53 protein-coding genes and 5 pseudogenes (1 of these 58 running past the window's edge) are annotated in these 57,545 nt (G+C 57.9%); 32 read left to right on the forward strand and 26 right to left on the reverse strand.

The window, feature by feature from the left end; translation table 11 throughout:
* Positions 1–315 precede the first annotated feature (315 nt).
* The 9 genes from FYJ31_RS08640 to FYJ31_RS08675 form a co-directional block, all read right to left on the reverse strand.
* On the reverse strand, positions 316–2,388 hold the full coding sequence (locus tag FYJ31_RS08640; RefSeq protein ID WP_143724694.1) for a glycoside hydrolase family 31 protein: 2,073 nt from the start codon (positions 2,386–2,388) through the stop codon (positions 316–318).
* A 36-nt stretch (positions 2,389–2,424) separates the two neighbouring features.
* On the reverse strand, positions 2,425–3,240 hold the full coding sequence (locus tag FYJ31_RS08645; RefSeq protein WP_055063633.1) for a carbohydrate ABC transporter permease: 816 nt from the start codon (positions 3,238–3,240) through the stop codon (positions 2,425–2,427).
* Between the two features lie 5 nt (positions 3,241–3,245).
* Positions 3,246–4,163: a carbohydrate ABC transporter permease gene (locus tag FYJ31_RS08650; RefSeq protein WP_143724693.1), complete on the reverse strand. Its 918-nt coding sequence runs from the start codon at positions 4,161–4,163 to the stop codon at positions 3,246–3,248.
* A gap of 96 nt (positions 4,164–4,259) precedes the next feature.
* Positions 4,260–5,435 carry an ABC transporter substrate-binding protein gene (locus FYJ31_RS08655; protein ID WP_071477894.1) on the reverse strand — a complete coding sequence of 392 codons (1,176 nt, stop codon included), beginning with the start codon at positions 5,433–5,435 and terminating at the stop codon, positions 4,260–4,262.
* Positions 5,436–5,634: 199 nt separating this feature from the next.
* Positions 5,635–6,630, reverse strand: coding sequence for a LacI family DNA-binding transcriptional regulator (locus FYJ31_RS08660; RefSeq protein WP_071477893.1), 996 nt, complete (start codon positions 6,628–6,630; stop codon positions 5,635–5,637).
* A 281-nt stretch (positions 6,631–6,911) separates the two neighbouring features.
* Positions 6,912–7,070 (reverse strand): hypothetical protein, encoded by a 159-nt coding sequence (locus FYJ31_RS12495; protein ID WP_174773074.1) that lies wholly within the window; start codon positions 7,068–7,070, stop codon positions 6,912–6,914.
* Positions 7,043–7,450: a transposase gene (locus FYJ31_RS08665; protein ID WP_143724692.1), complete on the reverse strand. Its 408-nt coding sequence runs from the start codon at positions 7,448–7,450 to the stop codon at positions 7,043–7,045. The genes FYJ31_RS12495 and FYJ31_RS08665 overlap by 28 nt, the downstream gene beginning before the upstream one ends.
* 55 nt (positions 7,451–7,505) lie before the next feature.
* Positions 7,506–7,721: a hypothetical protein gene (locus FYJ31_RS08670; protein WP_071477891.1), complete on the reverse strand. Its 216-nt coding sequence runs from the start codon at positions 7,719–7,721 to the stop codon at positions 7,506–7,508.
* Between the two features lie 107 nt (positions 7,722–7,828).
* Positions 7,829–9,349: a xylulokinase gene (locus tag FYJ31_RS08675; protein WP_071477890.1), complete on the reverse strand. Its 1,521-nt coding sequence runs from the start codon at positions 9,347–9,349 to the stop codon at positions 7,829–7,831.
* A gap of 174 nt (positions 9,350–9,523) precedes the next feature.
* On the opposite strand from FYJ31_RS08675, the gene FYJ31_RS08680 reads away from it, so the two are divergent.
* The gene (locus FYJ31_RS08680) at positions 9,524–10,750 is read left to right on the forward strand and encodes an ROK family transcriptional regulator (protein ID WP_154536524.1); all 1,227 of its coding nucleotides are present in this window, start codon (positions 9,524–9,526) and stop codon (positions 10,748–10,750) included.
* Positions 10,751–11,311: 561 nt separating this feature from the next.
* A pseudogene (locus FYJ31_RS08685) lies at positions 11,312–12,176 on the forward strand (transposase).
* Positions 12,177–12,303: 127 nt separating this feature from the next.
* Here FYJ31_RS08685 and FYJ31_RS08690 read toward each other — a convergent pair.
* Positions 12,304–13,484: pseudogene (locus tag FYJ31_RS08690) on the reverse strand (IS256 family transposase).
* On the opposite strand from FYJ31_RS08690, the gene FYJ31_RS08695 reads away from it, so the two are divergent.
* Both FYJ31_RS08695 and FYJ31_RS08700 read left to right on the forward strand, forming a co-directional pair.
* Entirely contained in the window at positions 13,468–13,821 is a 354-nt protein-coding gene (locus tag FYJ31_RS08695; RefSeq protein WP_229774000.1) for a hypothetical protein, read from the forward strand. The pseudogene FYJ31_RS08690 and the gene FYJ31_RS08695 sit on opposite strands and share 17 nt — an antisense overlap.
* A 39-nt stretch (positions 13,822–13,860) precedes the next feature.
* Positions 13,861–14,409 (forward strand): peroxiredoxin, encoded by a 549-nt coding sequence (locus FYJ31_RS08700; protein ID WP_143724690.1) that lies wholly within the window; start codon positions 13,861–13,863, stop codon positions 14,407–14,409.
* Between the two features lie 102 nt (positions 14,410–14,511).
* Here FYJ31_RS08700 and FYJ31_RS08705 read toward each other — a convergent pair.
* Positions 14,512–15,336, reverse strand: a pseudogene (locus FYJ31_RS08705) (hypothetical protein).
* A 197-nt stretch (positions 15,337–15,533) separates the two neighbouring features.
* Between FYJ31_RS08705 and FYJ31_RS08710 the strand changes: the two are divergent.
* Positions 15,534–16,022 (forward strand): SWIM zinc finger family protein, encoded by a 489-nt coding sequence (locus FYJ31_RS08710; RefSeq protein WP_143723341.1) that lies wholly within the window; start codon positions 15,534–15,536, stop codon positions 16,020–16,022.
* Here the strand turns inward: FYJ31_RS08710 and FYJ31_RS08715 are convergent.
* Positions 15,985–16,215, reverse strand: a complete 231-nt coding sequence (locus tag FYJ31_RS08715; protein ID WP_015713561.1) for an SDR family NAD(P)-dependent oxidoreductase — start codon at positions 16,213–16,215, stop codon at positions 15,985–15,987. The genes FYJ31_RS08710 and FYJ31_RS08715 overlap by 38 nt on opposite strands.
* 64 nt (positions 16,216–16,279) lie before the next feature.
* A complete protein-coding gene (locus FYJ31_RS08720; protein ID WP_065472395.1) occupies positions 16,280–16,660 on the reverse strand; it encodes a nucleotide pyrophosphohydrolase in 381 nt (126 codons plus the stop codon).
* A 62-nt stretch (positions 16,661–16,722) separates the two neighbouring features.
* On the opposite strand from FYJ31_RS08720, the gene FYJ31_RS08725 reads away from it, so the two are divergent.
* Positions 16,723–18,882 carry a DUF2075 domain-containing protein gene (locus tag FYJ31_RS08725; RefSeq protein WP_154536494.1) on the forward strand — a complete coding sequence of 720 codons (2,160 nt, stop codon included), beginning with the start codon at positions 16,723–16,725 and terminating at the stop codon, positions 18,880–18,882.
* 265 nt (positions 18,883–19,147) lie between these two features.
* On the opposite strand, the gene FYJ31_RS08730 is transcribed toward FYJ31_RS08725, so the two are convergent.
* The gene (locus FYJ31_RS08730) at positions 19,148–21,295 is read right to left on the reverse strand and encodes an SWIM zinc finger family protein (protein WP_154536495.1); all 2,148 of its coding nucleotides are present in this window, start codon (positions 21,293–21,295) and stop codon (positions 19,148–19,150) included.
* A 105-nt stretch (positions 21,296–21,400) separates the two neighbouring features.
* Here FYJ31_RS08730 and FYJ31_RS13070 point away from each other — a divergent pair, with 105 nt between their 5' ends.
* The 3 genes and pseudogenes from FYJ31_RS13070 (at position 21,401) to FYJ31_RS12500 (ending at position 22,332) form a co-directional block, all read left to right on the forward strand.
* The gene (locus FYJ31_RS13070) at positions 21,401–21,526 is read left to right on the forward strand and encodes a hypothetical protein (protein WP_012471885.1); all 126 of its coding nucleotides are present in this window, start codon (positions 21,401–21,403) and stop codon (positions 21,524–21,526) included.
* A gap of 36 nt (positions 21,527–21,562) precedes the next feature.
* Positions 21,563–21,913: pseudogene (locus FYJ31_RS12875) on the forward strand (DUF1828 domain-containing protein); the annotation flags it as partial.
* A 71-nt stretch (positions 21,914–21,984) separates the two neighbouring features.
* The gene (locus FYJ31_RS12500) at positions 21,985–22,332 is read left to right on the forward strand and encodes a DUF1829 domain-containing protein (protein WP_065472401.1); all 348 of its coding nucleotides are present in this window, start codon (positions 21,985–21,987) and stop codon (positions 22,330–22,332) included.
* 110 nt (positions 22,333–22,442) lie between these two features.
* Here FYJ31_RS12500 and FYJ31_RS12505 read toward each other — a convergent pair whose 3' ends face one another.
* Complete coding sequence (locus FYJ31_RS12505; RefSeq protein ID WP_234895566.1) at positions 22,443–22,874, reverse strand: transporter; 432 nt, start codon at positions 22,872–22,874, stop codon at positions 22,443–22,445.
* 232 nt (positions 22,875–23,106) lie between these two features.
* Between FYJ31_RS12505 and FYJ31_RS08750 the strand changes: the two genes are divergently transcribed.
* Both FYJ31_RS08750 and FYJ31_RS08755 read left to right on the forward strand, forming a co-directional pair.
* Positions 23,107–23,745: a plasmid pRiA4b ORF-3 family protein gene (locus FYJ31_RS08750; protein WP_012471884.1), complete on the forward strand. Its 639-nt coding sequence runs from the start codon at positions 23,107–23,109 to the stop codon at positions 23,743–23,745.
* Positions 23,746–23,826: 81 nt separating this feature from the next.
* On the forward strand, positions 23,827–25,749 hold the full coding sequence (locus FYJ31_RS08755) for an SWIM zinc finger family protein (protein WP_154536497.1): 1,923 nt from the start codon (positions 23,827–23,829) through the stop codon (positions 25,747–25,749).
* A gap of 404 nt (positions 25,750–26,153) precedes the next feature.
* On the opposite strand, the gene FYJ31_RS08760 is transcribed toward FYJ31_RS08755, so the two are convergent.
* Entirely contained in the window at positions 26,154–27,089 is a 936-nt protein-coding gene (locus FYJ31_RS08760; RefSeq protein ID WP_154536498.1) for an alpha/beta hydrolase, read from the reverse strand.
* Between the two features lie 256 nt (positions 27,090–27,345).
* On the opposite strand from FYJ31_RS08760, the gene FYJ31_RS08765 reads away from it, so the two are divergent.
* Both FYJ31_RS08765 and FYJ31_RS13075 read left to right on the forward strand, forming a co-directional pair.
* Positions 27,346–27,591 carry a hypothetical protein gene (locus FYJ31_RS08765; RefSeq protein ID WP_229774004.1) on the forward strand — a complete coding sequence of 82 codons (246 nt, stop codon included), beginning with the start codon at positions 27,346–27,348 and terminating at the stop codon, positions 27,589–27,591.
* A 5-nt stretch (positions 27,592–27,596) separates the two neighbouring features.
* The gene (locus FYJ31_RS13075) at positions 27,597–27,719 is read left to right on the forward strand and encodes a hypothetical protein (protein WP_256755799.1); all 123 of its coding nucleotides are present in this window, start codon (positions 27,597–27,599) and stop codon (positions 27,717–27,719) included.
* Positions 27,720–27,793: 74 nt separating this feature from the next.
* On the opposite strand, the pseudogene FYJ31_RS08770 reads toward FYJ31_RS13075, so the two are convergent.
* Positions 27,794–28,412: pseudogene (locus tag FYJ31_RS08770) on the reverse strand (phosphoesterase); the annotation flags it as partial.
* A gap of 209 nt (positions 28,413–28,621) precedes the next feature.
* Between FYJ31_RS08770 and tenA the strand changes: the two are divergent.
* Together tenA and FYJ31_RS08780 are read left to right on the forward strand one after the other, a co-directional pair.
* Entirely contained in the window at positions 28,622–29,356 is a 735-nt protein-coding gene (gene tenA, locus FYJ31_RS08775; RefSeq protein WP_154536499.1) for a thiaminase II, read from the forward strand.
* An 8-nt stretch (positions 29,357–29,364) separates the two neighbouring features.
* Entirely contained in the window at positions 29,365–29,628 is a 264-nt protein-coding gene (locus tag FYJ31_RS08780) for a hypothetical protein (protein ID WP_154536525.1), read from the forward strand.
* A gap of 358 nt (positions 29,629–29,986) precedes the next feature.
* Here the strand turns inward: FYJ31_RS08780 and FYJ31_RS08785 are convergent, their stop codons facing one another.
* Complete coding sequence (locus FYJ31_RS08785; protein WP_229774007.1) at positions 29,987–30,619, reverse strand: alpha/beta hydrolase; 633 nt, start codon at positions 30,617–30,619, stop codon at positions 29,987–29,989.
* A gap of 82 nt (positions 30,620–30,701) precedes the next feature.
* On the opposite strand from FYJ31_RS08785, the gene FYJ31_RS08790 reads away from it, so the two are divergent.
* From FYJ31_RS08790 to FYJ31_RS08860, 15 genes are all read left to right on the forward strand, one after another.
* Entirely contained in the window at positions 30,702–31,772 is a 1,071-nt protein-coding gene (locus FYJ31_RS08790) for a tRNA (adenine-N1)-methyltransferase (protein ID WP_143723347.1), read from the forward strand.
* Between the two features lie 97 nt (positions 31,773–31,869).
* Positions 31,870–32,427 (forward strand): SixA phosphatase family protein, encoded by a 558-nt coding sequence (locus tag FYJ31_RS08795; RefSeq protein ID WP_065472413.1) that lies wholly within the window; start codon positions 31,870–31,872, stop codon positions 32,425–32,427.
* A gap of 161 nt (positions 32,428–32,588) precedes the next feature.
* The gene (gene metE, locus FYJ31_RS08800) at positions 32,589–34,892 is read left to right on the forward strand and encodes a 5-methyltetrahydropteroyltriglutamate--homocysteine S-methyltransferase (RefSeq protein WP_154536500.1); all 2,304 of its coding nucleotides are present in this window, start codon (positions 32,589–32,591) and stop codon (positions 34,890–34,892) included.
* A gap of 59 nt (positions 34,893–34,951) precedes the next feature.
* Positions 34,952–35,806, forward strand: coding sequence for a methylenetetrahydrofolate reductase [NAD(P)H] (gene metF, locus FYJ31_RS08805; RefSeq protein WP_154536501.1), 855 nt, complete (start codon positions 34,952–34,954; stop codon positions 35,804–35,806).
* A 133-nt stretch (positions 35,807–35,939) separates the two neighbouring features.
* The gene (gene bsh, locus FYJ31_RS08810; protein ID WP_154536502.1) at positions 35,940–36,893 is read left to right on the forward strand and encodes a choloylglycine hydrolase; all 954 of its coding nucleotides are present in this window, start codon (positions 35,940–35,942) and stop codon (positions 36,891–36,893) included.
* A 56-nt stretch (positions 36,894–36,949) separates the two neighbouring features.
* Complete coding sequence (locus FYJ31_RS08815; protein ID WP_154536503.1) at positions 36,950–40,180, forward strand: bifunctional [glutamine synthetase] adenylyltransferase/[glutamine synthetase]-adenylyl-L-tyrosine phosphorylase; 3,231 nt, start codon at positions 36,950–36,952, stop codon at positions 40,178–40,180.
* A gap of 330 nt (positions 40,181–40,510) precedes the next feature.
* Positions 40,511–41,473 carry an aspartate carbamoyltransferase gene (pyrB, locus tag FYJ31_RS08820; RefSeq protein ID WP_065472422.1) on the forward strand — a complete coding sequence of 321 codons (963 nt, stop codon included), beginning with the start codon at positions 40,511–40,513 and terminating at the stop codon, positions 41,471–41,473.
* A complete protein-coding gene (locus FYJ31_RS08825) occupies positions 41,473–41,892 on the forward strand; it encodes an aspartate carbamoyltransferase regulatory subunit (RefSeq protein WP_012577772.1) in 420 nt (139 codons plus the stop codon). The genes pyrB and FYJ31_RS08825 overlap by 1 nt, the downstream gene beginning before the upstream one ends.
* A complete protein-coding gene (locus FYJ31_RS08830; protein WP_143723349.1) occupies positions 41,889–43,385 on the forward strand; it encodes a dihydroorotase in 1,497 nt (498 codons plus the stop codon). Before FYJ31_RS08825 ends, FYJ31_RS08830 begins: the two co-directional genes overlap by 4 nt.
* Before the next feature lie 17 nt (positions 43,386–43,402).
* Positions 43,403–44,356 (forward strand): orotidine-5'-phosphate decarboxylase, encoded by a 954-nt coding sequence (pyrF, locus tag FYJ31_RS08835; RefSeq protein WP_029680095.1) that lies wholly within the window; start codon positions 43,403–43,405, stop codon positions 44,354–44,356.
* Positions 44,357–44,491: 135 nt separating this feature from the next.
* Positions 44,492–45,316: a dihydroorotate dehydrogenase electron transfer subunit gene (locus FYJ31_RS08840; protein WP_065472425.1), complete on the forward strand. Its 825-nt coding sequence runs from the start codon at positions 44,492–44,494 to the stop codon at positions 45,314–45,316.
* 2 nt (positions 45,317–45,318) lie between these two features.
* Positions 45,319–46,290: a dihydroorotate dehydrogenase gene (locus FYJ31_RS08845; RefSeq protein ID WP_065472427.1), complete on the forward strand. Its 972-nt coding sequence runs from the start codon at positions 45,319–45,321 to the stop codon at positions 46,288–46,290.
* 8 nt (positions 46,291–46,298) lie between these two features.
* A complete protein-coding gene (gene pyrE, locus FYJ31_RS08850; protein WP_065472429.1) occupies positions 46,299–46,994 on the forward strand; it encodes an orotate phosphoribosyltransferase in 696 nt (231 codons plus the stop codon).
* Between the two features lie 106 nt (positions 46,995–47,100).
* Positions 47,101–47,289 carry a hypothetical protein gene (locus FYJ31_RS08855; RefSeq protein WP_013140703.1) on the forward strand — a complete coding sequence of 63 codons (189 nt, stop codon included), beginning with the start codon at positions 47,101–47,103 and terminating at the stop codon, positions 47,287–47,289.
* Between the two features lie 325 nt (positions 47,290–47,614).
* On the forward strand, positions 47,615–48,736 hold the full coding sequence (locus FYJ31_RS08860; RefSeq protein WP_154536504.1) for a DUF2974 domain-containing protein: 1,122 nt from the start codon (positions 47,615–47,617) through the stop codon (positions 48,734–48,736).
* A gap of 154 nt (positions 48,737–48,890) precedes the next feature.
* Here FYJ31_RS08860 and FYJ31_RS08865 read toward each other — a convergent pair whose 3' ends face one another.
* On the reverse strand, positions 48,891–49,814 hold the full coding sequence (locus FYJ31_RS08865; RefSeq protein ID WP_060621082.1) for a LysR family transcriptional regulator: 924 nt from the start codon (positions 49,812–49,814) through the stop codon (positions 48,891–48,893).
* A 166-nt stretch (positions 49,815–49,980) separates the two neighbouring features.
* Between FYJ31_RS08865 and FYJ31_RS08870 the strand changes: the two genes are divergently transcribed.
* The gene (locus FYJ31_RS08870; RefSeq protein ID WP_154536505.1) at positions 49,981–50,277 is read left to right on the forward strand and encodes a hypothetical protein; all 297 of its coding nucleotides are present in this window, start codon (positions 49,981–49,983) and stop codon (positions 50,275–50,277) included.
* A gap of 305 nt (positions 50,278–50,582) precedes the next feature.
* Here FYJ31_RS08870 and FYJ31_RS08875 read toward each other — a convergent pair whose 3' ends face one another.
* From FYJ31_RS08875 to FYJ31_RS08885, 3 genes are all read right to left on the reverse strand, one after another.
* The gene (locus FYJ31_RS08875; RefSeq protein WP_071474949.1) at positions 50,583–51,212 is read right to left on the reverse strand and encodes an HAD family hydrolase; all 630 of its coding nucleotides are present in this window, start codon (positions 51,210–51,212) and stop codon (positions 50,583–50,585) included.
* Between the two features lie 159 nt (positions 51,213–51,371).
* Positions 51,372–53,135, reverse strand: a complete 1,764-nt coding sequence (locus tag FYJ31_RS08880; protein WP_154536506.1) for a bifunctional ADP-dependent NAD(P)H-hydrate dehydratase/NAD(P)H-hydrate epimerase — start codon at positions 53,133–53,135, stop codon at positions 51,372–51,374.
* A 39-nt stretch (positions 53,136–53,174) separates the two neighbouring features.
* A complete protein-coding gene (locus FYJ31_RS08885) occupies positions 53,175–54,365 on the reverse strand; it encodes a pyridoxal phosphate-dependent aminotransferase (RefSeq protein WP_029680103.1) in 1,191 nt (396 codons plus the stop codon).
* 782 nt (positions 54,366–55,147) lie between these two features.
* Between FYJ31_RS08885 and FYJ31_RS08890 the strand changes: the two genes are divergently transcribed.
* Positions 55,148–55,987: an RNA helicase gene (locus FYJ31_RS08890; RefSeq protein WP_154536507.1), complete on the forward strand. Its 840-nt coding sequence runs from the start codon at positions 55,148–55,150 to the stop codon at positions 55,985–55,987.
* 8 nt (positions 55,988–55,995) lie between these two features.
* On the opposite strand, the gene FYJ31_RS08895 is transcribed toward FYJ31_RS08890, so the two are convergent.
* The 4 genes from FYJ31_RS08895 to rhuM form a co-directional block, all read right to left on the reverse strand.
* Positions 55,996–56,337, reverse strand: a complete 342-nt coding sequence (locus tag FYJ31_RS08895; RefSeq protein ID WP_071477906.1) for a DUF488 domain-containing protein — start codon at positions 56,335–56,337, stop codon at positions 55,996–55,998.
* Positions 56,338–56,440: 103 nt separating this feature from the next.
* On the reverse strand, positions 56,441–56,761 hold the full coding sequence (locus FYJ31_RS08900) for a hypothetical protein (RefSeq protein ID WP_065472580.1): 321 nt from the start codon (positions 56,759–56,761) through the stop codon (positions 56,441–56,443).
* Positions 56,762–56,845: 84 nt separating this feature from the next.
* Positions 56,846–57,337 carry a type II toxin-antitoxin system death-on-curing family toxin gene (locus tag FYJ31_RS08905; RefSeq protein ID WP_229774009.1) on the reverse strand — a complete coding sequence of 164 codons (492 nt, stop codon included), beginning with the start codon at positions 57,335–57,337 and terminating at the stop codon, positions 56,846–56,848.
* On the reverse strand, positions 57,256–57,545 hold the 3' portion of the coding sequence (rhuM, locus tag FYJ31_RS08910) for a RhuM family protein (protein ID WP_229774011.1). 112 nt of this gene lie beyond the right edge of the window; the window shows 290 of its 402 coding nt (coding positions 113–402); the start codon falls outside the window, past its right edge — the gene reads right to left on this strand; it ends in the stop codon at positions 57,256–57,258. The genes FYJ31_RS08905 and rhuM overlap by 82 nt, the downstream gene beginning before the upstream one ends.

The raw sequence follows: 57,545 nt of genomic DNA on the forward strand, positions 1-57,545 counted from the left end.
GGATCCGACGGGAGCGGCCACGCTCCTATGAGGTCATGCATCCATGGCCCACGGGTCGGCGGCCATGGGCGGGACAAATCAAAATAAGGACAGCCACCGGAACCGATGGCGTCAGTCAAATGTGGGGGTCACCGCCCAAGCCGTCATCCACCATTATCACCGATCAGAAACCGGCATAACCATTATCAACGTCAAATTGAGGTGGACGCTTTCAACGCTTAATATAAACGAGATGTCTCAGACCAAAAAGCAAAATCTGCCATACATAACGCAGATAGACCGGGTGAAATGGAAAAATGCNCAGAGTGTGGGAATTTATAACATTCCGATCAGCCCATGGTCGTGGCCGTCGCGCGCGAAGGCTGGGATCGTGTCTATTCCGGCGTCGACAGTGATTTTCTGCCCACCTTCATACACTTTGCCGGTGCGTAGATCCGTCCATGTGATGCTAGCGTTTCCCGGAAGCGTCACCTCACGCGACCTAGCTCCGGCCTCAACTACGGGGGCCACTAGGATATCAGGGCCGAACATGTATTCATCGGCGATATCAGACACCGACTTGTCTTGAGGGAACTCGTAGAAGAGTCCGCGGACCAAAGGCTGGCCATCGATATGTGCTGATTCGAACAGTTCCCGAGTGTAAGGGCGCATTTTTTCGCGAATGGCAATGAACTTTCGGAAGATCTGCTCCATCTCAGGGCCGTAGCTCCAAGGCTCATTGTCGGCACCACTTGGCGAACGGTGGTCTCCGGCCGAATTAGTGATGGCTTCCTTGCCGGTTGCCGTATGCAGACTACGATCGCCATGGTTGCGCATGACCGGTAGGAAGCATGAGAACGCACACCAGCGGGCCAACAACTCCTTGAAATCATCCGAATCAATTATCCCATCATGGAAACCGCCCATATCGGTGGTGAACCAAGGGATACCGGCCATGCCCATGTGGATGGCGCAGGTAATCTGGGCGCGGAGGTCGGCGAAGGTCGAACCAACGTCTCCAGACCAAACAAGAGAACCATAGCGTTGCGAACCAGCCCAAGCGCAACGGGTGAGGTTGACGATGCCACCATTCCTTCCTATGGTTTGTTGCCCCTCGTAGAAGCCTTTGTTATAGTCTCTTGGGTAGATGTTTGCCACCTGCTGGTTTGGGCCGGCGTAATATCGATAGTTGTCGAAATCGTACGTGCCGTATTCAGGTTCCGCTTCATCGAGCCAGAATGCATCAACCCCAAGCTCGGCATAATTTGTTCGGCACTTCTCCCAAACATATTCGCGAGCTTTTGGATTGGTGGCGTCATAGAATTGGCTGGGACCTTCGAACATCATGCCGACGTCTTCACCCTTATCTGCGCGCACGAGAAGGTTCTTTGACTTCATCTCAACATAATTCTCTGAGGCGAGCGCGATCTGGGGCCACACAGATACCATGAGCTTCACTCCCATGCTGTGCAGCTCGTCCGCCATAGCTTTGGGATCTGGCCAGAATTCATTCTCAAAACGGAAGTCACCCATATGCGGCCAGTGGAAGAAATCTACAACGATGAGATCCAATGGAATATTACGCTGTTTAAACCCATGGGCGACGTCTAGGAGCTGACGTTGGTTCCAATATCTAAGCTTGCACTGCCAGAATCCCAGTCCCCATTCAGGCATGTGAGGAGCGTGCCCCGTGGCGTCGGCGTAATGCTTCATTATCGAAGAAGGTGCATCGCCTGTGGTAATCCAGTAGTCAATCTGCTTGGCTGATTCAGCTTGCCATTCCGTACGGTTCTTGCCGAACGTAACGTTTCCAAGTGCCGGATTATTCCACAGGAAGCCATATCCGGCGCTGGAAACCACGAAAGGAATAGATGCCTGTGAATTGCGATGCGCGAGTTCGAGGGTACAACCTTTCAGATTGAGGATGTTCTGTTGGTACTCGCCCATACCATATAGTTTCTCATTTTCCGGTGTGGTAAAGGAAGCGACGATGGAATAGTCGCCTCCGGTGATCGGTTTGAACCATCGCGCTCGAAGATTTAGTGATCCGCCAGATTGTATTTCCTGAATGAGTGGTGTGCCGTCTGACTTATAGAAGCTCAGTAAACAGCGTGGCTCTTCATATCCTGATCCGGAGTACAGGCCGCAGGATGCTTTCGCTTGAACTACAATATCGCCATTGCGTAATTCGGCGGTTTTATTGGGCTTGTCAATGGTGATACCATAATTGTGGCTGCCTGAGGCCGGATTGTTTTGTGGCAGCAAAGCTCCTTCTTGTTCTTGTATCTCATGCATTTTCGATGCGCGGACGCGGACTGAATTCTTTCCCCATGGTTCGATGCGAAGGTATTCGCCGTCACCAGTCCACAACAGTGCATCTCCATCGATAGCAAAAGTTAGTTCACTCATAGCTGGTCCTTGTTAATTATGTATTTAAGGGTTGGATTAGTCTTTCACCGCTCCGGCTGTTACGCCGGCAGCAACGTATTTCTGCGCGAAAATCAGCAACAGTGCTGTTGGTACTGAGGCCAATACTGCGGTGGCCATCATTGGCCCCCATTCTTGGTTTTGCGAACCGATAAAGTCATATAGACCCATGGTGATTGGCCTCATCTTGCCGCCACCGGAATCGAGGGTCGAAGCAAACATGAAATCTGACCATGCCCAGAGGAAAGCGAATAGTGAAGTCGTGACAATGGTATTACGGGAGAGTGGAATCACGATTTTGGTAAAAACGCCCCACTGTGATGCTCCGTCGATTTGCGCTGCCTCCACCAACGAGCGTGGCATACCAGACATAAATCCCGTCATCAGGATCACTGCGAACGGTACCGACAAAGTGGAGTCGGCAACGATAAGTCCTGGAATACTGTCGAGAAGGCCGATGTCATTGTAGATCTGGTAGAAGCCTAGCGACATAACGACCGCGGGAATCATCTGAGCAACAATCAACAGGAAGTTCATGGACTTTGAGCCTTTGAACTCCAAGAAAACAATGGCGTATGACGAAGGTAATGCAATTGCTAGAGTCAGGATCACGCATCCTATGGCAACCAGCAATGACGTTCCTAGGTAGGGGAGCTGTGAACTTAATGCAGAGGCATAATTGTCGAGCGTGAAATCTTTCGGGAACAGATCACCTGAACGGATGGAGCGACGTTGCGTGAATGATATGTTAATCATCCAGTATACGGGGAAGAGCATAATCAGCGTCAAAATGATGCCTATAAGTGTTTTCCACCATGATGAACGATGTTTCATTTTAGTTACCTCTTCTCTTCATTCCGCTGGGCCCACAAGTAAATCAGAGCAAAAATCAGTGCTACGACAATGAGAATCGTGCCCACAACGGATGCTTCCGAATACCGGATGGTTGCTGATGTGCCCTTTCCGAAAGCCATCTCATAAGCCCAAGTTGCCAAGGTTCTCGAAGATCCAGTGCCCTTGGTCATAATCCAGATGATGTCTACTGTTCGTAACGTGTAGACGAAACCTAGCAGGAGCGTGATCATCGATACCGGCTTGAGCAACGGGAAAGTAATCTTCCAGAAGCGCTGCCAGGCATTGCAACCATCCAACGCGGCGGCTTCATACAAGTCGCCATTGATGTTTTGTAAGCCCGAATACAGAATTACGAGATTGAAAGGAATACCAAGCCAGATATTGGCAATGATAACCGCCCACAAGGAATGGTCGGCCTGCAACCACCAAACCGGGTCCAAACCAAATAGTTGAAGTAAATTATTAATAACACCGCTGTCGGCGTCCATCATCCATTGCCAGATCGTACCGGAAATCATTGGTGGAAGTAGCCATGGTACAAGGAATGCGCCACGCAAAGCCGCGGAAAGTTTGAAATTCTGATTGAAGAAAACCGCTAATGCCAAGCCGATAGAGTATTGGAAAACGATAGAAGCGAATACGAAAATCAAAGTCTGTCCGAGAATAGTCCAAAACTGTTGATCGCTTAATATCTCATTATAGATATCGAATCCAGACCAAGGGGCATCGCCGGTCACAAAAGTGCGACGTGTGTAGCGGTGCATACTCATGGAAATATTCTGAATCAGCGGCCAAACGTAGAAGATAAGCATGTAAATAATCAGCGGGGCCGCGAAACCAATGGCGGCCAATGTGGTCGGCTTGATTCGCCTTGGTTTATTTGCGGTGATTGTTTGAGACATAGTTCACCTGTCTGTTGATGGAAAAGATGGAATGGGGCGTCTGAATAGCGCAATGAATAGCGGGCATATGCCCCAGAAAAAACATGAGACCGCGAATCAGCCCTTATTCAAGGCAGCCTGTAGATCTTCGGAAAGCTGTGCAGAAATGTCTTCGTATTCCAGACCAACGTCAGTGGTACGGCCTTCAGCATTTTCTACGGCGTCAACCCAAGGTGCCCAGGCACTGTTCTCTTCCACCTGCTGCTTACGGACGTCACTTTTGGCGGCAAGATAAACCATCTCATCATTGGTCTTCTTGAGATTATCTCCATCAATGAGGCACTGAATGACCTCCGCGGTTGCTTTCATCTTGTCACTGTCTTTGGTTTTCTGGGTTGGAATGGTAATGAACTCGCCACCGCTTGGAACTGGGGCTACTCCGCCATCTTTGGCTGGGATGGAAATCATCTTGTAGCCTTTCTCGGCGGCCGACTCCATCTGCCATGAACCATTTTCGGAGAAGCCGTAATCGTCGCCAAGGAACAGGTCCCACGCAGCAGATTGGTTGTCCGTTGCGACCGATTTCGGAGCCCAACCTTTTTGGACCCAGCCGGATACCAGATCAAGCGCATCCTGCTCGGCACTGGAACCTGAAGCGTCCTTCAATTGACCGCCAGCTCCCCAGAACCAGGGAAGGAACTGGAATGTTCCTTCTTCGCCGGAAATGCCGGAGAACGTGATGCCCTTATATCCTGCGTTTACTACTTTTTCGATGGCACTGTTGAGCGAATCCCAATCGGTGATCGATTCGGGGACGACGCCGGCCTTATTGAGGATATCGGGGTTGTAATACAAGCCCAATGCGTTAGTGCCGTAAGAAACCCCATATTGTACGCCGTCGATGATGCCGGGGCCTTCGATATTCTTGTCGAAACCTGAAACGTCGACTCCTGCTGCCTCGATATCCGTGACAAGTCCTGCGTCGACGGCGGTAGGCATCTTTGGGTTATCAATCAGGGCGATCTGAGGTGCGTTGCCGGCCTTGACGGCTGTTGTGAGATTGTTTAGTAGGTCTGACTGCGCATAGCCGATGCGTTTCACGTTATATCCCTCAGGAGCGCAATTGGTAACGTACTTCACCCATGTGCTGCTATCGTTCTTCTGAGGGTATGGATCCCAGAATTCGATTGTTTTGGAATCTTGACTTGAGTTGCTACCGCAAGCGGCGAGACTGACTGCCGCGGCACTTGCGGCGATCAAGGCTATTACGCGCTTCATATTTGAACCGATCATTTGGTGTTTCCTTTCATTAACAGCGCACCTATGCGCCGAACGATTAACTTATTGTGTCTGGGAAGCTTTAATCCCAAACTGTTGAACCGGTTAAACAAGTTAAATAATAAACCCTGATCTTTGAAAAGTCAAATCGACGAACTTAACTAATGTAGAATCTCGTGGTTGTTTTCTGCGTGTAATCTACGTAGCCGCGATGTTACGCGGGCTCTTGGGCTAGCGGATAATCAAGATAGCGGGTGACCGTCGGGGCTTTCGGATTGTTTATTCGACGCAAAAGAGTTCCCACGGCGGCTTCTGATAGTTGCGTAATGTCCGGACGCACTGCAGCGAACGATATCTTCATTGATGTTGCTAGCTGTTTCGGGAAAACGGTTACGACCTGCAAGTTATCCGGTGTTCGGAGATTCCTGCGTGCCAAAACCTGAGGGGCAACGATTGTTGCTGGTTCGTTGTGAAGTATCAGAGCGGTCGCTTCGGTGTGCGTATCTAGTGCATGCTCAATGAGGGGCGAAGGATCCGAATCGTCGTCTTTCGGATATTCGACATGCATTTTCAGGTCAAGACGTTTGGCGGTCTCTGTCGCTGAATCCAAAAAGCGCCAAGCGTAGCCAAGACCCTGATTGAATATTGTGCGTGACCATGGAATAAGAATCACCTCTTTATGCCCTTCAGAGGCTAAAAAATTCAAGATTGATGATGCAGCCTTGGCGAAATCGGAATCCACTGTATCCAAACCGTGTGAGTTCTTTGGCGAGCCGAATGCAACGGTCGGAATGTGCTCTTTTGCGGCATAGTTGACTCGTGGATCCTCATCTTTGACGTCCATCAGGATGAACCCATCCACTTTCTTTGACGACCATGCTTCATGCATTGCCTCGAAGCCGTCGTTCTCGCCAATGAGTAGGGTATCGTATCCTCTCTTTGTCGCTTCTTCGGATAGCAGGTACACGTACAGCCCAAAGAGGGCTGACAGATAGTTGCCATGAAAGGCGGGGGAGACCACACCTATTGTTTTGGTTTTTCTTACGGATAGTGCGCGGGCTGCATGGTTAACCGTATAGCCTAATTCGTCAATCGCATGTTGCACCTTAAGTGTTGTAGCTTGGGTGATTCGAGGATCTCCCGATAGTACATACGAGACTGTTGCCTTGGAAACACCGGCTGCGTGCGCCACGTCAGAAATTGTTACCATATATCACCTGATCTCGCTCCGTCGCTTCGCTAGGTTAAGCAATAAGCAACATGAGACAAGTTTAGCGTTATCTGTTTGCGTGCGTCGCCATGATGGTCGACAAAAGGCAATGACTCTATTCCGCGTTTTTCCTCATTCAATGGAGGATGATGACAATATGGGGAAGATCATTGAATATTTGCCTGAGTTCCGGGACGATGCGGTCAGGCTGTTATCTGAAGTGCGGGATTCGTACTTGTCTGAGACGAAAGCAATCAACGCCGTCTCGTCGGAATTAGGTATTAGGGTGTGTTTACCCTAATTGGATTTTTGGTTGTGTTTTTCAGGTGGATGGCGATGAGGATGGGCTGGAGGTTGGCGGGGAGGGCCTTGTCGAGCCCGTCGTGGCGGGTGGCGGCCTTGCGGTGGTGCTTCATGCGGTTGAAGACGCGTTCGACCATGTTCCGCCCGCCCCGGGAGACGCCGACGGACCGGGATCCCCTTTTTTCGGCGCCCCGGCCGCGTGCCGGTGGACCTTCACGCCCGTGGGGTCCATGGCGGGCGCCCGGATCTCCACCCCGATGATCCGCTCCTCCTGCAATGCCGTGAACAGGCGCTCCATCGCGCCGTTCCCGGACCAGCGGTTGAACCGCCGGCAGACGGTGATCCACTTGCCGTAGCACTCCGGCAGGTCCCTCCACAGGACTCCCGTGCAGCGCATCCACGGCAGGGCGTTGACGAACGTGTGGTCGTCGACCGCCACGTCGCCGCGCCGGCGCGGCAACAGGTGCGCGACCCTCATGAACCGGTCAAGCGTGATGCCATACCTCGGCGTACACATACGACGATCATCACGCAAAACCTAAACAGTATAAACACACCCTAGTGCTCTTGTCTTACTTGCCGTCATGGGATTTACCTTGCGTAATCCATAATTGCACGGCGCTGCTGTCGGTGTACGGCACCGATACGGCGATGCACACGATCAGGATGACACTTGGCGTTGTCGCCAGTGTGCAGTCCTTAAGATTGGACGAGACTGATTTCACCAGCCATGCGATGCATGCGATGCGGGTGAGCGCATAAAGCCTCATATGGAAACTGTCGTTCATATTGTCACCCTGTTTCTATGAGTATGATTCATGAATTAGCAAGGACAGGAAGATCCACCTGCAATGGGGCTTCTCGGCCCTATGCTTGGATGCTTGTGGCGGATGGATTATCCGCGGGCCTTGGTGTAGGCTCTGTACACAGCCTCGGTCGGCTCGCCGGTCTCCATGCCATCGATGTTGAGCTGCCATGCAGGGGGCTCGGTTTTGCCGGAAAGCACCCAGGCCGCCTGACGAGCGGCGCCGATGGCCACGTACTCATCGGTGACCGGACGGGTTACGTCCATACCGAAGATGCTTGGTGCCAGCGTGCGAATCGCCTCGGATTTCGCGCCTCCGCCAATCAGCAAGATGCGCTTGATTTGTGCACCCAGGGAACGAATGATCTCCAGACAGTCGCGCTGGGAGCACAATAGACCCTCGACGAAGGCACGGGCCAGATTCTCGCGTGTGGTGTTGGCCAAGGTTAGACCGGAGAGGGTGGCGGTGGCGTCCGGGCGGTTCGGCGTGCGTTCGCCATTGAAGTATGGCACCAGCGTGATGCCATCAGCTCCCGGCTTCGAAGCAAAGGCCAGTTTGGCCAGCTCGTCGTAGTCTACGCCAAGCGCGGCGCGTCCGGCGTCGATGATGCGTGATCCATTGATGGTGCAGGCGAGTGGCAGATAATGTCCGGTGCAGTCGGCGAAGCCTGATACGGCACCCGCCAGATCGTAGGTCGGTTTCTCGGAGATGGCTGCGGCCACGCCGGAAGTGCCGAGGGACACGAACACGTCGCCGACACTCATGCCAAGGCCAAGCGAGGCCATGGCGTTGTCTCCGCCGCCTGGGGCGAGGATGCAGCCGCCTTCGACGTCCTTGCCTGCGATCGCCGGATCGGCTTTGACCGATGCAGCCTGGTGCGGCCCCAGAACGGTGGGCAGCATGATCGCGTCGGCGTGAGCTTCGGCTGTTTCGGCACCTTCCGCAGCTTCGAGCACCATGGCGATCAGGTCGCGGTGGTATTCGTTCGATGCGGCGTCATAATAGATGGTGCCGGAAGCGTCGGAACGGTCGGTGAACAAGGCCTTGAGATGTGCGTCCTCATCTTCGGCGACCGGACCGTATCCGGCGATGCGCCAACTCAGCCAGTCATGGGGCAGACAGATCGCCGCGATCTTCTTGGCGTTTTCGGGCTCGTTCTCGGCCACCCATGCCACTTTGGTCAGCGTGTAGGAAGCGACGGGGGAAGATCCCACGGTCTTCACCCAACGCTGCTTGCCTCGTGTTGTCGTGTCTTCCGGCTCGCCGTTCCTGGCCGGTGCGGCTCCCATTTTTTCAATCAGCGCCGCCGCCTGCGGGGCGGAGTTTACGTCGTTCCACAGCATCGCGTCACGAATCACATTGCCATGTTTGTCGAGAACCACCATGCCGTGTTGTTGGCCGCCAACGGCCAATGCGGCCACGTCGTCCAGTCCGCCAGCATGCTGTGCGGCTTCCTGGAACGCGTTCCACCAGCACGCGGGATTAATGGATGTGCCGTTCGGATGCTTGGCCTGACCAAAGCGCACCAGATCGCCGGTTTCGGCATCGGTTACGCGCACTTTGCAGGATTGGGTCGACGTGTCAACGCCGGCTACGAGTCTACGAACCATGTTGCCTCCTTGCAGTGGGTCTGTGCCGATGCATCACCGTAATGAGATATCGTTGGACCCGCTTTATTAGTCAAATGAACGAACTATAAAGATAGTGTACCATCATACAGTGATTTAACTAATGACTCGGTGTGCTTTTCCGCCAAAGTCGCATCGGGAAAGAAAGAGGGGGTTATGTCGTCACTGCGAAGCATCAATCAAGACGACCTACGTAATCACAATCTTTCAGTGGTGATTGATACTTTGTTGCGTGCGGCTGATCCGCTGAGCCGCGCCGATCTGGCTAAGGAGACAGGGTTGACTAAAGCAACCATGTCCATATTGGTCTCATTGATGCTCGATAACGGCATTGTGGAGCAAGGAGAGCCGTTCGGACAGTCGTTGTATGGGCGTCCAAGCATTCCGCTGATACTCAAAGGTGGTGGGATCTGCGGCATGGGATTGCAGATTAACACTGACGGCTACGGCATCATCGTGCAGGACATCGATGGCACTATCGTGAGTGAACAGTGGATTGACGCAGACATGTTCAACGCCGACGCCCAGGAGGTTTTTGCCAGCTTGGATGTGCTTGCCGCAGAGCAGGAAGCGAAGCTGATGGGACTCGGCTATACGCTTGCTGGCGCTGGATTGGCGCTGCCGGGACTGGTCACGGATGACATGTGCTTGTTCGTAGCGCGGAATCTTGGATGGGAGCAGCTTGATTTGAAGACTTTCGATGTAGTTAAGCGACTTGACGTGAAAGCCGACAATGAGGCGAATCTCGCGGCGCTTGCTCAGATTCCCGGCTATGCTACGCAGCGCAGAGGAAACGGACAACTCGAACCGACTGCATCGCTCATCTACCTGTCCACGGATGTTGGCATTGGCGGTGCGGTGGTTCGTGAAGGTAAGGTAGTCCATGGCGATCATGGATTCGGTGGTGAAATCGGCCACGTCTCCGTGGATATGCGTGGCCCGATTTGCCGTTGTGGACGTAGGGGCTGTTTGGAAGTGTACGCTGGCCGCCGCTCCATGGTCGATGCTGCGAGAAGCGCCAGTGGGGATGACGCCGCAACCCAGGAGGCCTGCGATGATATGATATCCCGCTGGAGGCAACGGGATTCCAAAGTCGTCGCCGTGGTGGAGAAGGCGCTGGAGGCTATGAGTTCTGCAATCGTTTCGATGGTCAATATGTGTGATATCGATATGGTGATGCTCGGTGGATTGTGGGCACGTTTCGAGCCGGAACTAATTGACCGTGTCGAACATATGGTGCGCTCGCAGGTTCTGTCCTACCCCAAGGTGCTGGTGCAGGTGCAGGCGGCTGATGTTGTGGGTCGGCCGGCGTTGCTTGGAGCCGCGGAATCGGGCCTGCGCGCGTTCGTCGACAATCCGCTGCGATTCATTGAACGTCTCTAGTCCGCCTTTTGCTAAACCATTACGGGTTGTTTATTTTTGATAATTCGCAATCGCAAGTTGCGGACGCATCCACTCTTGACGCGTTGTCCGAGGCGATTGACGAGGCCCAGAAGTTGATTGACGCCAAAAGCACGGACATCAAGGCCATGCAGGATGCCGTGGAATCATTGTCTTCGGCGTCGGAAGCCGTAAAGGCCTCCGTCGAAGCTCAGAACATGGCTGATGCCAATGCACAGGCAAACGCCGGACTGAATGCGAACAACGGTGGCAACGCTTACACTAACAGCAACTTCAATGGGTATTCGAACGGGGGAGTCCGCCGGCCGTCTCAGCCGACTTCGCCACAACCGGATTCCCGGCCGTCTCAGCCGACTCAGCCGCAACCGCAATCATGAACCTGCACCGAGGAGAATGAACGGGCCTTCGCAGCATCGCTGTCAAGTCATCCCCATGCTTGGAGGCGTTGCCTGACACCCCAATATCATAATTAAAGAGGCCTTTCGCTGTTTGGTGTGGGTGAAGCGGGTTAGGCGGTGACGACGGTCGGGTGGTTTTGGTGGCATGGATACCACGACGCCGTTCGCCGCCGCCCCGCGACTCGTCGACCCCCGGCACGTCGCCGGTGTGGAGTTCCGCGATGCCGACGCGGGCGGGCGGGAGCCGCGCATCACGATTGGATACGGGCCCGGCTCCCGTTTCCACCGTCCCGAGGCGGGATGCGGGGAGGCGTCTTGCCCGGTGCATGACACAATGGAACGCACGTGGTGTCACCTGAATTTCTTCCGGTACAAGGCGTTCGTCCACGCCTCCGTGCCACGGGTGGCGTGCCCGGAGCGCGGCGCGGGGACCGTGACGGCGCCGTGGGCGCGTCCGGGCGGCGGCGTCCGCACTCCCGTTCGAGGCGATGGTCGTGGAACCGGTGAAAAGCCGGCCGGTCGCGGACATCGCCGGACAGGTCGGCGAGCACGACACGGGACCGTGGCGGTTCATCCGCCGTTACGTGGACGAGGTGCGCCCGTGCGGGGGCTACACGGGCGTGGAGGCGATCGGCGTCGACGGGACCGGCCGCAGGGGCCGCCGACGCATCACCGTCGTCGCCGACCCGGCGGAGCACGACGTGATCCGCGTGGTGCCGGGCAAGGACTCGGCCACGGTGAAACGGTTCGCGACGGACCCGCAGCCGGAGGTCAAGCGCGATCCGGCGAAGCGGCGGTCGAAGACCGCCGGGGCGTGCGGGATGCGCGAATGCCTGCGGGACATCCTCGCCTACTTCGACCATCGGTGCGCCAACGCGATCTTCGAGGGGCTCAACGGCATCATCCAGCACGTCGAAACCCGCTCCCGCGGCTTCGGGAACATGGACTGCTCCAGCACCATGATCTACCTGACCCGCGGCAGACCCGGACTCAACACCGTCACCGCCTGACCCGCTTCACCCACACCAAACAGCGAAAGGCCGAGTTTATTTAAATTGGTGGACCAGCGTAAGGGCGTCATCGGTAGTGCCCGCTTCTTTGCGCAGATTGGTTGTTGGCCAGCTGTTGGCGTGACTTTCATGCCGCTGCGCCTGGGTTGTCATCGAGCCGGGACATGTCCATGTATCGCCGGTCCGACCACGAGCGTGAGGCGACGTAGCGGATTCCGGCGCATACGAGCATGAGCGCGCTGTCGGAGTCGGGGAAGCCGCCCACGACCCGGGTGCGCCGGCGGATCTCCTTGTTCAATCGCTCGATCATGTCGTCCGTGCGCGGCTTGATCCCATGGTTCGCGGGGAACCCCGGCAGGAGGCAGGCGGCGGTCTCGCCGACGCCCCCGCGCAGGCGGTTCGCGGCCGCCTTGAGCTTGCGTTCCTCCGTTTCGCCCGCGACCGTCCCTGCCTTGGCTATGGCGGATTCGCGGTTTTCCTGCGCGAAGACGGCCTCCAAGACGCCGCCCATTCCCTGTGACCGGGCGGCGTCTTGGAGGGCACGTCGCGCATGAAACGCACCATGCACCGCTGGTATTCCGCGTTCGGCGGCATCGAGTTGACCGTGGAGACGAGTCCGGCGCACCGGTCGCCGACCACCGGTCCGACGCCCCTCGACCCGCGTTCGATCATGCTTCGGAAGAACCGCTCCCGGCCGGCCGCGTCCTCGCGCATGCCCTCGTCGGCCGCGATGGCCTCGCGCCGGCCCTCCGTGCCGACGCCGATGGCGACGAGGACGTCCGCGTTCTCCACGTGCCCGCCCCAGGATTGCTTGTGCCGCACGCCGTCCACGAACACGTATGGGTACTCGGATTCCAACGGGCGTTTCCGCCACTCGTCGATCTCCTTGTGGATCTTCTTGAGTTTGTCGCTCAATGTCCGGGATGGCATCCGCTCGCCCCACAGCAGCCGGCCGGTGCCGTCCACCCCGCGTGTGCTCACGCCCGCGAGGCACATCTCCATCAGCGCCTCCTCGACGCTGGATTCGCGCCTCCGGCAGCGCTCGATCACCGCCGACCCGAACAGGGCGCCCTTCAATTCGGGCGCCTTGAGACTCAACTTGCCGGCCTTGGCGGTCGGCGTGCGCCCGCAGTGGCCGGCGCGGAACGCCTTCCGGTCGGTCCTGCACTCGTATCCGGCGGCGTTGGCGATCTCGTCGGTCTCGGCGTCGGGCATGGCGTTGATGGTCCGCTCGACCTTGACCCGGACCAAGGCATCGGGCTTGGACTCGAACATGGCGTCGTCGAACCGTATGATTTTATCGGACATGGCTCCCGGTCTTCTTTCCAATCGCGGTTTTCATGTGCAAGCGACTGAAAATCGCACCAAAGCCGGGCCATGTCCTTTTCATCGGAACTCACAACCGAATCTGCGCAAGAAGACGGGCGTTATCCATCTGTCCGTCGCGGTTGCGCAATTTACGGTGGCGGAGGAACCGGAACGGAATCTGGAAATCATCGACGGATTCGCGCGTGATGCGGCGGCGGGCGATAGGGAAGCCGATCTCATTACTGCTGAGCTGAGTCGTGAATGTCTTGATTCCGCGCGTCGAACATTGCCGGTGTTGCAGAATCGCCGTTTTGCCGATCCGCAGTTGTGTGACTGACCTCTGAATAACTTTACTAGCGCTGTTGATAAGGGTTCTATGATGGGAATCATGACTACTACTGTTGATAGCTCTGATTCAATGCCGGAACGTTTACAAGAGGGGAGCGCTGCGCCCGATTTCACTTTGCCGGCAGTTGTGCCTGACTCCACGGAAGATAGTTCAATCACGCTGTCCGAAGTGCTCAAGGCCGGCCGCAAGGTAGTGCTGTATTTCTACCCGGCCGCGATGACGCCCGGTTGCACCACCGAGGCTTGCGATTTCCGCGACAATCTCGCCCGATTGGCGTCGAAAAACGTTACGGTGCTTGGCGTCTCCAAGGACTCGCTTGACAAGCTGCGCAAGTTTGCACAGCGCGATCATCTCACGTTCCCGCTGCTGTCTGATCCCGACCTGACCGTGCACAAGCTGTACGGCGCATACGGCGAAAAGAAGCTCTACGGCAAGGTGCACGTAGGTGTGATTCGCTCAACGCTCGTCATCAATTCCGATGGCTCCGTGGCGATTGCGCGCTACAACGTGCGTGCCAAAGGGCATGTCGAATCGCTGCTGAAGGCGCTGGACAAGCTGGAGAAGCCGGAGAAGTAGTGCGTTCTCGTTGTTCGGACACGGTGGTTCGTGCATAGCAGCTCCGCGCGGTATGTGCCGTATGAACCACTGCCGTATGAACCACCGGTTGACTTCTCGGACTCACCGGCAAATAGTGAGACCGTGGGCGCGCAGTACGTCTATGGCTGGCATGTAATCGAGCGATGTTGCGGTGGGATTGAGCATCAGTTGGCGGAGGGCGGCGGATGCGGAGGACTCGCTTGTCTGCGAGGAGTCTGCGGCCGGGAAGAGAGCGTCGGCGATTAGGGAGATGATACGGGAACGTGCATCGCCGGCATTGGCATTGTTGCTGCTGTTGCCGGCGTCGGTAGTGGCGGAGTTGCCAATAGTAGCGGAGCTGTTTTGTAGAGTCGTATCCAACGCTGTGACAAGCGGCTCCAGGTTGTTCTTTGTCGCCTCGGCAATGTCATCGAGCTGATCGAATAAGGCGAACAGCCATGCACGACTTCGCTCCTCATCGTTGCCGGTCGCAAGCCTTTCATTGGTGACGCGCACGAGTTCGTCAATCGGTACTGCTGGCGTCTTTGCCGGATCGCGATGCTCACGGTTGTCTTAGATATCGCCCATAAGATGCTGGATTTCGCACTCGTCTTGCAATACGGTGGTCTCGGCAAATGCGGTGGCGATGACGTCCGCATCGATGAACTTGCCACCTTCGGACTGGAAGCGCACGCGCTTGGGCTCACTGTAATAATGCGACATGCCGAATGTGATGTACTGAGGCATCTCATCCTGCAATTGCTTGACCGCTTCGGCCACCTTGCGCATATCTGCCAGATGTTGGTGCAGCACGATGAAAGCGAGCACTGCTTTGGTGCCGGTAAGAGTGAGCGGCTGACCGATGCTGGCTCCATGATGGTGCTCATGATGCGCAAACATGTTCTTCAGCGAATCAAACAATCCCATAATGTCCTCCTTTGAACTGGGGCACAATCGGCTACATCTGCCGCTTACTGTAGTCCTGAATATGTGGGAATGGTCCATGGAACGCCGAAAGCGAATATTGGTTCCGGGCGATGCTCGCAGCAATTGAAAATATCGCATGACATGACAAAAAGCGGGCGACAAGCGTTATCCTGAAATACATAGGGCAAGGAGGCCGTATGACAGCAGAAGTGGATGACGGTTTCTTTCAATTGTTTGAACGCAGGATTTTTGTGCGTGGAGAAGCTTATTACGATGCCGGCAAGGTTGATCCGCCGGTCATGATTGCTGAGAATCTTTGGCATACCGTGGTTCGCGGGAATGACGACTATCAAGTGGACATTTGTTTGCGCCATGGCAAAGTGATTTCTGCCGCCTGCACATGCCAATATTCCCAACGTGCAATGTACTGCAAGCATGTGGCTGCGGTGCTTATCTTCATGCGTGAGAGCCGACGTCGGGAATTGGATGAATCGCAAGACCAAGTTTCAGAGTTTCCTCATGAAGCATTGAATTGTGTGAGATGGTATACGATGCATGAATTCCCGAAATACCGCGGATTGACAGAGGGAGATTGGCGTGCTGTCAAGCGAATATTTGAGGTGTTGTACTGTATCCCCGACCTTGATATTACATATACACATGAGGTAATGGATACCGTTTGGTGACATCCATCTCGTAGGTAAACAGTTCGCTGTGGCCAAGACGCTGAGTCTCAGGGATATTCTCGTCCGCACCGAGTCCCACTGCAATCACACGCCAACCCCGCACAGCGAGCATCCGCGCAGTCGCCTTGCCGATGCCGCTCGTGCCGCCGGTGACCAATGCCACCGGCCGTCCGTCATCCTTGATTGGTTCCATGTGTACCATTATCGCGTGGTGGTGTCGGAATCACGGCATGGTGATAGCAGCCGCATGGAACAAGCTACTTGCTAGGCGAAGATTGAGCATCGTCATCCGTCTTACGAGCATTCAGATGCCGGTGCTCGTATTCCTCGAAGTCATCACGGACGGCTTCCGCGGGATACTTGCTCTTGGTCTTTGCGAGCTTGCCCATGACGATGTCATCCATATCCACACCAAGCGCATCGGCCATCATGATGCAATACGTAAGCACATCCGCTAGTTCTTCCCTGACATGTTCCTCATCCATGGATGGCGACTGCGGCGTCCACTGGTAGCATTCCAGCAATTCCGACGCCTCGATGCTGATGGACTTCGCCAGGTTCTCAGGAGTGTGGTATTGGCCCCAGCCACGCTCCGACACAAAATCACGAATCGACTGAATGGTACTGTCACTGATCATGACTGACATTATAGGACTTGCTGAATGTTGGTCATGTACCAGAGCTCATTATGGACCATAATATGACTATGAACAGTGAGAGCTTGGCGCCGTTTGTCATCAACCTGCCATATGGTCAATACAGTAGGGAAGCTTTTGAAAAGGCTTTTGACGAATCCCTCGAGAAGCAGATGGGGCGCAGTGTTAATGATTCCGATCTGGAACATTTCATGCTGCGATATGTGTTGGCATATCCAACGGTTTATGTCGTGTATTCAGGAAAGACCAATCGCTATTCGATGAAGAACGAATATACGGTGTACGTCGGTGAGACCAACGATATACGGCATCGTACATTCCAGCATCTTGAAAGAGATGCTAAAGAACGCGAGGACTGGAAAGCTGTAGCTGATGCTGTCTCGCGGAATGATGATGCATATCGGCAATATGTTATTTCACATCCCAAATTCAATAAGTCGTTAACCCTGGATGTCGAAAACCGGCTTATGCACTATATGTCCAGTACCGATTCGGTGAAAAAGCTCAACAATCGACGGACCAATGCGCAAGGCGATTATTACACCGCAGACCAGTTTGATCGGATTTTCTCGCAAATCTGGTTGAGATTGCACAAGGAAGATTCTGACCTGTTCCCGGCGGAGGAGATCATCCGAGATTCCGCGTTGTTCAAGGCATCGCCTTTTCATAAACTCAGCGATAGCCAGCTCGAAGCCGAAGAATCTATTTTGGTGCAACTTGCCGCCTTGGTTGCCGATAGCCGGCAACAGAAGAAAGCCGATGAGCAATCTTCAGATCGCCATCCGAAATTAATCTTTGTTCAAGGTGCTGCAGGGACAGGCAAAACGGTCCTGTTAAGCCACCTGTTCTACAGAATCGCGGCTGAAATCGGCATCCAAGGCGACACCTATTCCGAAGACGAAGATTATCCTGAGCTGTCACAAACGGCGAACGGCCGGCTTTCCTCATACATTCTTGTCAATCATAAGGAACAGGTGCACGTATATAATCAGATTGCCACGAAACTGGGTTTGCAGAAGAAATCTGATGAAGTGGTCATGCTGCCCAGTCAGTTCATCAATCGATTCAGCTTACGCAACGAGCATGGTCGAGGCATTCCAGACCAGCCGCAAGGCCTGGCGGACATCGTGCTCATCGACGAGGCCCATTTGTTGATGACGCAAGGAAATCAGGGATATTCCGGGAAGAACCAGCTGTATGACATTCTGCGCAGAGCCCGGGTGGTGATTGCGGTCTTTGATCACAATCAGATTATGCAGTCCAGCCAGCAGTGGGACCCAGCGATGCTGGAAAAACTTCAGCTGGACTCTGATTCGACTCAGATCGCATGCGCGACCGGGAAAATCGGCGCATTCAAAGCGGTTGATTTGGGCGCCGAATATCATCTGCCGTCCATTTCCGTGGACATTGCGCATGTCCATTTGAAAAAGCAATTCCGTATTGCCGCGAGTAAGTCGATGATTCAGTGGATTGACCGATTCGCTTCGGGGAAAGGTATCGGTCCTATGCCCGTTGATACGGGCGAGTATGCCGCAGATGGTGAAGTGATTCGAGAACCTTATGACGTTAAGGTGTTCGACTCGCCGGTTGATTTGTTTAATGCCATTCACGCGAAAGCCCAGCTGAAGCCCGATGGTTGGGATGGGGCTGGACTGTCCCGTTTGTTGGCCACCTATGACTGGAAGTATTCGGCGAAATCTGAGAATCAGAATGATCCGCATGGCTTTTGGAATGTGGAACTGCATCGCGATACTTCCGGCGTATGGCGTATGGGACTTGCGGATGACCATGGATTCGATCATTCCGCAATAAGTTCTGACCAATTCTGCAAGCCTTGGAACTATCAGCTCGAAGATTCCGCTCCGAAAAGCAGGAAAGACATCGACAAAGAACTGTCTTGGGCGGAGAAGCCGTACACCATAGATGAGATTGGCTCCATCTTCACCATCCAAGGGTTTGATTTGAACTATGCCGGTGTGATCATTGGACCCTCGGTGACGTATCGTAACGGGGAAATCGTGTTCGATGCAAAGGCCAGCCAAAACTATCTGGCAACCAATAAGCGCAAAGATTTAGGAGATTTTGCCGAAGAGAATTTGAAGCATGAGTTGAATGTCCTGCTCAAGCGCGGCGTCCACGGTCTGTACCTTTTCGCGGTGGACGAAAGCCTGCAGCAGCGTTTGAAGGAGTGCTGCATCCATTAAGGTATGTGACGGATATTGTGCTGAAAATGCACGCGAAGCGCACGCAGATGATGTTGAATGCGCTGAAAATACACTCAACATGCCGGGTGTCGTCGTTCGCGATGCCAAAGGCAAGGGATTCCTCATGGACGAGCATTTGGCCAAGGTCTGGGTTTGCAGCCAGCTGACCAATATCATCAGGAATCTCAGCGAAGAACAGGCTGGCATTTCTCTGCATAGTCAATGGATATGTGCCGAATGCCGTACCGCGTTGCCAATGTCGTCACTACAACGCAAACGCCAGCTCCTCCCGCAACGCAGTACGATTCGGATAACGCTCGACAATCTCGTGTGCCAGCACACGGGTCTCCTCATCGCCGAACACTGCGGCGAAACGACGCAGCTGTTTGGCGATCTGCTGGTATGTGGCGCGGCGTGCCGTCAATGTATTGTCGACGCCACGTTCCACCGTAAACCGGAACGCGGGCGTGCCCATGGTGCCGTATGGCATCGCGTCGAGGATTATCGATTTTGCCGATTCGGGGTGTTCGATGGCGATGGTGCGCAGCAATGGCAGCGGCGGGTAATCGACGATGGCGCAATAAGTCAGGGCCGCGTCCGAAAGCCGCTCGTCCACGATGAGCTTCTCGTAAGCGGGATTGCGCCAACTGCTGTGGCGCTGTGTGCCGCCTTTGGTGGTTATTTCCGGCTGGTACTTGATGCGGTCGATGATGTTCCGGGCGCAATCTCTGGCCAGCCCATCAGCCACGTCATGCCATTCTTCTGCGCTAAGACCGCCGTAGATGCGTAACAGATTGCGTAGTTTACTCACGTAATGGGTATCGGATCTGTCGTTGCAGGAAAGAATGTAGTACCGATACACGTTGGCGAGCAGGCCAACGTCATTGAGTCCCTCGGCGCAGCATTCCATGATGGTATGCCATCCATGGGGCAGCAGGTCCGGCAGCAGACCGTTATGCCGGGCATCGATATCGACATCTTCCATATCCCGGCTCGACAGAAGGAAACCTTGTGCAAGCATGTATGCGGAACGCAAGCGCCCTTCATGAATCATGTTCGCAGCGTTCATCAGCGTGAGAGCCATTGACTCCGGGTAGTCTTTCAGAAGCTGCTCGCGTCCAGCGTCATCGTTGGATAGAGCGTATAGGTCGTAGGCGCTCATGAGTGTGAACAACTGCAATACGTGTAACGATTCATCCGAAATGAAGTCGGTTTCGTCGTCTACTTCGCTCGTATCCTCGTTATCCTCATCCTCTTCGCTTTCTTCGCTCTCTTCGCTCTCTTCGTTGAACGAGTATTCCAGATTACGCGTTATCGCGTTCTCGATCACGTCATAGGCCCATATGCGTTTGTCGTCATATTGGGCGAAAGCGAGCGCGCTGGAAATCAGCAACATACTGTTCAATGGTTCGCATTGCCGCATGTCTTTGTCGTTCGCGGCCTGCGCAATGGTGTTCAATGCCTTGCCGGCGGTAGAGGAGTCGGCGAATTCCGCCACATTCTCCATATAGCATCGCACGCGCATCGCCAGATCATCCATAAGCGTGAGCAAAGGTTCGGAGCCATCATCGTTCTCGGACGAGAGCAGAAGCGCGTGGACTTCGTGTATGCACAGTCGCAGGTTGCCGCATGCGCTCGCGTAATCACTGGATTGCAGGGCATTGCCCGCGATAGCCTGCACGGTTTTGATGAATTCTGTGTAGTCACATGATTTGTTGTACGCATCGCTGTGCTTACTGATATGAATAATGAAACGTTCATGGCATCGGCGGATTGTGTCGGAGAGCATGGTTTGTGCGTCGATCAGCGGGATTAGCGGTCGTTCTTCGTCTGGCTGGGCGCAGAACGTCTTTGCGGCTTCGCGCAGTTGGGTGGACCACAGGAACAGCAGATGGCCTTTGCCCTGCTCTGCGCGCGCGTCGAGATGTTGCTGGATGGGATCCAGCACGGTGCGGGGGAGTGCGATGACACCATCGTGAGCGTTGGCGGTGTCATCATTGTGGTGATTGCCGTGCGCGCCAATGAGCTGTTTGCGCAGTTCGTAAAGCACGGCACCTATATGCTTGCAATATGGTGTTCTCTGATACGGGCAGGTGCACGCGGCGGATTGTATGCGAATCGAATTGTCGTCGGTTGTGGATTCGTGGTCGCTGTTACTGCTGGTAGTGGCTTGGTCATCAGTGTTTGCTTCATTGGCGTTCTCGCCGCGAGCGTCTTTGCTGAGGCGGATGTCAACGTCATAACAGTCATCGGCACTGCCGGACACCTGCGCGTGATACAGCTGCGGCGCAATCTCCTGCACCGAACTCACGCGGCCCGATTCCCAGTAATCGGTGGCACGTTCAAGAATCAACGGTGTGCCTTCGAACATGACCTCGAATTGAGCCAGCATTGGCTTTTGCGGAACAACCATACTGCTGATTGTAGCGGGTGGAGTGTTACTCGCCGCTTGGCGGTGCATACTGGTCTGATGTAGTCTTGTTTCCACTGGGTAATCGCATTCGGGGAAGAGGCGTCAATGGCTGTACTGACAGATGCTGAAGCTCGTCGTATGCTGGAACTGCTGAAGGAAGCTTTGTCTCCGAAGTCCATCACCCTGAATAAAGGCGAGAAGCAATTCCAATTGCATCAGATAAGTTTGTAGTCAAATGAATAGTAGTGTTTACGACGAGAAGAAAGTATGACGAGTTCTGATTTTGACTCATTAATTCGAAGTTACGGAAAATGGCTGTCTGATAACACGACTTATACGCAACTGGATGAGTGGTATGAAGTTAATGTTCCACTTCTGGATGAAGACAACGACTATACGCAGTTCTATGTGAAGCCCGGGAAGAACAGCGTAACGTTCTCTGATGACTGTGCCACATCACGCCGTTTGGAGTCGCATGGGATGACTGTGACGGAATCGCGTTTGGCAGTGCTCAAAGATATTCTGAATCAGTTTGGTATTGAACGTAACGGCGACGAGCTTACTCTGACGAGCGATACTGCTGATTTTGCTGATGCCAAGAATCGGTTCCTGCAAGCTATCATCAAAGTTGGTGATATGTCTATGCTGGCCAATCCCATGTGCAGACGTATTTTGCAGATGACATTCGTATGTTCCTTAATGCGAACAACATACGGTATGTGGAAGACGTTCAATTCCGTGGCAAGTCTGGTTTGCTGTGCCCGTATGACTTTGTGTTGCCGTTCACGAGTAAACAGCCGGAACGATTCTGCACATCTATTACGCGGCCTTCCCAGCGACTCATTTCCGGTACCTTGTTTTCATGGGAGGATACGCAGGCGGCACGAAAGACACCAAGTGAACTGGTTGTTTTCCTCAATGATTCGGATCGGCGCATTGACAATCAGCTAATAACCGCTTTGGAAAAGTACAATGCGTATCCCATTAAGTGGAGTGAGCGGGAATTTAAGGAGAACTTGTACAAGCTTGCTTCGTGAGTGGTGCTTGTGGCTTTGTCGGGAGCGAGGTTTCTGCTGTTTGCCGTGTCGACCTCCCCTCAGTCGCCTACGGCGACAGCTCCCCTCGGGGAGGGGAGCTGAGGAAGCGCTTAACGAGCATAGGGCTTCAGCCGCTCCCAATACGCCCGAATCGCGCCGAACGAATACACCGCGATCGCGACCCAAATCACCATGAACGCCGCATAGCCCTGCGCGCGCATCGGCTCGTGCAGCAGGAGCACGGCCACACAGAACTGGATCAGCGGGTTGAGATATTGGATGAAACTCACAGTCAGGTAATGGCTGTGCTGCACGCCGTAGGAGAACGTGGCCAGCGGAATCGCGGTGGGCAGGCCGGAGAACGCCACCAACAGCGCGACCATGGCCGCCAACGTGGCGACCAAACGATACGCGAGCACGCTGATGACATTCATACTGGACAGCGTGCGCCAGTACAGCGGCAGCACGCCCCAGCCGATATCGGACACGAGCAGCACGGCTATCCCCATTCGCGTCTGCTCGACAGTACGAACCAAAGTCACGTCTCCCCACCATAGCGACTGATCACATGAGTGTCCCGCACCTAGTCACATGGCATATTGGACTTGCTGATGATGAACAGTACCGGTTATTGTTAGAGTCTTTTCCGCAGGACACGGAGATTGAACAGATGATTCGGCCTTTTCTGAGGGCGCGAATCAGATTCGTAATGCAGTGGTTTGCCCTGGACTCTGTTACGGTGATAATAACTTCATCGTTGATAAGGGAGTCTTCATGGCAGGCAATGGCAACACGGCATTTCGTTTCCGAGTCACTTTGCGCCTTGACGGGCGCGAATGCTGGCGGGAGATTCTGGTGCCGGCATCATTGACGTTCTTCGATTTGCATGCGGTATTGCAGGAATGCTTTATGTGGTACGGCGAGCATCTGTTCTGCTTCTGCGCCACATTTCCGAATGGGAAGCAGGTGCAAGTGGAAGAATTGTGGGGAGAAGAGCCCTCATACCATGAGGCGAAATACGAACAATATATGCCGGTGGAGCCGTTGCCGGAAGTTCGCGTTGCTTCGGAAACCGAGCTGGGCGACGTGTTTCCCAAGGTGCGTACCGCTCGCTATTACTACGATTATGGTGACGATTGGATCCATGATATTAAGCTGCTGCGTACCTACCGCAGCGTGCACGTTGCGGATCCTCAGCTTTGGGATGGGGCGGGGGATGCGCCTCCGGAGGATGTCGGCGGGGTGTATGGGTTCGAGCGGTTCCTTGATACCTTGGGCAATCCCGAAGATGAAGAACATGATGGCATGGTTGAGTGGGCCGAGGACCAGATGTGGGATCGTTTCACGCTGAACCGCCATCGTGAGCGTCTGTTCCGTTGGCACAAGCACCGTGACATGATGTTGCATGGGTGATGCTGAACAGATGATAGCCGAACTGCATTAGGCTACTACGTCCCACACCGTAATGTATGACCAATCATTAGGAGGCCCGTCATGACTGCCCATTTCGACGAGTTCGAAGAGGAGATGACCTCCCGCAGCCTGGAACGAGCATATGATTACGTGGACGAGCATAGGATCGGTGGGTTAGAGGAAGTGTCGGTCGGACTATTCCACGCCGAAGTGCACGGTTCTGAACTCTACGATGTCGATATTCGACTTCGTGACAACGATATCGTGTTCGCATCCTGCACCTGCCCCTACGACCATGACGGATACTGCAAGCATATTGGTGCGGTGCTCTTGACGTTGCGTGATTACAAACACGGCGGTAATCATCAGCAGAACGTGACATACGATGCGATGATTGCAAAGCAGGACGACTCTCGGCCAGACATACCCGTAGCAGCAAATCCTCTCGCATCGAAACCTGAAGTGTTCAATCGAGTGCTGCAACATATTCGAGAACGAGTGGGACTGCGCAAATCAGAACGGTGGACGCCCGCTCAGCATTTCTATCTGGTTTGGAATCAGGACGAAATCAATGCCATCGTGACTGCGAATCCGGCAATCGCGAGCGGCATGGAACCATTGATGCCCGAAAGCACCGTGGATCGCGTCATGGAATCTCCCATGCGGCGACATCTCGGCAAGGACTACGGCTGGAAATTCGAATGGGGAGATGCCGCCATAAACGGCGTGATGGCCGTATTTGAGGAAGTAGAACAATCGAACGACTATCCGCTGGCCATGAGACGCATGTGCACGGCTTTGCGAAAAACAGTGTGGTTCGCGAGACAAGTCGATGATGAAGAGGGTGCGCTACAGACATATATCGAACACCTCAATGAGCGAATCCTCGCTTATACGTATGCCGCGGCACCAATCGTTACAGGCGAGCAAGCGCAGCAGATGCTGATTGCAGCGTTGGGATTCATACGTGATACCCCTATGATCGAGATGCTGTTTTGGCCGCACACGCCGCTGGAATGCGTCATCCCATTCGCGGATATTCACGCACGAGGTACGGCGGACATAGAACAGATGGAGCATCAGCCCCGCGAGATCGGCACGACCGCGTTCATGTGCCGCACCTATGCGCAGTCCACATTGAATGTTGCCCAACAATTCCTTCATGACAAGAAGGGGGATTCCATTGACGGCCATCGAACGAACCTGACCGATTACGATTGGCGAGCTGCACAGGACTATCTGCTGAAACTCCATCATGACTTTCTGCTGTACGGCGGCGACGCAATTAGTGCCGATGAGCTACTGTCCAAAAACACGGACGTGGCCGAATGCAGATTTGCCGTCATCGCACGTAAATTCCTGGACGGGGATTATGCCGGGGCCGCCGCTTTCTTGGAACAGACTTACGATTGGGATGCCGCGCAAAAGCATGCGGGGTATTGGGAGCTCACCGCTCAACTGCCGCATGGCGAGCTTACCATGCTGGAGGCCTGCTATGAACGACTGAACGATGAGAACGGCATCAAACAATTATATGAGTACTACGTCGCTCACAGTGATTCAGTGGCGGACGAACGTTGCATTCCCATCCTCAAATCGATGGTCGGCAAATCGGGCTGGCCTCAAAGCGTTCAGAACATCCTGCGCAACTATCATGAGCATGATTTCGGTGGGAAAGTCCTTGTACGACTCATGACTGAAGAGCACCTATCCGATGAGGCCTTGACCTTAGCCGGGCAGCGGCCGGAACTCCTGCGTGATTTGCTCAAGCCCATCAGCCTCAATCACAGCGCGGAAGCAGAACGACTGATCAGAAAGCAGCTGCCGCTGGATCGCGATCTGCAACAGGGAAATCGCAACGAATACCGATTCGTTGCCATGTGGATCGAGCAATATCGCAACGTTCTCGGACTCGACCAAGCCAAGGCTCTCGCCAAGGAGATCATGGCAAAGTACCCGAGACGGTATGCACTCAAAGAGGAAATCGGCCGCGTGCTAAAGTAACTTACTGATGCCAAAACATTCTAACACTACTCCGACGATGCCCGTCACCGCGGCCACAAGAATGTACGCAATACCGAATACGCGCAGCGCGCCACCTTTGACCTGCGCATTCGGGCGGAAGAGAATACACCACCAAATCAGATACAGCGCATGACCTCACATCAGCTGCCGCGAACGGCTAAATCTGCCGAGTTCACCGAGTTCACCGGCCCTATGAAGTCCCTCAACTCCATCAATCGCCGTCTGACCCATCACATCACGCTTCATACACATTGCCGATTGACAGTCCTAGAACACAGTCTAGAACTGTCATGGTATGTTCGCGCAGATAAGGGCTCCAACAAAATTGGCTAAAAGAGAACTCGGCAACCTATAAAAAGGACGCGCCCGTGTGCCCTTACCGTTCAGCTCCGCTCACGAATGAAATCGAAAATCACGTCGAAGACCTGCTGGCTCCAGAAATCGTACTCATGTTCGGCGCCGTCGACTAGCACCAGCTGCGCGTCCACGCCGTGCTCGGCCAGCCGGTCGCGCATCTTGACGGATTGATGGTAGGGGACCACGGTGTCGGCGGTGCCGTGCAACAGGAGCATCGGTGGATACTGCTGGTCATCCCGCACCTGCAGGTAGGGGCTCATGTCAGCCGCGCGCTGACGGACCTCGGCATTGATGCCGGTCTCATGGGTCGCACCCACCACGGCCGCGAACGGGCCGAAATAGTACAGCCGGAATGGATTGGTCTCATCGTCGAATGCGTCGACAGCTTCAAGCATGTCGGTGGGCGGGAAGCAGCTGACCACGTACTTCACCGCATCGCTCTCATCGGCATTGGTGCCGTCCTCATACCGCGGATCGTCGGAGGTCAACCCCACCAGCAACGACGTGTTGCCGCCGGACGACGTGCCCCAGATACCGAGACGGTCGGGGTCCACGTGCCATTGACGTGCGTTTGCCCTGAGATAGCGGATGGCTGCTTTTACGTCCTCGAGATATGCGGGGAACACGTCGTGGGGATCACTCGAGGCATCGCGATGATTCACCGTAGCCACCACAAAGCCTTCGCGGGCCAAAGCCGAGAGTTGCGGGATCTCGTAGTCGCGATGCGGCGTGGTCCAGGCGCTGCCTTGCACGAATACCACGGTGGGGTAGCGGCGGTCATCGTCATCGCCGGTGGATTGTGGCGAGATGATATCCATCACCAGGTTATCGGCCCCGGTCTCGTACGCCACGTTGCGGGTCAGCGTGGCCAATCCGGCAAGCGTGGGATTGTGCGGGATATGGATGACATTGTTTGCGCCGGCGTTGGCATCACTGACTTTGGCTGAATCGGTAGTATTCATGGAATCCCCCTAGCTCTGTTGCTATAGAGGTCATCATACAAGAAATGGGCATGATTACGGCACAACGATGTCTCGGTCACAGCGAAGACATGAAGACGCGAAGACGCGCCCGGCAGCGCGCGCTGCCTGCCTGCGAGTTGCCTTCAAGTGCACTTCAAGCAATAAGGTGACATAAGCAGCGGCAATGGAGATTGCTGCCCGGCAACGAAGCGGACAGTGCCCGTTCGCCGATTCACGATAACAGAAATGAGACACTATGAAGACTCAGGAAATCGGACAATCCGGCATGATTGCGTCACGAGTGGCGCTGGGCGTGATGCGCATGGACGCGTTGGATGCCGCCGATGCGGCACGTACCGTGGCCGTGGCCCATGATTCCGGCATCGACTATTTCGACACGGCGGAATGCGTACACAGATGCTCGACGCTGAAATCCAATTCAATATGGCGAGCGATCCCGCAGCCGATCGCACCGGTGGCATCCTGCCTTATTCACAGCTGAAGCATATGACCATTCAGGCATGGTGCCCATTCCAATCCGGCACGGAATACGGTCCGTTCGTCGGCAACGAGCATTTCCCCGAGCTGAACGCCGAATTGACCCGTCTTGCCGGCAATCCGTTGGTGTGAGCGAGAGATGACGAGACCAATGCCGTTGGGGCGCGTGTTCAGCGTGCATACATCTCAACGGCGGTCAATGCTGTGTCAATGCCAACATTCAGTGCCTCCGGGCGTGCACCATCTGGCGAAAGCTGATGTGTAGTCCATACAGCAGTCTGCGACCGTCAAACGGCAACGCCTTGCCGCTGAACTTCACCACATCATCGGGCCAACTGTATGCCAGATCCCCCGATACGGGTAATGTGAAAGATTGACCGTACCGAGTCCCTCAATCTCAACCGTATCGTGCGGCTCCAAACTTTCGAACAGGTTGAGTGCGGGGCGGTCTTCCAGCCACCAGTCATCATGGTTGCCGATCACACCATGCAGATGCTTGCAATTGAGCGCTCGCAGGCAGTTCTTCAGATAGGTCAGCGATGTGCGGAAACCGATATCACCCAGAATCCACAGCTCATCATCCGGGCCGACCAAAGTGTTGATATGATCCACAATCGCCTTGTCATGCGCATCCGTATCGGCGACCTGACGAAACGTCAGACTCGCGCCGAACGTCTCCTCCTTGGCCCAATCCTCGGCGGTCTTGCGATCATGCGCGCGCAGCACCTCCTCATAGCGCGAGTGCGTCGGATCGAACGTCGTGAACCCTCGCAACACCGTGACCAGTGGATGCCCGAAATGCGTGTCGGTCGTGAAATACCTCATGACAGTCGCCTCCCCTTTTCGGCGTGCAGCAACCATTTCCCATCCTAGGCACAGCCGGCACCTGTCGGTTCGTGTTGCCATAATGAAGCGCATTGCAGGGGGAACCCGTGAACGCAAGCTGCCGGCCATCGTGGCGGCGAACGGGTTGAGAAAGGCGCTGTGCCTGACCCTTGGAACCTGTTGGCCAACACCATCGAAGGGGGCAAACGATGTCTTTTGACGCCGTCGCATTCGGCCCGATCACCCTGAACCACCTGCCGCCGTTCGCCCAGCGCCTGCGCCAGGCCTCCGACCTGGTCTGGGAGGAGGGCTACCGGCAGCCGTTCCTGCGCGAGCTGGGTCACGGCACGCTTTCGCGCGAGCGCTTCGCGTTCTACCTGCTGCAGGATTACCGCTACCTGAACGATTACGCCAAGGTGCACGCGCTGGCGTTGACCAAGACCCAGGATCCCGAGGTCATGCGGTTCATGGCGGATGTGCAGAACGGCATCTTCAATGTGGAATCCGCCATGCATCGTAAATACATGGCGAGCTACGGCATCAGCGAGCAGGAGATGAACTCGGTGCGCCAGTCCGCGTTCGCCCGCGCCTACACGTCGAACATCCTGTCGATCGCATACGGCAATCCGCTGGTTGATATCCTGGTCGCCGTGCTGCCCTGCGCCTGGGTGTACGCCGACTACGGTCAGCGTCTCGCCGCCGAATTCGCGGACACGCTCGATGCCAACCCGTACAAGAGCTGGGTGGACATGTACAAGACCGAGGAGTTCTGGAGTAGCTCGGCGTGGCTGATTGAACACACCGAACAGCTCGTGGAGGGTTTGAACGAAGAGCGCCGGGCCGAGCTCGTGGACATCTTCGTGACCGGTGTGCAGAACGAATACATGTTCTGGTCAAGCGCCTACGACATACAGTACACGTGGAAACCCGAATGGGACGTGTGAGGCGCACGATGGATGAGCGGTGGGCGCGTGCTTTGCGCGCCAAGGGCATTGATATTGACGAGGCTGAAGGTGCTGGTGGGAAACGGGCACATGACGGCAAACGGCATACCAACATCACGAGTACTGGTCGACGCTCCGAGTCCCAGCCGGCTGTCGGGCTCCGCGGTCGATCCAATACCAGTACGAATCTGCCGGGGCCGAAGGTGACGGCACGCGCCACGCCATTCAAGGCCACCGGTCATAAGGGCGGCATCAGCCGGCAGGGGAATTGAGCTGATTGCAGAACCATCGCGCGATGAATGGGCATGGCCAACGCGTTATTTCATTGTTATTCCATTTCAAGGGGCTGATTTGCGGCTCTCCGGAGGTCTATCTCCGTTTCACGGGGCTGGTGCCCAAGTAGACACGACCCCAAAATGGCGGGATGGCGTTGCCGCTAAGCCGTTTGTACTTCCATTCCGCCTTCGGAACAGCCCCTTGAAACGGGAGTAGACCTCCGAGAAGGTGCAAATCGGCCTCTCGAAACGGACTATGCCGGTGTTCGGTGGTAGGGAAGAGGGCTTTCTGCGTTGAAAAAGGTCGAATGTACCTCTTTGAGCGGAGATATTCCATATTGAAGCTATTCCGGCATCATACGGCACGTAGGAAATGCCGGATATCGGCGATTTCCTCATCACAGATGGCATGGGCCATGCCGGAATACTCGCGATAGGTCAGATGCCCGGCCCGTTCAAGGACCTGATGGGCCGTTTGCTGGTCGGGCAGCGGAATCGTGCGGTCCTGCGCGCCATACGCCAGGAAGAATCGGGTAGTGGAGTCAAGCGCCGCCTGTTCCTCGCCCATGAACGAAGGACTGAGCAGGATCGCGGCATTGAATAACGTCGGATGCACCTTGACCAGACGATACGACAGATAACCGCCTTGGGAGAAACCGATCAATATCTTCCTGCGATGGGCGAATGCCGAGGCATCCAGCAGTGAAGCCACCGCATCCCCGACCGCCGCGCATTCGCGTTGGCGCTCGTCCACGCCGCAGCCGTCGGGATACCAGTAATTGCCGCCCATATAGGGCCTCGCGTAGGTGGCACGGAACGAGATATAGCTGGGTACGGCGGCAATTGCGGACGGGGCCGCATCGGCTCGCGTCGGCGCATATACGGCGTCGAGAATCCGCACCATCTCGTTTTCGTCGTTGCCGTAACCGTGGAACATCAGGAAAATGGGGTCATTGCCGCCGGCATCGATCTGGCTTGTCATCTGCATTCGCATCGTCATCACCTCACCAACGAGCTTACATGCATTAGACTTGTAGCGATTGACCCACCGAGCACGCAAGGAGCAAGTTATGGAGCCGAGGCGCGGGCCTCTCACCGCAGGCGAGAAGGTGCAGTTCACCGACCGCAAGGGCAAGAAGATCACCGATCAGCTTGTGGCTGGCGGCTCCACGCAGACCGAGCGTGGCCTGATTCTGCATGACGATGTGATCGGCAAGACCGAAGGCACCGTGATCCTCACCGTGCACGCCAAGCGTGAGGCGCAGGTCAACCAGGTTTATCCCGAGAAAGACAAGAACAAGCCGTGGAAGTCGTCGCGCGCCATCGGCGGCTGGGAATATGCGGTGATGCGCCCGCGACTGGCCGATTACGTGCTGTCGATGCCGCGCGGCGCGCAGATCATGTATCCGAAGGACATCGCCCAGGTTGTCCAGCTCGGCGACATCCGTTCCGGCATGCGCGTGCTTGAGTCCGGTGCCGGCTCGGGCGCGATGAGCGTGAACCTGCTGGACGCCGTGGGCGATCGTGGCCATCTGACCACGATCGAGCTGCGCCCCGAATTCGCCAAAGTGGCTCAGGCCAACGCCACGCTGTATTACGGCGAGGCCCCCAGCTGGTGGGATCTCAAAACCGGCGACTTCGACTCCGTGGCCGCCGAACTGCCCGAACACTGGTTCGACCGCATCATGCTCGACATGCTCGACCCGTGGAACAGGCTCGACCAGGCATACCGCGTGATTGCCCCCGGCGGCGTGTTGGTCAGTTACGTAACTACCACCACGCAGATGAGCCGACTGGCCGAAGCCCTGCGCGCGGCCGGCTGCTGGACCGAGCCGCAGATCCAGGAATCGTTCGAACGCACATGGAAGGCCCAAGGCCTCGCCGTACGCCCCGACCACCAGATGATCGGCCATACCGGTTTCCTTGTTATCTCGCGCGCCATGGCCTCCGGGTTCGAGGCGCTCAGAAAGCGCGATCGCGTGACCAAGGACACGCAGACCGACATCGACTCGCTCACCGACGAACAGCGTGAGGCGCAGATCGAGGAACTGGAACTGCGCGACATCTCCGACCACAAACTACGTAAGGTGTTGCGTGACCTCGACCGTCAGGTGGGAGAACTTGGCAACACGCACGAATAACCGCCAAACGATGAGTTTGTGAACGCTCACACACCTCTATACTGGAAGCAACACCACACCGCCACACCGGGCAGGCGGTTCGTGAAGGGAGCCACGGATGGGCATCAAGCTGAGCAAAGTCGCCAAAGCAGCGAAGAAATACGACCATATCCTCATCATCATGAGGCACGCCAAGGCCGAGCCGTTCGGCGACAAGGGCGACTCGGAACGCGAGCTCACCGACAAAGGTCTGAAACAGGCGAAGGCCGTGGGCAAGGGTATCGAGTCGCTGGGATTGGTGCCCGATCAAATCTCCTGCTCGTCCGTTACCCGCACGCGCCAGACACTGGACCGCATGCTCAAGACCTTTGGCGACAAGCCGATCGTCGACTACCGCATCAGCCTGTATGACGGGGGAGTGCAGGCGGTGTTCGACGAGCTCGCCCACGTCAAGGCCAAGAACCGCGTGTTCATGATCGTGGGTCATGAGCCGACGGTATCGATCAGCGCCCAATGGCTCGCCTCGCCCGACTCCGATGCCGAACGGCTTGATCTGCTCAATCTGGGACTTTCGCCCGCATCCGTCGTGATCATGGGGTTGGACAAACCGTTCGACGAATGGCAGGTTCATAGCGGCGAATTGCTTGCCGTCATCAATGTGAAGGATTTTGACTGAATCGACCCTCCGTGACCGCGTGCGACCTGGGGGCTGCCGGGAGGGGATCGTCAGGGTATAAATTCCGTTGATAGCGACACTCTGCGGCTATTTATAGGGGCCGGAATCCGAATGTTTGCTACCCTGAATCGGGTTACGAACGCACACAATTTGGAGGATTCATGTCCACTCTGACTTCCGTCTCCGGCTTCCCCCGCATCGGGCAGAACCGTGAACTGAAGAAGATCATCGAAGGTTACTGGAAGGGTGCCAACGACCTTGCCGCCGTCAAGGCCACCGCCGCCGAACTGCGCGCCAAGCATTGGAGGCTGCAGCAGGCCGCCGGCATCGATCTCATCGCCAGCAACGACTTCAGCTACTACGATCAGATGCTGGACACCGCCATCCTGCTCAACGTGATTCCGCAGCGTTACCAGCGTCTCGCCTTCGACGATCAGGAGGATACGCTCTTCGCCATGGCGCGCGGCTACCAGTGCGACAAGGGTGATGTAACCGCACTGCCGATGAAGAAGTGGTTCACCACCAACTACCACTATCTGGTGCCCGAGGTCGAACCGTCCGCCGAAATCAAGCTCAATTCCACCAAACCGTTCGATGAATTCAACGAGGCCAAGTCCTTGGGCGTCGAAACCAAGCCCGTGTTCATCGGACCATACACCTTCCTCAAGCTCGCGCGTACTCCGGAAGCCGCCGAACTGGAGATCGACAAAGGACTGGTCAACGCGGTGGCCGCCGTCTACGCCGAGGTACTCGCCAGGTTCAACGATCTTGGCGCCGCGTGGGTTCAGCTTGACGAGCCGTACCTCGTGCTCGACAAGGAGCCGGGCGATGTCGAGCTCTTCAAGGCCCTCTACACCAAGATCCTGCCCGCCAAGGGCAATGTGAAGGTGCTGCTCAACACCTACTTCGGCCACGTCGCCGACGTGTATGAGACCGTCAACCTGTTCGGTTTCGACGGCATCGGGCTGGATCTCAACGAAGGTCGCGAGGAAAACCTCGAAGCCGTCGCCAAGTACGGCGTGGCCGCCGGCACCACCATCTTCGCCGGCGTGATCAACGGCCGCAACATCTGGCGCAACAACTACGCCACCTCCCTCGGCTTGGTCGATGCTCTGAAGCAGGTCACCGCCGATGTGGCCGTCTCCACCGCGTCCTCCCTGCTGCATGTGCCGTTCAGCACCGAAGGGGAGACCGGCATCCCGGCCGAAGACCTCAAGCACTTCGCATTCGCGGTCCAAAAGCTCGGCGAGCTCAAGGAGATCGCGGCCCTGACCGACGCCACCGAGGATGAGAAGAAGTCGTCCGCGGCCCTCGCCGCCAATCTGGCGTTGTTCGACGGCACCCGAGTGGCCGCCGATCCGGCCGTCGCCGAACGCATCGGCAAGCTGTCCGATGCCGACTACGTGCGTCAGCCGGTCCGCGAAGAGCGCCAGTCCCTGCAGCGCGAGGCCCTCGGGCTGCCGCTGCTGCCGACCACCACCATCGGCTCCTTCCCCCAGACCAAGGAGATTCGCGCCGAGCGCGCCAAGCTGCGCAAGGGCGAAGTCACCAAGGAGGCCTATGACGAGTTCATCGCATCGCAGATCGACGCCGTCATCCGCAAACAGGAGGAGATCGGCCTCGATGTGCTGGTCCATGGCGAATTCGAGCGTAACGACATGGTCGAGTACTTCGGCCAGAATCTCAACGGCTTCCTGTTCACCAAGAACGCCTGGGTCCAGTCCTATGGCACTCGTTGCGTCAAGCCCCCGATCGTGTGGGGCGATGTCTCCCGCGCCAACCCGATCACCGTGGAATGGTCCGCGTACGCCCAGTCCAAGACCGACCATGTGATGAAGGGCATGCTCACCGGACCGGTGACCATCCTCAACTGGTCCTGGCCGCGTGAGGACATCACCCATGAGGAACAGACCAAGCAACTCGCCCTCGCCATCCGCGACGAAGTCCTCGATCTTGAGGCCGCCGGCATCAAGATCATCCAGATCGATGAGGCCGCCCTGCGCGAGAAGCTGCCGCTGCGCAAGTCCGACTGGCACGCCAAGTATCTCGACTGGGCCATCCCGGCCTTCCGTCTGGTGCATTCCGCCGTCAAGCCGACCACCCAGATCCACACGCACATGTGCTATTCCGAGTTCAACGACATCATCCGCGACATCGATGCGATGGATGCCGACGTGATTTCCTTCGAGGCGTCCCGCGGCGATCTCGTGGTGCTTGACGCCATCCACGACGCGCGGTTCGAGACCGAAGCCGGTCCGGGCGTGTACGACATCCATTCCCCGCGTATCCCCTCCGAGAAGGAGATCGAGGATCGCATCTACGAGATCCTGGACAAGATCGACGTAAAGAAGGTGTGGATCAACCCCGACTGCGGTCTGAAGACCCGAGGCAACGACGAGACCTGGCCGAGCCTTGAACATCTGGTCGCCGCCGCCAAGGCCGTGCGCGCCAGGCTCGACAAGTAGCGGAAATCACCGAGCTCCCTTCCGGATGAGGGAGCTCGGGTTTATGTAAGGAAATCAGCATGCATTCCCCGATGTTCACCCTTGAGGTCTTTCCCCCGAAACGCAACGCTCCCGTGGACACCATCTATGACACCCTTGACGGTTTGGAGGGGCTGAACCCCGACTTCATTTCCGTGACCTACGGCCACGGCACCCATTCGGACCGCACCGCCACCGCGCGCATCGCCCACACGATCAGCAAGGAGTACGGCATTCCCGCAGTCGCGCACCTGACCGCGTTGTACTCCGACAAGGCGAAAATCGACGAGGCCCTCGACATGTTCGAGCAGGCCGGTGTGAGCGCGGTGCTCGCCTTGCGAGGCGACTACATCGATGGCGAACGTTTGGTCGGCGATTTCAACCACGCCAGCGATCTCGTGTCCTACATCAGATCCATGAAACCGGATCTCACGGTGTTCGGCGCATGCTATCCAGAAGGCCCTTACCAGTCCGGATCGTTGGATCAGGACATCGAGAACCTGAAGATCAAGGTCGATGCCGGCGTCACCCGTTTGATCTCGCAATTGTTCTATGACAACGAGGATTTCTACCGCTTCCTGGACAAGGCTCGCGCCGCCGGCATCACCGTGCCGATCGAAGCGGGCATCATGCCGGTGCGCGGCGCCAAGTCGGTGCGGCGCATGGCCGAACGCAACGCCTCGCGCATTCCCGACAAACTCGATGCACTGCTGAACAGGTGGGAGGATGACATTCAATCGCTGCGTACCGCCGGCATCCTCTACGCTTCCGAGCAGATCGCCGACCTCGTGTCCCACGGCGTGGACGGCGTCCACCTGTATTCGATGAACCACCCCGCCACCACGCGCCGTATCTGGCGCAATACGGAACCGTTGTTCCTCGGTACGCAAGGTTGACGCATATCGCGGCGCGGCGCGTCTCAATGCGTCGCGCCGCACGTTAACCTGCTGGCGAAACCCAGAGTTCACCCAGCGGCCGATGGGTATCATGAACGTGCAAGCCAACCAAAACGATGGAAGGAAGTCCGTTATGTGCACCGGTGTCCGTTTCTCCGATGATGAGGGCAACACCTATTTCGGCCGTAATCTCGACTGGAGTTTCTCATATGGGGAGACCATCCTGGTCACTCCGCGCGGCTACCACTATGACACGGTGTTCGGTGCGGGCGGCAAGGCGAAGCCGAACGCGGTGATCGGCGTGGGCGTGGTCATGGCCGATAGGCCGATGTATTTCGACTGCGCCAATGAACATGGTCTGGCCATCGCCGGCTTGAATTTCCCTGGTTACGCCTCGTTCGTCCACGAACCGGTCGAAGGCACGGAAAACGTCGCCACGTTCGAATTTCCGCTGTGGGTGGCGCGTAATTTCGACTCCGTCGACGAGGTCGAGGAGGCGCTCAGGAACGTGACGCTCGTCTCCCAGATCGTGCCGGGACAGCAGGAGTCTCTGCTGCACTGGTTCATCGGCGACGGCAAACGCAGCATCGTCATCGAGCAGATGGCCGATGGCATGCACGTGCATCATGACGACGTCGATGTGCTGACCAATCAGCCGACGTTCGACTTCCATATGGAAAATCTGCGCAACTACATGTGCGTCAGCAACGAGATGGCCGAACCGACTTCATGGGGCAAGGCCTCCTTGACCGCCTGGGGTGCGGGTGTGGGCATGCATGGCATCCCGGGCGACGTGAGCTCCCCGTCCCGCTTCGTTCGTGTGGCCTACACCAACGCGCATTACCCGCAGCAGAACGATGAAGCCGCCAATGTGTCGCGCCTGTTCCACACCCTCGGCTCCGTGCAGATGGTGGACGGCATGGCGAAGATGGGCAACGGCCAGTTCGAACGCACGCTGTTCACCAGCGGATACTCGTCCAAGACCAACACCTATTACATGAACACCTATGATGATCCCGCCATCCGTTCCTACGCCATGGCCGATTACGATATGGATTCCTCGGAGCTCATCAGCGTCGCCCGATGACTCCTTCCCGGCTCATGCCCCATTCGGAAGGGCATGAGCGTATATAGTGGAATCTTATGGAATCGTCGATGTTCAAACCCAGCTCCATGGACCTCATCAGGGCAGGTCTGCAAGACCTCGACAGGGCTCGCGCCCTGTTCGGCCAGCTCAAGGCCGACGCCATCGCCGATGGACGATGCGCCGAATTGCTGGGCGTGTTGGCCCATGCGTGCGACCCCGACGTGGCGCTGGGCAATTTCGTGGATATCGTCAACGCGATGCAGTCCAGTCGGCGGGATCTGGATCGGGTCATTCCCGACGCCGGTGCCCTCCGACGTCTGATCACCGTGCTCGGCGCCTCCGACGCGATGGGCAAGTTCATGCGTTTCAGGCCGGAACTCGTCGAAGCCGCGTCCGTCGGCAGCGCCGACAGCCACCTGTTCAACCGCGCACAGCGTCGAGCCCGTCTGCTCATGGAGGTCGGCGCCGATCCCGACGATCAGGCCATGCCCGTCGCCTCCAAGGATCTGGCGGAAGCGGCCACGGCGCTGCGTGCCGGTTATCGCCGGCAGCTGGCCGCCATCATCGCGCAGGACGTCATGGCGGAGGATCCGATTCGCATCCAACCGACCATCAGCAGCGAATTGTCCGACCTTGCGGACGCGGCGCTCGAAGGCGCGCTGGCCATCGCCCGCCACGAAACCGAGGGCAGCGAGCACGTGCGCTTCACCATCATCGGCATGGGCAAACTCGGCGCACAGGGACTGAACTACGTCTCCGACGTGGACCTCATCTACGTGGTCGAACCGGCCGACAAGGACGTGGACCATCAGACGCTGATCCGCGTGGGCACCAAGATGGGCACCATGCTGCAGCGCGTCTGCCAGTCCGCCATCATGGGCGTGGCCGAGCAGCCGCTGTGGCAGATCGACGGCGGCCTGCGCCCGGAAGGCAAGGACGGCGCGCTGGTGCGCGTGCTCTCCTCTCACAAGAACTATTACGAGCAGTGGGCCGAGAACTGGGAGTTCCAAGCGCTGCTCAAGGCCCGCCCGGTGGCCGGCGACCCCGACCTCGGCCAGGCCTACATGGACATGACCCGGCCGTTCGTGTGGAGTGCGTCCAAGCGTAAGAACTTCGTCTACGACTGCCAGAAGATGCGCAAGCGCGTGGAGGATCTGATTCCCGCGCCCCTGAAGGACCGCGAAATCAAGCTCGGCCGCGGCGGCCTGCGCGATGTGGAATTCACCGTGCAGATGCTCCAGCTCGTACACGGCCGCACCGACGAATCGCTGCGCACCAGCAACACGCTCGACTCGCTGCAGCGCCTGTCCGAAGGCGGCTATGTTTCGCGCAAACAGGCCGTGCGCATGTCCCAGGACTACCGCTTCGAGCGCGTGATGGAGCATCGCCAGCAGATCTGGTCCCTGAAGCGCACGCACCTGTTCCCGGACCTCGGCCGAGCCTCGGTCGGAGGCCTCGAAAAGAAGCGCGACATCGACGTGGACGAGCTCAACCAGAACCAGGAGCTGCGTCGCCTCGCCCGCGCGTTCGGCCTGCACCCGGAAGAACTCGTCGACAAATATGACGACACCCGTCGCGAAGTGCGCCACCTGCACCTTGACATCTACTATCGCCCGATGCTGCCGGTCAACGCCCAGATGGAGAACGACCAGATCGTGCTGAGCGTCGAGGCAGCACAGGAACGATTCGAATCCATCGGCTTCGGCGACCCGGACGCCGCCATCCGCCACGTGCAGGTGCTCACTGCCGGCGTGGGGCGCGCGGCCAAAATCAACCGCATCATCCTGCCCGCCGTCTTGCAGTGGCTGGGCGAGGGCCAGAACCCGGACATGGGCCTGCTCAACTGGCGCAAGCTGGAGGAGAACTTCGGCACCGAATCCGGCTACCTCGGCTTCTTGCGTGACTCCACTTCTGCCGCCCAGCGTCTGTGCCACATCCTGTCCAACTCGCGATTCCTGGGCGACGCGCTCAACAAGTCGGTCGAATCGATCAGCTGGCTCGGTGATGACGGCAATCTGCAGGCCCGCACGCGCGAGGCATTGGATGTGCAGACCGGCTCGGCGCTGGAACGTTTCGGCTCGAACATCAACGAGTTCGCCAACTCCATGCGCGCCATGCGCCGTCACGAAATCGAACGCATCGGCCTGTCTTGGATGAGCGGTGTGATCAGCAACTCCGACAGTCTCAAGGCCATGACCGACGTGTATGACGCAATCATCGACGTCTCTCTGACTTGGGCCGTGCGCCACCAGATTGCCGCGTTTGGCGTCGAAACCGCGCCGGCCGGTATCACCGTCATCGCCATGGGCCGTTACGGCGGGCGCGAAGTGAACTTCAGCTCCGATGCGGATGCCATTCTCATCTACCGTCCGGCCGACGACGCCGACGACGGCCAGGCCAACGCCTTCGCCAAGAAGGTCGTGGAAGACCTGCGCAACATCCTGCAAGGTCCGACGACGCTGGAACCCAAGATCGAACTCGACCTGGACCTGCGCCCGGAAGGCAAGAACGGCCCGCTCGTGCGCTCCTATGCCTCCTGCGAGGAATACTACGAATCCTGGGCTTCGACCTGGGAGCGCCAGGCGCTGCTGCGCGCCCGGTACGCGGCCGGCGACGCTGAACTGGCGCGGGACTTCCTGATCAACATCGCCGACCCGCTGCGCTACCCGACCGAGGAACTGACTGAAGCAGAATTGCAGAACATCCGCAAGCTCAAGGCCCGCATGGAAGCCGAGCGTCTGCCGCGCGGCGTGCGCCGTGAACGGCATCTGAAGCTCGGCAAGGGCGGCTTGTCTGACGTGGAATGGACCGTGCAACTCATGCAGCTCCAGCACGCCGGCGATATCAAAGATCTGCGCGTCAACGGCACGTTGGAGGCATTGGACGTGCTGGAAGACAAGAAGCTCATCAGCGCTATCGACGCGATTCAGCTGCGCAAGGCCTGGACGTTGTGCACCGCGGCCCGCAACGGCAACTATCTGTGGAGCGGGCGCGCCAACCAGGCCGATATTCTGCCTGATGACATCTATTCGCTGGGCGGCATCGCCGTCTACCTCGGCTACGGCGCCCACCGCGGCCAGCATTTCGAGAACGACCTGCTGGCGGTGATGCGCAAATGCCGTGACGTGTGCCAGCGCTTGTTCTACGGGCAGACCGAAGGTGAGGCGACTGCAGCAACCACCGCCACGGCCTCCGCCGCAACGCCGCAGCCGCAAACCGCCCCTCGCCCACATATGCACGTGATCGCGCCGCGACTGGAACGAAATCGACGCCGCGCGCAGCGATAGACCTTTCTTGTATTGCGTTCACTACGTTCATTAGGTCGATTCATCGTTCATTAGGTCGGTCCGCCGCCGCATACCTTGTTGGAATGGCGGCATTCCAACAACAGATACGAGGGTGCAGTGACCTAATGAACGTCAAATCGACCTAATGAATGAGCTCTGGCGTTCCAAAGCAGATATCAGCTATACAGACACAGCATATTCGTTGGATTTTCAGGTGAACACTCGGTGAATGCGGCTGTCCGAAAAATGGCGTAAGTTAGATTAGGTCACACAAGGGTGGCCACCTGAAAACCACGAGCGAAAAGGTGAGCCTTGTCTGAAGAAACGCCAATGGTCGGCAAAAGCGTCGTAACGCTGGACGGCCTGTCTACAAACCAGATTCTCGACCTACTGCATAAGGCCGAATACATCGATTCCCACCGCAAAGAGGTTGCCCATACCTGCGATGGGCGAGTGCTGGCCACGCTGTTCTACGAGCCCTCCACCCGTACGCGCCTGAGCTTTGAGACCGCAATGCTGCGTCTCGGCGGCAAGGTCATCGGATTCGCCGGCGCGCAGCTGGCCTCCGTGACCAAGGGCGAATCCATCGCCGACACGTTGAAGACCGTGTCCAACTACGTGGACGTGGTCGCCATCCGCCACCCGAAGGAGGGTGCCGCGCTGGTGGCCTCCCGCGCCGCATCCGTGCCGGTGATCAACGCCGGCGACGGCGGCCACATGCACCCCACGCAGACGCTGGCCGACCTGGCCACGCTGCAGTCGCGTTTCGGCCGCATCACCGACCTGACCGTGGGACTGTGCGGCGATTTGACCTTCGGCCGCACTGTGCACTCCCTGATCGAGACCCTGTGCCGCTTCGGCAACGTGCGCTTCGTGCTCATCAGCCCGGACGAGCTCAAGACCCCGCAGTACGTGATCGACCGCATCAACGCCACAGACAACTGCTCCTACGTGGAAGTGCGCGACCTGGCCTCCGTGATCGGCGACCTCGACGTGCTGTACATGACCCGCGTACAGAAGGAACGCTTCTTCAACGAAGACGACTACTTGCGCCTGCGCGACACCTACATTCTCGACAAAGAGAAGCTGCAGCTCGCCAAGCCGTCCATGGCCGTGCTTCACCCGCTGCCGCGCGTCAACGAAATCGCCGTGGACGTGGACGACGACCCGCGTGCCGCCTACTTCGAACAGGTCAAGAACGGCATGCTCGTGCGCATGGCCCTCGAAAGCACCGTGGTGGGCGACGAACTGCCCGGATACGAACCGCTCAACCCCAAGGAGGTTCATGCCTGATGGAAGTCACCAGCATTCAGAACGGCATCATTATCGACCATGTGACGGCTGGAACCTCGCTGAAGGTTCTCGAATACCTGAAAATCGACCCGGCCAAAACCAAGCTTGCGCTCATCATGAACGCCAACTCCAAGCGTTACGGCTCCAAGGACATCATCAAAATCGAGGATGACAAGGACATCGACCTCGACGTGCTCGGCTTCGTGGCCCGCCAGGCCACCGTGGACGTGGTGCGCGGCGGCAAGATCGTCGAAAAGAAGCAGCCGAACCTGCCCGAGCACATCGTCGGCGTGATCTCCTGCGTGAACCCGCGCTGCGTGACCACCACCGAGCCCGGCATCAAGCAGATGTTCCACCTCGTGCACTCCGAACGGCTCGAATACCGCTGCGACTACTGCGATGAGGAAGCCAAACTGTGAGCATCACCCTACGCAACATCAAGGTCTGGAACACCGGCGAGGTCATCGACCTCGTGGTGCCCAGGACCGCTGCCGCCTACTTTGCCGACACCTCCGCCGTGGCTGACGGCGCCGACATCGACGCCACCGGACTGACCGTGGCCCCCGGTTTCGAAGACCCGCACGTCCACTTCCGCGATCCCGGCCAGACCTACAAGGAATCTATGGTCTCCGGCTGCCGCGCGTCCGCATCCGGCGGATACACGAACGTGCTCATCATGCCGAACACGTTGCCGGCACTGGATGGGCAGACCGTGTCTGACCCGGAAGCGGCCGGTGCGAAAGAGGTTCTGGATGCCGGCTTCGACAACGTCATCGACTTCCTGCAGCAGTACGATACTGCGCACAATGTTCAATTGCCGGTTCGTTACAATCTGTGCGTGTGCGCGTCCAAGGATCGCGCCGGTCATGAGGCAAGCGACGTTGCCGATTGGCTCAAGTACGTGCCCGGATTCGAGGACGACGCCAAGACGCCGGCCATGCTCACGCACCCCATTACCGCGATCAGTGACGACGGTTCCGCCGTGACGCCGGAGATCCTGGATCAGGTGCTGGAGAACGTCAAGGCCTCCGACCTGTACCTGATCGAGCATTGCGAGCATCACGATACAGGTGCCGTGAACGAAGGCCCCGTTTCCCGCGAGCTTGGCATGCCCGGCATTCCGGAAGACACCGAGCTCAAGATCGTGGCCCGCGATATAGAAGCGGCCCGCCGCACCGGTGTCCACGTACACTTCCAGCATGTGAGCACTGCCATCTCGTTCGAGGCGATTCGCAAGGCCAAGGCCGAAGGACTGCCAATCACCTGCGAGACCGCACCGCATTATCTGGCGTTGAGCGACGAGGCACTGCTCAAGTACGGCACGCTCGCCAAGATGAATCCGCCGCTGCGCTCCGAAGCGGACCGCAAAGCCACCATCGCGGCCATCGCCGACGGCACCGTGGATCTGCTGGCCACCGACCATGCGCCGCACACGTTGGCAGAGAAGGAACTCGGCTTCCTTGAGGCGCCCAACGGCATCATCGGACTGGAATGCGCGTACGGCGTGTGCCACAAGGTGCTCGTCGACGGCGGCTTCATTTCCGATGAGCGTCTGATCGGGCTCATGTCCGTGGGACCTGCCGAACTCATGGGGCATGTGCCAACCGACGTGGCCGCGCTGGTCGAGGACTACGCCGAACCCGCGCCCACCGGGGACGATCCGGATGGCGTGATTGCGGGGGAGAGCGACACTCAGCCGCAGCGTGAAGGCGTCAACCGACTGCTCGACCTGAGCCGCGTGGATGACGCCGACAATGTCGACCTCGTGGTGCTCAACACCGCTGAGGAATGGACCGTGGACCCTGAACAGTTCCACTCCAAGGCTCGTAACACCCCGTTCGGCGGCTGGCAGGTCACCGGACGCCCCCTCGCCACGATCATCGGCTCCCAGCTGATGTTCAGCCGTCTGTAGATAACATAAGGAGCAGCATGGATCGCCTGATCGAAGCGATTGACAACACTCAGAACCCCAGCGTCGTGGGCCTCGACCCCACCGAGGCGTTGGTACCGCCGCAGGTCGTGGCGAGCTTTGCCGACGAGGTGCGTGACTCGGTCGAATCCCCGGAGGAAATCGAATCCGCGCAGCTGGCCGTCGCCTACTTCGAATACAACCGCACGATCATCGACGCCATCGCCGACATCGTGCCCGCCGTCAAACCGCAGATCGCCATGTACGAGGCGCTCGGCCCCGCCGGTGTGGACATCTACACGATGACCTGCGAATACGCGGCCCAGCAGGGCCTCTACGTGCTCGGCGACATCAAACGCGGCGACATCGGCTCCACTGCAGCCGCCTACGCCCACCACCTGAACGGCGTGGGCGACTTCGACCCGTGGCATGAGGATGCGGTGACCGTCAACCCGTATCTCGGCACCGACGGCATCACCCCGTTCGTCGAGGCCGCCGCCGAAGCCGACAAGGACATCTTCGTGCTCGTGCGCACCTCCAACCCGTCCTCCAGCGAACTGCAGATGCTCGACCTGGCCGACGGCACGAAGGTCTACGAGCATGTGGCCGATCTCGTGGAAGGCTGGGGCGCCGAGACCATCGGCAGCCACGGCTACTCCCGCGTGGGCGCGGTGGTCGGTGCCACCCACCCCGAGGAAGGCAAGGCGTTGCGTGAACGTATGCCGCACACGTTCTTCCTCGTGCCGGGCTACGGTGCGCAGGGCGGCACGGCCGCGGACGTGGCAGGCATGTTCGACAAGCAGGGCAGCGGCGCCATCGTCAACTCGTCGCGCGGCATCATCGGCGCATGGAAGAAGAGCGGCAAGTACTCCGAATCCATGACCGCCGACGAGGCGCTGGACCTTGTGGCGAGCAGCGCGCGCCAGGCGGCGCTCGACATGCGCGATAATCTGCGGGTTGCCGTATATAGGTAGGTAGATTGTCCGGCTGTGGGCTATACGTGAGTGTGGGCTGGAAACCGGAGCCGAGTGTGTTTAACTACCCCTCAGTCAACCTGCGGTTGACAGCTCCCCTGATAGGGGGAGCTTGATGTGCTGAATAGGAATGAAATGACAACTTTCACCCCCACCCATGATGTGGTTGCGGAGGCGACTGCGGCCGGATTCTTCCCGCCGCGCCACAACGTCGAAATCACGCAGGTTACGGAACTGACCGACCGCGTGATGCGACTGACATTCCGCGACCCGTTCATCGCCTCCCACGCCAAGCCCGCCCAGTTCGTCAACCTGTTCACGCACGACGACTTCATGCTCATGCCGCGTCCGTTCGGCGTCAGCGAAGTCGACGGCGACGAAGTCAGCGTGATCTTCGCCGTCGTGGGCCACGGCACCGAACAGTTGGCAGGACTGCAAGACGGCGACACCGTCGACGTGCTCGGCCCGCTCGGCCGCGGCTTCAACCTCAAGGAAGACGCCAACTACATTCTCGTCGGCGGCGGACTCGGCGTGCCCCCGCTAATCTACGCCGCGCAAAAGCTCGCCGAACACGACGCCTCCTTTGCCACCGCCGTATTCGGCTACCGCAACGACCACTTCGCTGAGGAATACGTCTCCCGGTACGCGGACTGGTCGTGGAGCATCGACGACGCCGAAGGCAACGTGGTCGACCTGCTCGACAAACTCGAACAAGGCGACGACCTGAAGGCCTACGATCGCAAGCCGATCATCTTGTCCTGCGGACCGCTGCCTATGATGAAGGCCGTGGCCGCCTGGGCCGCCGAACGCGGCATCCCCGCGCAGCTGAGCATGGAACAGCGCATGGGCTGCGGCTACGGCACCTGCGTGCTGTGCACCATCGACACCATGGACGGCCGCCTCAAGGTCTGCTCCGACGGACCCGTGTTCACCCGCGAACAGCTCGGATGGGGGGAGTGACGATGGCCACAAACAACCAGTCCGCGCAGGGCAGCGACAACCACATCAACCTGTACGAGCCCCACGTGTGGAAGCACCACACCAAGGTGGCCGGTCTGGAATGGAAGAATCCGGTCGGCACCGCCTCCGGCACCTTCCAGTACGCCGCTGTCCGCTGGTTCTACGACGTCAGCCAGCTCGGCGCCGTATGCACCAAGGGCGCCTCGCCCGTGCCGTGGGAGGGCAATCCTTCGCCGCGCACCGCCGAATCGCCGGCCGCGAACATCAACGCTGTGGGCCTGCAGAATCCCGGCATCGACCATTACTTGGCCGAGGACCTGCCCAAGCTCAAGGCCGCGGGCGCGTTCGTCATTTCCAATGTCGCCGGACATTGCGACGACGATTACGCGGCGGTCGTGGAAAAGCTCGCCGACTCCAACGCAGACATGCTGGAAATCAACGTCAGCTGCCCGAACATTTCCGCCGGCGGCATGAGCGTGGGCACCGACCCGGTGGCCCTCGCCAACCTCATGGACAGGCTGCGCCCGATGACCGACAAGCCGATGATCGTCAAACTCACGCCGAACGTCACCGACATCACCGTGCCGGCCCGTGCGGCCGTGGAACATGGCGCCGACGCGTTGAGCATGATCAACACGCTCAAAGGCATGCGCATTAACATTCGCACCGGCCAGCCGATCATCGCCAACGTCACCGGCGGCGTATCCGGCCCGGCCGTGCTGCCGGTCGGCCTGGCAGCCGTCTATCGGGTGCGCACCGCACTGCCGGAGATTCCGATCATCGGACTCGGCGGCATCGACAGTGGTGAGAAGGCGCTCGAATACCTGTACGCCGGCGCGAACGCCGTCGAAGTGGGTGCGGCCGCGCTCTTCGACCCGGTGGCCCCGCTGCGCGTCGCCCGCGAACTTGACGACCTGCTGGACAGCCGTCCCGAACTCGCTGCTAAACTGGCCGCAGGACAGACTTGGAGGTAAGGAACATCATGGCAGAAACACTCGCACATCGCTTCACTGAATTCCTGTTGGAATCCAACGCGCTGAAGTTCGGCGACTTCACGCTGAAGTCCGGCCGCAAGAGCCCGTACTTCATCAACGCCGGCGCCTTCGACGACGGCAAGAAGATCGCCGCGCTCGGCGCGTTCTACGCCGAAAAGATTAGCCAGGCCATCGTGCACAACACGATTCCCCGCAACATCGACACCGTGTTCGGCCCCGCCTACAAGGGCATTCCGCTGGCCGTGTCCACCGCGATCGCGCTGAACGCCGGCCACAACATGACCATTGGATACACCTTCGACCGCAAGGAGAAGAAGGACCACGGCGACGGCGGCTGGATGGTCGGCACCCCGCTGACCGACGGCATGAAGGTGCTGCTCGTGGACGACGTGATGACCGCCGGCACCGCCGTGCGCGAAGTCATCCCCAAACTCAAGGCCGAGGCGAACGTCGAGGTCGTGGGTCTCGTGCTCTCCGTGGACCGCATGGAGAAGACCAAGGACTCCGACCTGTCTGCCGTGAAGGCCGTGGAAGCCGAATTCGGCTTCCCGGTTCTCTCCATCGCCAACGTGCGCGAGATCTTCGACGCCGCCGCCAAGATGAAGAACCCCGACGGCACCCCGCTGCTCAGCCACGACATCCAGCAGCGCGCCGCCGCCTACCTTGAGGAATACGGCGCCTGATCGTCTTCAACCTAAAACCAAAAGCGGGCTTGCGAGCCCGCTTTTTTATTACGTTCCATGAACAGCAGTACCATATTAAGGCAGAAGCTTTGGCAAGGAGCGTGCTATGAACTGGTTAGTTGGTATAGGGCTGTTTGCGCTCGTGGGGATATGCAGTTACTTCGGCATCGAGCATCATCTGGACAGCAAAGCGAACAAGTTGTCGCAAGGTAATGAAGAAGACCGCCGAGATGCTGCCGAATTACGTGATATCGCCGCCAAAATCGATCACGGTAAGTATTACCCGATGCTGTAACGGGCAATCTGGGCCTAAATTGATGCTATCTCCGTTTCGAGGGGCTGATGTCGTGGTTTCCAGAGATCTACTTCCGTTTCGAGGGACTGATGCCCAAGTAGAAGCAGCATGAAAATGGCGGAATGACGTTGGGGTGATGCCGCTCATACTCGGGATATGACGGATGAACAGCCCCTTGAAACGGAGATAAATGTCTCCAGAAGGCCAAATCAGCCCCCTGAAGGCGAGATAGGGTTCTAAACTCTGGGACCGGCTCGCCTGTGATGAAAACCCGCTCGGCGTAGAATTACCGTAGGTTCGTTGCATTCGAACAAGGAAGGCCGCTATGGGGAACATCACCGACGATATTCGGCAACATTTCGACACTTTCGCCGCACTGCCGTTCACCGAGGCGGACAGTCTCGCCCTGTCCCAGCTGGCCTACGCGCGCATGCCGGATAACGTGCCGCGCTATCACGAGGATTCGGCGGACGCCAGTGGCATGATTCCCGCGGTCTCCATCCGCGACCTGCTACGCGCCGAATGCTATGACGACATGTTCGGCAAGGTGTGGTCGCCTTCGATGAATGTCGATCTGTTACGTGCGATGAGCGAGAGCCCACGTTGGAGGAACCTACGCGTGGGCGCATACGTGGACGAATTCGATGCCGAAACCACCAAGCAATTCTCGGCCTGCGTGTTCGAACTGGGTAACGGCACGCTCTATGTGGCTTTTCGCGGTACCGACAGCTCAATCGTCGGGTGGAAAGAGGACTTCATGATGGCGTTCCGCCGCGCGGTCGCCTCGCAGGAGGCCGCCGCGCGTTATCTGACCGAGCTGGCTGGCCATTGGGCCGGGCCGATTATGGTCGGCGGCCATTCCAAAGGCGGCAATCTGGCGGTGTATGCGGCGGCCAATGTGCCTAGCGAGATTCAGGAACGTATCACGGTCGTATATTCGCACGATGGGCCTGGATTCGATGAGGTGTTCTTCGATGAAGACGGGTACGTACGCATTGCGTCGAAGATCCATAAATCGGTACCGGGCTTGTCGATCATCGGCATGCTGTTTGAGACTCGTGAGCATGTGGAAGACGGCTATACGGTGGTCAGCAGCGACGGTGCCAGCATCATGCAGCATTTCGCATTGCACTGGCAAGTCGATCATGGCCAATTCGTACAGGCTGATGGACTGACAAGTAGCGCGCGATACCTGGCACGCACGATCAACGGATGGATGGCAAAATACGACGACGAGCATCGCCGCAAGTTCATCGAAAACCTGTTTGCCATCTTCGAGGCTGGCGGATACGACACATTCGGCGACCTCACTTCGCATTTGACACAGTCACTGCCGATTATGCTCGCCGCGGCCCGCAACATTGATGTCGAAGATCGCGACGTGATGATTGAAGTGCTCAAAGGCTTCGCCGCGACAGCCGCCACATCGGTAATCTCGGCCAAGTAGTCGGAGGCCATCAAACTGGTTGTGCCAGTCAGTCTCAATAGCGCAAGAGCCGGCCCCTGAGATACTCAGGGGCCGGCTCTTACTTCCATTTCCCCAGCGGGGTTGGCTTAATCACAGTATATCTCACTGCTGACCATGCCTGTTTCACTTACTCCTAATCAATGAGCTTGTAGCCGTGATCGGCGACTACGGACTTGAGCTTGGTGAGGTAGGTTTCGGCGGCCTTGGAGAGCTTGGAACGCTCGTTCGTGATCCAGCCGACCAACATCGTTTCGTCGGTGTCGAGCGGCACGGTGACGATCTTCTCGTTGTTGAGGTCGCCGTTGTCGATGCCGGTGCACACCGTGTAGCCGTTGAGGCCGATGATGAAGTTCAGGATCGTGGCGCGGTCGGTCACGTTGATCTGCTTGGGGGAGTACTCCGGCCAGACCGCTTCCTCATAGAAGTAGAACGAGCCTTCCTCGCCCTGCTCGTACTGGATGAACGGGTAAGGTTTCAGGTCCTCCATGGTGATGACCTTCTTGGCGGCCAGCGGGTTGTTGCGCGAGATGAACACGTGCAGCGGCGCGCGGAAGAGCGGGTGGAATTCGAGGTGCTTCTCGCGCAGGAGTTTGCCGATCACGTCCTTGTTGAAATCGGACAGGTAGATGATGCCGATTTCGGACTGCATGTTGGCGACTTGGTTGATGATGTCGCGCGTGCGGGTCTCGCGGATGGTGAACTCGTATTCGTCGGACTTGATGGAGCTGATCATCTCCACGAACGCCTCGACGGCGAACATGTAGTGCTGGGTGGAGACCTGGCACAGCTGCTTGCGCGGTTTGGCGTGCTTGTAGCGCTCTTCGAGCAGATCGGCCTGGTCGAGCACCTGACGGGCGTAGGTCAGGAATTCCGCGCCGTCCACGGTCAGGGCGATGCCCTGCGAGGAGCGGGTGAAGATCTCGATGCCCAGCTCGTTCTCCAATTCCTTGACCGATGAGCTCAGGGCCGGCTGGGAGACGTACAGGGCATGGGAGGCCTCGTTCATCGAGCCGCACTCGACGATTTTGACGATGTATTTCAGCTGCAGCAGTGTCATAAAGTCTATTTATATCGCTAGGGATGGTCGCCACACGGGTTTATAACCTCATCAATCCACTGTGGCGACACAATATGAGACGCCTCGCATATCGCGGACGCTGTGTAACGGGATATGCGCCACATTGGTAACCTAATGGCATCGACACGAGCGGGAAGGGCCAAGCGTGAGGGTTGCCAAAGTGCTGATGCAACACATCGGCGAATTCAAACGGGATGCGATCATCACCCCGCTGCTGGTGGCCATGTGCATGGTGTTCGTGGTCTCGGGGCGCATGGCGCCGATTTATCTGGGCGCCAACCTCATCGTTGCGGGCGACCTGAACGCCGGCGATCTGACCAGTCTGCTCATGTACTGCATAAACATTCTGATGAGTCTGGTGATGCTGTCCATGACGATCGTGATGATCACGATGTCGTCGGCCTCCGCGCCGCGTCGTCGAAGTGTTCACCGAACAGTGTGACATGCCGGCCGCCAAACGCCGGTCACCGTCGTCAAGGATGGGTCCATAGGCTTCAACGACGTCGACTTCAGCTATCCGGAAGTCAAGCCGTCCGAAAACGCGACCCGACCGCCCGCAAGCGCGGCGCTGAGCCGGGGCCAGCGCCAGCTGCTCGCCATCGCACGGGCGGTACTACACGCTGTATACCGGGCTGAAGGGCGCGGACTCGGCGGAATAAGCCGGTTGCTGTATTCGGCGCGGCATTGGGTTGGATCGTCGTCAATAATCGGCTCGCCGTCCGATGCCGCGATGCAACGTCTGGCGACTTACAGGCGTACGCCGAGTTCGGCGAGCGATTCGCGCGCCTGCGACGCGTTCTCGAAGAGGATGCTGTGGATGCCGACCTCGTTGGCGCCGACGATGTTCTTGGCGGTGTCGTCGAAGAACACGCAGCGCTCGGCCGTGAGACCGAAGCGGGTCAGGACCAGCTCGTAGATGTCGGCGTTCGGCTTGTGCATCTTCTCCACGCCGGAGACCACGGTGCCCTGCAGCAGCTGTTCGAGGCGCGGGTACTTCTCGAAGGCCAGGTGGAAGGTCTCATGCGACCAGTTGGTCAGACCCCATACGCCGTAGCCGTGGGCCTTCAAATCTGCCAGCAGTTCGACCATGCCCGGCAGCGTGCGGGGCAGCGCGTCCGCGTAGTGGCCGATGTAGAACTTGAAGATGTCGGCGAGTTCCTGGCCTTGTTCGCGTACCACATCCGGGTAGATGTCCGCGAAATCCTCGCCGGCGTCCATGCGGTCCTCGTAGTGGAAGAAGCCGCAGGGGTCGTCGTCGGCGCAGATGCGTTCCACGATTTCATCGGGGAATCGGCCTTCCAGGCATGCGCGGGTGTTCCAGTCCAGCAGCACGCCGCAGAAGTCGAAAATCACGTCGGTGATGGGGGAGTTGGCCATGATGGTTCCTTGTGTGTTTGGGTCGTTGGGTGAGGTCTGCGATTTAGTGTACGGAGTTTGTGTATAGGTCGGGGGTATGTGGAGTTTGAGGCTTATGTTTCTCTCCCTCCGTCTTGGTTTTGCCGAGACATCTCCCTCGTCAGAGGGAGGTCAACAAGGTTATGAGATGACGTCGGCGATGGCTTCGGGGATGGCGTGGGCCACGTCGCCGGCCACGATCGGGTGGCCGAGCGTCATGAAGCGCTGGCGATGCTCGCGGCCGATCAGTTCCGGCTCCTGCCAGCCCTGCTGCTCGGATTCGGAGGCGATCGCCGCCGCCAGGCCATGCAGGTATGCGGCCGAGGCCACGGTCTCGGCCGTGGTGGCCACGTCATCCTGCTGGGCGAGCAGGGCGCCGGTCAGACCGGCCAGCACGTCGCCCGCGCCGGCGGTGCCCAGCCAGGCCGGCGCGCTGCCCGACGCATAGACGTGGTCCTCATCCACCACGATGGTCACCGCGCCCTTCAGCAATACGGTGGCGCCGGTGAGCTCGTGGGCGCGCTTCGCGCTGGCCAACGGGTTCAACCGCACGTCGTCGGCGGTGTACGGCTCGTGCGAATCGGCGTGCTCCGCGGTGCTGGCGGCGGTTTCGAACCGGTTGAGCAGTTTCGCCATCTCGCCGGCATGTGGCGTGATCACCACCTGGCCGGGCACACGCTCCGGCAGCAGGTCAAGTGCGCCGGCATCCACCACGATTGGCGGCATATCGTAGGCGTCCTTGTTCTCATCCTCGCTGCCGAGCGTGTAATGCTTGAGCAATGCGGCGATGGTGTCCCGCTGCATATCGCCGTCGGCGTCCTCGACGCTAGCCTCGGGCACGCCGGACCCCACGACCCAGGACTGCACATGTCCCTTGCCGATCACGGCTTCCGGCAGTGCGGTGAGCACCATGTTCTGCGCGCGCTCCGGGCCCAGATACCGGACCATGCCGGTGTTCGCGCGGGCGGCGGCGCTGGTGGTGAGCACGGCGGCACCGGGGTAGCGCTGCGAGCCGGTCACCAGACCAACCACGCCCCGGGAGTATTTGGAATCCTCGAACCGGGGGAGACGGACCGCGTCGGACACGAACGAATTATCCACCACCTCGACGTCCGGATCCTTGTCGTCGATATCGAATCCGAAATCGAACAACTCGATACGGCCGCAGGCGAACGTGGCGGGCGGCAGCACCGCGCACGGCTTCATCGCGCCGAACGTGACCGTGACCGTGGCCGGAATGTACGGGCCGGGCAGAGAACCATCGTTTACACCGACGCCGGATGGCGTATCCACAGCAAGTACCAGCGGAAAATCGCCTGACGACTCACGGTTCGGCAAGGCGGGATCATCGGGGGCCTCGCCGTCGAGACCAAGGGCGGAGGCGAGTGCGGCGGGAATGCCGCGTAGCGAGCCTTGGATGCCGATGCCGGTCATCGCGTCGATGATCAGATGCGATTTCCTGGCCACGGCGATGGCGGTCTGCAGTCGCTCGCCGGCCTCACCGGCGGAAAACCCGGACGCGCAACCGGGAATATCAGCCGCGGGATCAAGCACCAGCACCTTGCCTCCGGCGCGCACGAACGAGGCGAATCCGGCCTCATGCAACGACCGGCCCACGGCGATGGCGGTGACGTTCGCGCCCTCCTGGGCCAGCGCGGCGGCCGCGAACAGACCATCGCCACCATTGTCTCCGGCCCCGGCCAGCAGCACGATCGACGTGTCCTCCAGCGCCAGATCCTCGTCGTCCAGCATACCGGCCGCCATGTGGGCCGCGGCCTGGGCGGCCATGCGCATCAGCGGCACGCCTTTGTCCAGCAGGGGTCGCTCCATGGCCCGGACCGTATCGGAGTCATAGGCGCTGTGCAGCAGCAGTTCGCGACGATCGGCGTCTTCGGTGTATTCCATGGCAACCCCTTTCCTGTGTTTGTTACTTGCGGTCCGTGTTTACAGGCCGTACACCTCGTGGGCGAACTTTTCGAGCACGGGGATCGAGCGCTTGACCTTCTCCGTATCGATGCAGTAGGCCATGCGGAAGTATCCGGGCACGCCGAAGCTGTCGGATGGCACGAGGATCAGGTCGTATTCCTTGGCCTTCATACAGAACGCCACGGCGTCGTCCTCCAACGCCTTGGGGAAGATGTAGAACGTGCCGCCAGGGCGCACCACGTCGAAGCCGATGCCGGTCAGCGCATCGTAGAGCAGGTTCATGTTCGTCTCGTAGACGTTGAGATCGGCGGTTTGGTCGATGACCTTGGCCACGCCCAGCTGAATCGAGCTCGGCGGGCAGTTGTGGCCGGTGCCGCGCGAGATCTGGCCCATCATGGGCACGAGCAGGTCGGCGTCGGTGGCTGTGGGGTTCACCGCGACATAGCCGATGCGTTCGCCCGGCAGGCTCAGCGACTTCGACCACGAGTAGCAGGTCAGCGAGTTCGCGTAGAAGCTGGCCGGGTAGGGCTGGGTGGCACCGTCGAACACGATTTCGCGGTACGGTTCGTCGCTGATCAGGAAGATATCGTGGCCGTATTCGGCCTGCTTGGCGGTCAGGATCGCAGCCAGACGCTTGAGCGTGTCCGCCGAATACACCGCGCCGGACGGGTTGTTCGGGGTGTTGATAAGCACGACCTGCACGTTCGGGTTAAGCGCAGCCTCGAATGCGTCGAAGTTGATTTGGAAGTTCTCGGTGTCGGCCGGCACGATGGTCAGCTTGGCGCCGGTGCCCTTGACGTACGGCTGGTATTCGGGGAAGTAGGGGGCGAAGGTGATGATCTCGTCGCCCGGCTTGGTCACCGCACGCATCGCGTGGGACAGCGCGCCCGCCGCGCCCGTGGTCGGGAAGATATGGTTGCCGGTGTATGCCATGCCGAAACGTTCGTTGAGGTTTTCGGCGATCGCGTCCTTGACGGACGGGATGCCGAGCGAGGGGGAGTAGCCGTGGATGGCCACCGGATCGCCGTTTTCGTAGAGGTCGACCATGGCGTCGGTGAAGGATTTCGGAGCCGGCACCGAGGGATTGCCAAGGCTGTAATCGAACACGTTCTGGTAGCCGATTTCGGCACCGCGGCTCGTGGCGTACTCGCTCAGTTCGCGAATCACGGACTTGCCGCCAAGCATGGCCTTGTATTCCTCATTGATCATGGCTGTTCTCCTCGCATGGTTTACTGGTATGCACCACGCTACTACTATCGCGGCCGGTTTGCGCATTTGCCGCGCCGTGCCTGAGCCGGCTGTTCTATTTGTTCTATTAGTGGAGTTTGAACCGGCATATACCCTTGCAATAAAGCCATTTGTAGGGTCTGAGGTTTTCCGAGGTCACTTTCCGAGGCTGCTTGTCTCATAGATTTTCGGCCTCTTGATATTTGCGGTTGATGGCTGTTGAGGCATCATGGGGTCTTTTCGACTGTCCGTCGTCGTCATGCCGTCATGATGCCTACAGAAAGTTGAGTCGCGTATTTCGGAAGCAGGGGGGGGTGACCGACACCCGCTATGGGCAGCAGGCGGCCGCGCGCATCCCAATATCTGTGGGACGGCAGACAAGTCAATCGTTTGCCGTCCGTGCCGTCCCTCAAGAACGCGGGATGGCAGACAAGTCAACCGTTTAACGTCCGTAGCGTCCCACACCGGCGACTGTCGAAACCGCGGAATAACGCCGATTCCCGCTGCAGCTCCATGATTAGCCACAACCGTTCATTGCGAGCGCTGTGGGACGGCGGGGAGAAAACGGCCGAATCCGCGTGCCGTCCCACACCTCGTACAATCCGCGTTTTGGGAAAGCACCACCGTAAGGCTGACGCGCATCCGCATCCACAGCAGGAGCTTTACCGGCCGTAATCCCGCACTCGATTATTTTTCTGACAGGGAATCGAACCCGAAACACTAACCTATGCCCGCCCCACCGCAAACAGCGAATAACCAAAAAAATGCATGATCTATCCTTGGTGCCGAATAATGAGAGCCTGACTGTAGTGGCTACGGGTAGCTATATCGGAGAAGGATTCGACCAGAAGCGTTTTGACACACTTCTGCTTGCCGCTCCGGTCTCGTTTGAGGGTACTCTCTCGCAATATGTGGGGCGACTTCATCGCGAGAATGATGGCAAGACCGAGGTTCGTGTCTATGATTACATCGACGTGACGGTGCCGTTATCTGCTGTCATGTATCGAAAACGGCTGAAGGCATACGCAAATCAAGGATATTCGGTAAATCCTGACCATGCTGAGAAGATGGACATGCTCAGTGCAAAGGCGGAAGCGTTGCGCGCTCGCATGACGGCTGCGACGCAGGGCGAAGATGCTGCGGATGCGTTGCTCGACACACGGTCTGACGGATTATTCGAAGGCAGCATCGTTACGGCCACGAATTATGCAGAGATACTTCGCAAGGATATTGCCGGTTGCGCACGTTCCCTGATTATCTCGGCTGAATATGTGTCGCAACAGGGACTCAGCGCAATTGACGATGAATTGCTCCGACTGGCCGACAGGAAAGCGCTCATCGAAGTTTATGTTCGTTTGCCGGCGACTGCTGCGGCGGCAACCAGAACACGAATAGAGCGGAATATCAATCGGCTGCGCGCTATTGGGTGCATTGTCCGGACCGCCGAATCGTGTTCCGATTTCGCCATAATCGATGACGGGTTGATTTGGTTTGGAGGCATCCCTTTGCTTGGCAAACCAAGGAGTGACGACTGTGCGCTTCGATTCAAGGATACGAAAATCGGCGAAAATCTCGCAGATGGACTGAAACGACGATTGTCTTGATTCAATATTCAATCAAGATAATCGCGCAGCACGAGGGCGTGATTGATATGTGGGTCTTTGGCGGCGTAGAGCAGGGTCACGTCGGGATGTTGCGCGCAGATGCGGCGCAGACTGTCCACTGTGGCATTGGCATCGAGCTCGGCGATGTAACGCGTGCGGAATTCGGCGAATCTTGTGGGATCGTGGCCGAACCATTTGCGCAGGAGGGGAGAGGGAGTGACGTCCTTCATCCACAGGTCCAGCGTCGCACGTTCCTTCGTCATGCCGCGCGGCCACAGGCGATCCACCAGCACCCGATACCCGTCCGACGCAGTCGGTTCTTCATATATGCGTTTGATTGCAATCCCCATACGACACATGATTGGCGTGCGCTTGCCGGAAGTCAAGGGGAGACACGATCCATCTACCCATTCGATTTCCGGGTGTTCTGCCTAAGGCCTTGTGCTATGACAGCTAGCGATTCAGCAGCTTTTTGGTGATATCGTCCAACCGAACCGCCGTGCCCCTGTTGAAGGTGTTCATAGTGAGATCGACGGGTTTGGTCTTGATGAACGCCGACAGCGCCGCGTGCGGCGGGTTGTCGATCAGATGGGCGATGGGAACGATCGCTTCCTCGACGCTGACGCCCACAATGGCGTAAATGGCACGCACCAGCAGCTTCATCAGTGGCGAATCGCAACTGTTCAATGCCCCATTGCTGCGCACGGCCCAAGGGTTGAACAACACATAGTGGATGCGGCCTCCGGTCTGCTGTTGGTTTTCCGCGAAGGGCACTCCCAGCAGGTCGTTCAGACGACTCGTACAGATAGTCGCGCAATGCAAGAACGTGATTGATGCACACCCTTCATTGACGGTCTCTCAATTGATCTCCTGTGATTCGTGCCGTATGAGGAAGTTCTCGACTAGTGCGATCATCGTGTCCTTCTCTGCAGGTGCGGACAGTGCAATCATCAGCGTCATCGCCGCCAAGGCGTTGCTCTCCACAAGCAGGGAGTCATCGTCGCCCAGTATACCGTTGCCGTTCAGGAAATACACGAACAGTGCGGCGGCACAACGTTTATTGCTGTCGGAGAACGGGTGATCCTTGACAACTTGATACAGCAGGTTAGCGGCTTTCTCCTGGGGGGAACGGTACAGTTCTTCGCCTTCGAACGTCTGGTAGAGTCCTGCGACGATTCCTTGGGACGAACCGTTGCGTTCCCTCCCGAACAGATCGGATTGCGTGTAGAACGGCATCGACCGGATGAACAGCATCGCGTCCTCATAGGTCAAGACCCACTGGGACTCGTCGCCCTTGGGTATAGGGACATTGCCTGTGCCATAGTCGTTAAGCAGCACAAGACTCGGCAAATATCGTTCCAGGATCTCGGCGGTGCCAGCAATCTCCGGTTCGGTGGACCTCGATAGCACCTTGACGACGGCGTGAAGTGCGTCAAGCTGCTTGCGATTGATGATATATAACCATCAACGAGATGCTGCTTCAGAACTGAGTTGGCCCATCGCCGGAAATAGATGCCTTCCTTGGATTTGACGCGGTATCCGACCGACAGGATCATAT

It is taken from the genome of Bifidobacterium sp. WCA-178-WT-4B (assembly GCF_009696495.1).
GTDB lineage: Bacteria > Actinomycetota > Actinomycetes > Actinomycetales > Bifidobacteriaceae > Bifidobacterium > Bifidobacterium infantis.

Coding starts and splice junctions, on each gene's coding strand:
- FYJ31_RS08815 (WP_154536503.1), top strand. CDS start 36,950: ATGGAATCGTCGATGTTCAAACCCAGCTCCATGGACCTCATCAGGGCA.
- FYJ31_RS08730 (WP_154536495.1), bottom strand. CDS start 21,295: ATGGTTGTTCCGCAAAAGCCAATGCTGGCTCAATTCGAGGTCATGTTC.
- bsh (WP_154536502.1), top strand. CDS start 35,940: ATGTGCACCGGTGTCCGTTTCTCCGATGATGAGGGCAACACCTATTTC.
- FYJ31_RS08720 (WP_065472395.1), bottom strand. CDS start 16,660: ATGATCAGTGACAGTACCATTCAGTCGATTCGTGATTTTGTGTCGGAG.
- FYJ31_RS08695 (WP_229774000.1), top strand. CDS start 13,468: ATGATTTTATCGGACATGGCTCCCGGTCTTCTTTCCAATCGCGGTTTT.
- FYJ31_RS08760 (WP_154536498.1), bottom strand. CDS start 27,089: ATGAATACTACCGATTCAGCCAAAGTCAGTGATGCCAACGCCGGCGCA.
- FYJ31_RS08750 (WP_012471884.1), top strand. CDS start 23,107: ATGGCAGGCAATGGCAACACGGCATTTCGTTTCCGAGTCACTTTGCGC.
- pyrE (WP_065472429.1), top strand. CDS start 46,299: ATGGCAGAAACACTCGCACATCGCTTCACTGAATTCCTGTTGGAATCC.
- metF (WP_154536501.1), top strand. CDS start 34,952: ATGCATTCCCCGATGTTCACCCTTGAGGTCTTTCCCCCGAAACGCAAC.
- FYJ31_RS08825 (WP_012577772.1), top strand. CDS start 41,473: ATGGAAGTCACCAGCATTCAGAACGGCATCATTATCGACCATGTGACG.
- FYJ31_RS08840 (WP_065472425.1), top strand. CDS start 44,492: ATGACAACTTTCACCCCCACCCATGATGTGGTTGCGGAGGCGACTGCG.
- FYJ31_RS08860 (WP_154536504.1), top strand. CDS start 47,615: ATGGGGAACATCACCGACGATATTCGGCAACATTTCGACACTTTCGCC.
- FYJ31_RS08725 (WP_154536494.1), top strand. CDS start 16,723: ATGACTATGAACAGTGAGAGCTTGGCGCCGTTTGTCATCAACCTGCCA.
- FYJ31_RS08645 (WP_055063633.1), bottom strand. CDS start 3,240: ATGAAACATCGTTCATCATGGTGGAAAACACTTATAGGCATCATTTTG.
- FYJ31_RS08700 (WP_143724690.1), top strand. CDS start 13,861: ATGATGGGAATCATGACTACTACTGTTGATAGCTCTGATTCAATGCCG.
- pyrF (WP_029680095.1), top strand. CDS start 43,403: ATGGATCGCCTGATCGAAGCGATTGACAACACTCAGAACCCCAGCGTC.
- tenA (WP_154536499.1), top strand. CDS start 28,622: ATGTCTTTTGACGCCGTCGCATTCGGCCCGATCACCCTGAACCACCTG.
- FYJ31_RS12500 (WP_065472401.1), top strand. CDS start 21,985: ATGTTCCTTAATGCGAACAACATACGGTATGTGGAAGACGTTCAATTC.
- FYJ31_RS08890 (WP_154536507.1), top strand. CDS start 55,148: ATGCATGATCTATCCTTGGTGCCGAATAATGAGAGCCTGACTGTAGTG.
- FYJ31_RS08780 (WP_154536525.1), top strand. CDS start 29,365: ATGGATGAGCGGTGGGCGCGTGCTTTGCGCGCCAAGGGCATTGATATT.
- FYJ31_RS13070 (WP_012471885.1), top strand. CDS start 21,401: ATGGCTGTACTGACAGATGCTGAAGCTCGTCGTATGCTGGAACTGCTG.
- FYJ31_RS08675 (WP_071477890.1), bottom strand. CDS start 9,349: ATGGTTCGTAGACTCGTAGCCGGCGTTGACACGTCGACCCAATCCTGC.
- FYJ31_RS08650 (WP_143724693.1), bottom strand. CDS start 4,163: ATGTCTCAAACAATCACCGCAAATAAACCAAGGCGAATCAAGCCGACC.
- FYJ31_RS08715 (WP_015713561.1), bottom strand. CDS start 16,215: ATGGAACCAATCAAGGATGACGGACGGCCGGTGGCATTGGTCACCGGC.
- FYJ31_RS08865 (WP_060621082.1), bottom strand. CDS start 49,814: ATGACACTGCTGCAGCTGAAATACATCGTCAAAATCGTCGAGTGCGGC.
- FYJ31_RS08660 (WP_071477893.1), bottom strand. CDS start 6,630: ATGGTAACAATTTCTGACGTGGCGCACGCAGCCGGTGTTTCCAAGGCA.
- FYJ31_RS08795 (WP_065472413.1), top strand. CDS start 31,870: ATGGGCATCAAGCTGAGCAAAGTCGCCAAAGCAGCGAAGAAATACGAC.
- FYJ31_RS08895 (WP_071477906.1), bottom strand. CDS start 56,337: ATGGGGATTGCAATCAAACGCATATATGAAGAACCGACTGCGTCGGAC.
- metE (WP_154536500.1), top strand. CDS start 32,589: ATGTCCACTCTGACTTCCGTCTCCGGCTTCCCCCGCATCGGGCAGAAC.
- FYJ31_RS08855 (WP_013140703.1), top strand. CDS start 47,101: ATGAACTGGTTAGTTGGTATAGGGCTGTTTGCGCTCGTGGGGATATGC.
- FYJ31_RS08755 (WP_154536497.1), top strand. CDS start 23,827: ATGACTGCCCATTTCGACGAGTTCGAAGAGGAGATGACCTCCCGCAGC.
- FYJ31_RS08670 (WP_071477891.1), bottom strand. CDS start 7,721: ATGAACGACAGTTTCCATATGAGGCTTTATGCGCTCACCCGCATCGCA.
- FYJ31_RS08885 (WP_029680103.1), bottom strand. CDS start 54,365: ATGATCAATGAGGAATACAAGGCCATGCTTGGCGGCAAGTCCGTGATT.
- FYJ31_RS08880 (WP_154536506.1), bottom strand. CDS start 53,135: ATGGAATACACCGAAGACGCCGATCGTCGCGAACTGCTGCTGCACAGC.
- FYJ31_RS08765 (WP_229774004.1), top strand. CDS start 27,346: ATGAAGACTCAGGAAATCGGACAATCCGGCATGATTGCGTCACGAGTG.
- FYJ31_RS08875 (WP_071474949.1), bottom strand. CDS start 51,212: ATGGCCAACTCCCCCATCACCGACGTGATTTTCGACTTCTGCGGCGTG.
- pyrB (WP_065472422.1), top strand. CDS start 40,511: ATGGTCGGCAAAAGCGTCGTAACGCTGGACGGCCTGTCTACAAACCAG.
- FYJ31_RS08655 (WP_071477894.1), bottom strand. CDS start 5,435: ATGATCGGTTCAAATATGAAGCGCGTAATAGCCTTGATCGCCGCAAGT.
- FYJ31_RS08665 (WP_143724692.1), bottom strand. CDS start 7,450: ATGTGTACGCCGAGGTATGGCATCACGCTTGACCGGTTCATGAGGGTC.
- FYJ31_RS12495 (WP_174773074.1), bottom strand. CDS start 7,070: ATGGTCGAACGCGTCTTCAACCGCATGAAGCACCACCGCAAGGCCGCC.
- FYJ31_RS08845 (WP_065472427.1), top strand. CDS start 45,319: ATGGCCACAAACAACCAGTCCGCGCAGGGCAGCGACAACCACATCAAC.
- FYJ31_RS13075 (WP_256755799.1), top strand. CDS start 27,597: ATGACCATTCAGGCATGGTGCCCATTCCAATCCGGCACGGAATACGGT.
- FYJ31_RS08640 (WP_143724694.1), bottom strand. CDS start 2,388: ATGAGTGAACTAACTTTTGCTATCGATGGAGATGCACTGTTGTGGACT.
- FYJ31_RS08710 (WP_143723341.1), top strand. CDS start 15,534: ATGACAGCAGAAGTGGATGACGGTTTCTTTCAATTGTTTGAACGCAGG.
- FYJ31_RS08790 (WP_143723347.1), top strand. CDS start 30,702: ATGGAGCCGAGGCGCGGGCCTCTCACCGCAGGCGAGAAGGTGCAGTTC.
- FYJ31_RS08785 (WP_229774007.1), bottom strand. CDS start 30,619: ATGCAGATGACAAGCCAGATCGATGCCGGCGGCAATGACCCCATTTTC.
- FYJ31_RS08680 (WP_154536524.1), top strand. CDS start 9,524: ATGTCGTCACTGCGAAGCATCAATCAAGACGACCTACGTAATCACAAT.